Annotated in this window: 55 protein-coding genes and 2 rRNA genes (1 of these 57 running past the window's edge); 22 read left to right on the top strand and 35 right to left on the bottom strand. The window is 45.9% G+C overall.

The genetic code is table 11. The features are described 5' to 3' along the window. The 10 genes from G6R11_RS12010 to G6R11_RS21895 form a co-directional block, all read left to right on the top strand. A 23S ribosomal RNA gene (locus G6R11_RS12010) occupies nucleotides 1–589 on the top strand; the annotation flags it as partial. A 111-nt stretch (nucleotides 590–700) separates the two neighbouring features. Beyond that, nucleotides 701–816, top strand: a 5S ribosomal RNA gene (rrf, locus tag G6R11_RS12015). Nucleotides 817–1,615: 799 nt separating this feature from the next. Next, nucleotides 1,616–2,374, top strand: a complete 759-nt coding sequence (locus G6R11_RS12020) for a flagellar basal body L-ring protein FlgH (protein ID WP_163133327.1) — start codon at nucleotides 1,616–1,618, stop codon at nucleotides 2,372–2,374. Nucleotides 2,375–2,384: 10 nt separating this feature from the next. Beyond that, nucleotides 2,385–3,596, top strand: a complete 1,212-nt coding sequence (locus G6R11_RS12025) for a flagellar assembly protein T N-terminal domain-containing protein (protein WP_240352460.1) — start codon at nucleotides 2,385–2,387, stop codon at nucleotides 3,594–3,596. A 21-nt stretch (nucleotides 3,597–3,617) separates the two neighbouring features. Beyond that, nucleotides 3,618–4,277: a hypothetical protein gene (locus G6R11_RS12030; protein ID WP_163133328.1), complete on the top strand. Its 660-nt coding sequence runs from the start codon at nucleotides 3,618–3,620 to the stop codon at nucleotides 4,275–4,277. Between the two features lie 164 nt (nucleotides 4,278–4,441). Continuing rightward, nucleotides 4,442–6,994 (top strand): S8 family peptidase, encoded by a 2,553-nt coding sequence (locus tag G6R11_RS12035; protein ID WP_163133329.1) that lies wholly within the window; start codon nucleotides 4,442–4,444, stop codon nucleotides 6,992–6,994. A 295-nt stretch (nucleotides 6,995–7,289) separates the two neighbouring features. Further along, entirely contained in the window at nucleotides 7,290–8,969 is a 1,680-nt protein-coding gene (locus tag G6R11_RS12040) for a DUF342 domain-containing protein (protein ID WP_163133330.1), read from the top strand. 57 nt (nucleotides 8,970–9,026) lie between these two features. Beyond that, nucleotides 9,027–10,004, top strand: a complete 978-nt coding sequence (locus tag G6R11_RS12045) for a D-cysteine desulfhydrase family protein (RefSeq protein WP_163133331.1) — start codon at nucleotides 9,027–9,029, stop codon at nucleotides 10,002–10,004. A 38-nt stretch (nucleotides 10,005–10,042) separates the two neighbouring features. Further along, the gene (locus tag G6R11_RS21890; protein ID WP_163133687.1) at nucleotides 10,043–10,273 is read left to right on the top strand and encodes a DUF2789 domain-containing protein; all 231 of its coding nucleotides are present in this window, start codon (nucleotides 10,043–10,045) and stop codon (nucleotides 10,271–10,273) included. Nucleotides 10,274–10,335: 62 nt separating this feature from the next. After that, nucleotides 10,336–10,422: a DUF2789 family protein gene (locus tag G6R11_RS21895; RefSeq protein WP_255494616.1), complete on the top strand. Its 87-nt coding sequence runs from the start codon at nucleotides 10,336–10,338 to the stop codon at nucleotides 10,420–10,422. 150 nt (nucleotides 10,423–10,572) lie between these two features. Here G6R11_RS21895 and G6R11_RS12065 read toward each other — a convergent pair whose 3' ends face one another. From G6R11_RS12065 to G6R11_RS12075, 3 genes are read right to left on the bottom strand one after another with little or no spacing between them, the layout of a single operon-like run. After that, nucleotides 10,573–10,758, bottom strand: coding sequence for a hypothetical protein (locus tag G6R11_RS12065; protein ID WP_163133332.1), 186 nt, complete (start codon nucleotides 10,756–10,758; stop codon nucleotides 10,573–10,575). A 22-nt stretch (nucleotides 10,759–10,780) separates the two neighbouring features. Next, nucleotides 10,781–11,404, bottom strand: a complete 624-nt coding sequence (locus G6R11_RS12070) for a response regulator transcription factor (protein WP_163133333.1) — start codon at nucleotides 11,402–11,404, stop codon at nucleotides 10,781–10,783. After that, on the bottom strand, nucleotides 11,401–12,834 hold the full coding sequence (locus G6R11_RS12075) for a cache domain-containing protein (protein WP_163133334.1): 1,434 nt from the start codon (nucleotides 12,832–12,834) through the stop codon (nucleotides 11,401–11,403). The genes G6R11_RS12070 and G6R11_RS12075 overlap by 4 nt, the downstream gene beginning before the upstream one ends. 246 nt (nucleotides 12,835–13,080) lie before the next feature. Here G6R11_RS12075 and G6R11_RS12080 point away from each other — a divergent pair, with 246 nt between their 5' ends. The 3 genes from G6R11_RS12080 (at nucleotide 13,081) to G6R11_RS12090 (ending at nucleotide 16,051) form a co-directional block, all read left to right on the top strand. Continuing rightward, nucleotides 13,081–14,154, top strand: coding sequence for a TRAP transporter substrate-binding protein (locus G6R11_RS12080; RefSeq protein WP_163133335.1), 1,074 nt, complete (start codon nucleotides 13,081–13,083; stop codon nucleotides 14,152–14,154). Nucleotides 14,155–14,232: 78 nt separating this feature from the next. After that, nucleotides 14,233–14,733, top strand: a complete 501-nt coding sequence (locus G6R11_RS12085; protein WP_163133336.1) for a TRAP transporter small permease subunit — start codon at nucleotides 14,233–14,235, stop codon at nucleotides 14,731–14,733. A 25-nt stretch (nucleotides 14,734–14,758) separates the two neighbouring features. Further along, a complete protein-coding gene (locus G6R11_RS12090) occupies nucleotides 14,759–16,051 on the top strand; it encodes a TRAP transporter large permease subunit (protein ID WP_163133337.1) in 1,293 nt (430 codons plus the stop codon). Between the two features lie 69 nt (nucleotides 16,052–16,120). On the opposite strand, the gene G6R11_RS12095 is transcribed toward G6R11_RS12090, so the two are convergent. The 9 genes from G6R11_RS12095 to G6R11_RS12135 all read right to left on the bottom strand — a co-directional run bounded on the left by G6R11_RS12095 (nucleotide 16,121) and on the right by G6R11_RS12135 (nucleotide 25,651). Then, entirely contained in the window at nucleotides 16,121–17,809 is a 1,689-nt protein-coding gene (locus G6R11_RS12095) for an NAD-dependent malic enzyme (protein WP_163133338.1), read from the bottom strand. A gap of 384 nt (nucleotides 17,810–18,193) precedes the next feature. Next, nucleotides 18,194–18,811: a molecular chaperone TorD gene (torD, locus tag G6R11_RS12100; protein WP_163133339.1), complete on the bottom strand. Its 618-nt coding sequence runs from the start codon at nucleotides 18,809–18,811 to the stop codon at nucleotides 18,194–18,196. Next, nucleotides 18,812–21,280 carry a trimethylamine-N-oxide reductase TorA gene (torA, locus tag G6R11_RS12105; RefSeq protein WP_163133340.1) on the bottom strand — a complete coding sequence of 823 codons (2,469 nt, stop codon included), beginning with the start codon at nucleotides 21,278–21,280 and terminating at the stop codon, nucleotides 18,812–18,814. 13 nt (nucleotides 21,281–21,293) lie between these two features. Beyond that, nucleotides 21,294–22,475: a pentaheme c-type cytochrome TorC gene (gene torC, locus G6R11_RS12110; protein WP_163133341.1), complete on the bottom strand. Its 1,182-nt coding sequence runs from the start codon at nucleotides 22,473–22,475 to the stop codon at nucleotides 21,294–21,296. A 56-nt stretch (nucleotides 22,476–22,531) separates the two neighbouring features. Beyond that, nucleotides 22,532–22,702: a periplasmic nitrate reductase, NapE protein gene (locus G6R11_RS12115; RefSeq protein WP_163133342.1), complete on the bottom strand. Its 171-nt coding sequence runs from the start codon at nucleotides 22,700–22,702 to the stop codon at nucleotides 22,532–22,534. Between the two features lie 117 nt (nucleotides 22,703–22,819). Then, nucleotides 22,820–23,434: a tRNA-uridine aminocarboxypropyltransferase gene (locus G6R11_RS12120; protein WP_163133343.1), complete on the bottom strand. Its 615-nt coding sequence runs from the start codon at nucleotides 23,432–23,434 to the stop codon at nucleotides 22,820–22,822. Nucleotides 23,435–23,573: 139 nt separating this feature from the next. Next, on the bottom strand, nucleotides 23,574–24,368 hold the full coding sequence (locus G6R11_RS12125) for a LysR family transcriptional regulator (RefSeq protein WP_163133344.1): 795 nt from the start codon (nucleotides 24,366–24,368) through the stop codon (nucleotides 23,574–23,576). Beyond that, on the bottom strand, nucleotides 24,361–25,212 hold the full coding sequence (locus tag G6R11_RS12130; RefSeq protein WP_163133345.1) for a LysR family transcriptional regulator: 852 nt from the start codon (nucleotides 25,210–25,212) through the stop codon (nucleotides 24,361–24,363). Before G6R11_RS12130 ends, G6R11_RS12125 begins: the two co-directional genes overlap by 8 nt. 55 nt (nucleotides 25,213–25,267) lie before the next feature. Then, on the bottom strand, nucleotides 25,268–25,651 hold the full coding sequence (locus tag G6R11_RS12135) for a hypothetical protein (RefSeq protein ID WP_163133346.1): 384 nt from the start codon (nucleotides 25,649–25,651) through the stop codon (nucleotides 25,268–25,270). 287 nt (nucleotides 25,652–25,938) lie between these two features. Between G6R11_RS12135 and G6R11_RS12140 the strand changes: the two genes are divergently transcribed. Then, a complete protein-coding gene (locus tag G6R11_RS12140) occupies nucleotides 25,939–26,148 on the top strand; it encodes a hypothetical protein (RefSeq protein ID WP_163133347.1) in 210 nt (69 codons plus the stop codon). Here G6R11_RS12140 and menE read toward each other — a convergent pair. From menE to G6R11_RS12185, 9 genes are all read right to left on the bottom strand, one after another. Next, entirely contained in the window at nucleotides 26,118–27,524 is a 1,407-nt protein-coding gene (gene menE, locus G6R11_RS12145) for an o-succinylbenzoate--CoA ligase (protein WP_163133348.1), read from the bottom strand. The genes G6R11_RS12140 and menE overlap by 31 nt on opposite strands. A gap of 74 nt (nucleotides 27,525–27,598) precedes the next feature. Further along, nucleotides 27,599–28,162: a HupE/UreJ family protein gene (locus G6R11_RS12150; protein ID WP_163133349.1), complete on the bottom strand. Its 564-nt coding sequence runs from the start codon at nucleotides 28,160–28,162 to the stop codon at nucleotides 27,599–27,601. Nucleotides 28,163–28,185: 23 nt separating this feature from the next. Beyond that, on the bottom strand, nucleotides 28,186–28,821 hold the full coding sequence (ureG, locus tag G6R11_RS12155) for an urease accessory protein UreG (RefSeq protein WP_163133350.1): 636 nt from the start codon (nucleotides 28,819–28,821) through the stop codon (nucleotides 28,186–28,188). A gap of 26 nt (nucleotides 28,822–28,847) precedes the next feature. Further along, a complete protein-coding gene (locus tag G6R11_RS12160; RefSeq protein WP_163133351.1) occupies nucleotides 28,848–29,516 on the bottom strand; it encodes an urease accessory protein UreF in 669 nt (222 codons plus the stop codon). Beyond that, nucleotides 29,516–29,962 carry an urease accessory protein UreE gene (gene ureE, locus G6R11_RS12165; RefSeq protein WP_163133352.1) on the bottom strand — a complete coding sequence of 149 codons (447 nt, stop codon included), beginning with the start codon at nucleotides 29,960–29,962 and terminating at the stop codon, nucleotides 29,516–29,518. The genes G6R11_RS12160 and ureE overlap by 1 nt, the downstream gene beginning before the upstream one ends. 11 nt (nucleotides 29,963–29,973) lie before the next feature. Then, a complete protein-coding gene (gene ureC, locus G6R11_RS12170) occupies nucleotides 29,974–31,680 on the bottom strand; it encodes an urease subunit alpha (protein WP_163133353.1) in 1,707 nt (568 codons plus the stop codon). After that, entirely contained in the window at nucleotides 31,677–32,000 is a 324-nt protein-coding gene (locus G6R11_RS12175) for an urease subunit beta (RefSeq protein ID WP_163133354.1), read from the bottom strand. Before G6R11_RS12175 ends, ureC begins: the two co-directional genes overlap by 4 nt. 22 nt (nucleotides 32,001–32,022) lie before the next feature. Then, complete coding sequence (ureA, locus tag G6R11_RS12180; protein ID WP_163133355.1) at nucleotides 32,023–32,325, bottom strand: urease subunit gamma; 303 nt, start codon at nucleotides 32,323–32,325, stop codon at nucleotides 32,023–32,025. A gap of 20 nt (nucleotides 32,326–32,345) precedes the next feature. Beyond that, complete coding sequence (locus tag G6R11_RS12185; RefSeq protein ID WP_163133356.1) at nucleotides 32,346–33,230, bottom strand: urease accessory protein UreD; 885 nt, start codon at nucleotides 33,228–33,230, stop codon at nucleotides 32,346–32,348. 383 nt (nucleotides 33,231–33,613) lie between these two features. Between G6R11_RS12185 and urtA the strand changes: the two genes are divergently transcribed. From urtA to urtE, 5 genes are all read left to right on the top strand, one after another. Beyond that, nucleotides 33,614–34,909, top strand: a complete 1,296-nt coding sequence (urtA, locus tag G6R11_RS12190; protein ID WP_163133357.1) for an urea ABC transporter substrate-binding protein — start codon at nucleotides 33,614–33,616, stop codon at nucleotides 34,907–34,909. A 156-nt stretch (nucleotides 34,910–35,065) separates the two neighbouring features. Then, a complete protein-coding gene (gene urtB, locus G6R11_RS12195; RefSeq protein ID WP_163133358.1) occupies nucleotides 35,066–36,673 on the top strand; it encodes an urea ABC transporter permease subunit UrtB in 1,608 nt (535 codons plus the stop codon). 3 nt (nucleotides 36,674–36,676) lie between these two features. Next, a complete protein-coding gene (urtC, locus tag G6R11_RS12200) occupies nucleotides 36,677–37,879 on the top strand; it encodes an urea ABC transporter permease subunit UrtC (RefSeq protein WP_163133359.1) in 1,203 nt (400 codons plus the stop codon). Further along, entirely contained in the window at nucleotides 37,872–38,630 is a 759-nt protein-coding gene (gene urtD / locus G6R11_RS12205; RefSeq protein ID WP_163133360.1) for an urea ABC transporter ATP-binding protein UrtD, read from the top strand. The genes urtC and urtD overlap by 8 nt, the downstream gene beginning before the upstream one ends. Nucleotides 38,631–38,641: 11 nt before the next feature. Beyond that, on the top strand, nucleotides 38,642–39,337 hold the full coding sequence (gene urtE, locus G6R11_RS12210; RefSeq protein ID WP_163133361.1) for an urea ABC transporter ATP-binding subunit UrtE: 696 nt from the start codon (nucleotides 38,642–38,644) through the stop codon (nucleotides 39,335–39,337). 132 nt (nucleotides 39,338–39,469) lie between these two features. Here the strand turns inward: urtE and G6R11_RS12215 are convergent, their stop codons facing one another. The 3 genes from G6R11_RS12215 to G6R11_RS12225 form a co-directional block, all read right to left on the bottom strand. Beyond that, nucleotides 39,470–40,099 (bottom strand): hypothetical protein, encoded by a 630-nt coding sequence (locus G6R11_RS12215; protein WP_163133362.1) that lies wholly within the window; start codon nucleotides 40,097–40,099, stop codon nucleotides 39,470–39,472. A gap of 8 nt (nucleotides 40,100–40,107) precedes the next feature. Next, a complete protein-coding gene (locus tag G6R11_RS12220; RefSeq protein ID WP_163133363.1) occupies nucleotides 40,108–41,046 on the bottom strand; it encodes a hypothetical protein in 939 nt (312 codons plus the stop codon). 170 nt (nucleotides 41,047–41,216) lie between these two features. Next, nucleotides 41,217–42,530, bottom strand: coding sequence for a 6-phospho-beta-glucosidase (locus tag G6R11_RS12225; protein ID WP_163133364.1), 1,314 nt, complete (start codon nucleotides 42,528–42,530; stop codon nucleotides 41,217–41,219). Between the two features lie 114 nt (nucleotides 42,531–42,644). On the opposite strand from G6R11_RS12225, the gene G6R11_RS12230 reads away from it, so the two are divergent. After that, complete coding sequence (locus G6R11_RS12230; protein ID WP_163133365.1) at nucleotides 42,645–43,574, top strand: LysR substrate-binding domain-containing protein; 930 nt, start codon at nucleotides 42,645–42,647, stop codon at nucleotides 43,572–43,574. Between the two features lie 228 nt (nucleotides 43,575–43,802). Here the strand turns inward: G6R11_RS12230 and G6R11_RS12235 are convergent, their stop codons facing one another. The 7 genes from G6R11_RS12235 to G6R11_RS12265 all read right to left on the bottom strand — a co-directional run bounded on the left by G6R11_RS12235 (nucleotide 43,803) and on the right by G6R11_RS12265 (nucleotide 50,484). Continuing rightward, nucleotides 43,803–44,069 (bottom strand): hypothetical protein, encoded by a 267-nt coding sequence (locus G6R11_RS12235; protein ID WP_163133366.1) that lies wholly within the window; start codon nucleotides 44,067–44,069, stop codon nucleotides 43,803–43,805. Between the two features lie 222 nt (nucleotides 44,070–44,291). After that, entirely contained in the window at nucleotides 44,292–44,753 is a 462-nt protein-coding gene (locus G6R11_RS12240; protein WP_163133367.1) for a hypothetical protein, read from the bottom strand. Nucleotides 44,754–44,883: 130 nt separating this feature from the next. Then, nucleotides 44,884–45,117, bottom strand: coding sequence for a hypothetical protein (locus tag G6R11_RS12245; protein WP_163133368.1), 234 nt, complete (start codon nucleotides 45,115–45,117; stop codon nucleotides 44,884–44,886). Nucleotides 45,118–45,263: 146 nt separating this feature from the next. Next, nucleotides 45,264–46,076 (bottom strand): ion transporter, encoded by an 813-nt coding sequence (locus G6R11_RS12250; protein ID WP_163133369.1) that lies wholly within the window; start codon nucleotides 46,074–46,076, stop codon nucleotides 45,264–45,266. A 268-nt stretch (nucleotides 46,077–46,344) separates the two neighbouring features. Further along, complete coding sequence (locus G6R11_RS12255) at nucleotides 46,345–48,315, bottom strand: hypothetical protein (RefSeq protein ID WP_163133370.1); 1,971 nt, start codon at nucleotides 48,313–48,315, stop codon at nucleotides 46,345–46,347. A gap of 26 nt (nucleotides 48,316–48,341) precedes the next feature. Further along, nucleotides 48,342–49,112, bottom strand: a complete 771-nt coding sequence (locus G6R11_RS12260; RefSeq protein ID WP_163133371.1) for a hypothetical protein — start codon at nucleotides 49,110–49,112, stop codon at nucleotides 48,342–48,344. Nucleotides 49,113–49,338: 226 nt separating this feature from the next. Further along, nucleotides 49,339–50,484: a hypothetical protein gene (locus G6R11_RS12265; protein WP_163133372.1), complete on the bottom strand. Its 1,146-nt coding sequence runs from the start codon at nucleotides 50,482–50,484 to the stop codon at nucleotides 49,339–49,341. Between the two features lie 316 nt (nucleotides 50,485–50,800). Between G6R11_RS12265 and G6R11_RS12270 the strand changes: the two genes are divergently transcribed. Beyond that, on the top strand, nucleotides 50,801–51,430 hold the full coding sequence (locus tag G6R11_RS12270; protein WP_163133373.1) for a hemolysin III family protein: 630 nt from the start codon (nucleotides 50,801–50,803) through the stop codon (nucleotides 51,428–51,430). Between the two features lie 206 nt (nucleotides 51,431–51,636). On the opposite strand, the gene G6R11_RS12275 is transcribed toward G6R11_RS12270, so the two are convergent. From G6R11_RS12275 to G6R11_RS12290, 4 genes are all read right to left on the bottom strand, one after another. After that, nucleotides 51,637–51,879, bottom strand: a complete 243-nt coding sequence (locus G6R11_RS12275; RefSeq protein ID WP_163133374.1) for a hypothetical protein — start codon at nucleotides 51,877–51,879, stop codon at nucleotides 51,637–51,639. An 88-nt stretch (nucleotides 51,880–51,967) separates the two neighbouring features. Continuing rightward, complete coding sequence (locus G6R11_RS12280) at nucleotides 51,968–53,401, bottom strand: MBL fold metallo-hydrolase RNA specificity domain-containing protein (RefSeq protein WP_163133375.1); 1,434 nt, start codon at nucleotides 53,399–53,401, stop codon at nucleotides 51,968–51,970. 187 nt (nucleotides 53,402–53,588) lie between these two features. Further along, on the bottom strand, nucleotides 53,589–54,836 hold the full coding sequence (locus tag G6R11_RS12285) for a methyl-accepting chemotaxis protein (protein WP_163133376.1): 1,248 nt from the start codon (nucleotides 54,834–54,836) through the stop codon (nucleotides 53,589–53,591). Between the two features lie 192 nt (nucleotides 54,837–55,028). Then, on the bottom strand, nucleotides 55,029–56,993 hold the full coding sequence (locus G6R11_RS12290) for a bifunctional 2',3'-cyclic-nucleotide 2'-phosphodiesterase/3'-nucleotidase (RefSeq protein WP_163133377.1): 1,965 nt from the start codon (nucleotides 56,991–56,993) through the stop codon (nucleotides 55,029–55,031). 147 nt (nucleotides 56,994–57,140) lie between these two features. Here G6R11_RS12290 and G6R11_RS12295 point away from each other — a divergent pair, with 147 nt between their 5' ends. Beyond that, a protein-coding gene (locus tag G6R11_RS12295; RefSeq protein WP_163133378.1) for a potassium/proton antiporter crosses the window boundary here: on the top strand, nucleotides 57,141–57,671 show its start. Its footprint extends 663 nt past the window's final position; only the first 531 of its 1,194 coding nucleotides appear in the window; the start codon lies at nucleotides 57,141–57,143; its stop codon lies off the right edge, out of view.

Consider the following 57,671-nt stretch of genomic DNA (forward strand, 5'->3'; position numbering starts at 1 on the left):
ACGGTTAGTGCAATGGCAAAAGCCAGCTTAACAGCTAGACAGGCTCGTCGAGCAGGTACGAAAGTAGGTCATAGTGATCCGGTGTTTCTGTATGGAAGGTCCATCGCTCAACGGTTAAAAGGTACTCCGGGGATARCAGGCTGATACCGCCCAAGAGTTCATATCGACGGCGGTGTTTGGCACCTCGATGTCGGCTCATCACATCCTGGGGCTGAAGTCGGTCCCAAGGGTATGGCTGTTCGCCATTTAAAGTGGTACGCGAGCTGGGTTTAGAACGTCGTGAGACAGTTCGGTCCCTATCTGCCGTGGGCGTTTGAGAATTGAGGGGAGCTGCTCCTAGTACGAGAGGACCGGAGTGGACGAACCGCTGGTGTTTGGGTTGTTATGCCAATAGCATTGCCCAGTAGCTACGTTCGGAACTGATAACCGCTGAAAGCATCTAAGCGGGAAGCAGGCCTCGAGATTAATTCTCACTAGGACTTTAAGTCCTCTGAAGGGCCGTTGGAGACTACAACGTTGATAGGCAAGGTGTGTAAGTGCTGTGAGGCATTGAGCTAACTTGTACTAATTACCCGTGAGGCTTAACCATACAACACCTAAAGGGTGTTGCTTATAGATACCTTATTTAGAAACCATGAATACTTGTTAGTACTCATGAGATATTTTCAGCTTTTTCGAATGTTAAAGACAACAGTTTTTGCCTGGTGGCAATAGCGTTGTGGACCCACCTGACTCCATGCCGAACTCAGAAGTGAAACGCAACTGCGCCGATGATAGTGTGGGGCTTCCCCATGTGAAAGTAGGTCACTGCCAGGCTCTCATACTAAGCCCTCGTCATATGACGAGGGCTTTTTTATTGCCTGCGGATTATCACCTCACTAACAAACCACTTTCGTCACTTATCCTTTATTCAACATCTATTCTCAACCCTCAATTAAGGCCTGCAGGTCTAGGCTCGATGGCTCTAATTCTCGCTTTCAAGCTTCTTTTCATACGATTCTGTTTGTTGTTTATTTTTCGCTATATAGAAATCACTAAGTGATCTGATTTTAGATTAATCATTTTTAGTATTGCTACAGGTAATGGAAGTAGATCTTTGTAGAGTGATGTTTTACTTAGATTTTTGGTGACAGAACTGAACTGCGCCGACTGAAATAGTCTGCTGGAGAGAGGCAAGGCTTGCCATAAAGCTTTTTATTAAAGGCAGTTTTTATCCGGTTTTGGGTAAATTGTGCCGACAAATCGACTAAAAAACAACTTTAGCCCGGGTTAAGACTTTTGTCGGCAGGCTTAAACTAAAATTTAGATATTTTTATATAAACATTATAAACAACTGGTTTTGTTTAATTTATTGGCATTTAATTTGCTTTATTGGCATGGCTCAGCCAAATGCGGCAAAAACGACGGATTGTTGTCGGTTGGGTAGAAATTTTGTCAGGTAGATTATCGTAAGGATATGTTTCTACTGACGTTAGTGGCATTTGCTTTGCTATTTGTTACCTAGGGCTTTCTTAGGTGGCTAATTACAATAAACGAGATAAAAAAGCTCGGGCCTAGGTTAAAGCAAGTGGAGAGAGAACGGTAAACGGAAACTAACGTAAGTAGGAATAGACCAATGATTACCAGAGTATTGATGCTGTGCAGCGTGTTGTTGCTATCAGCATGTTCGTCGATTGTAGATGGTGTGGAAGAAGTTGCGGATAACGTACAAGAACGTGAAGATCGCAATCAACGCCAAGTAACTGTGAGTACCGATAGCCGCTCACCAATCCCCGACGATCCTTTTTATGCGCCTATTGAGCCGAGTCCTGCGGCTGACCAAGTGATTGTGACTGGCTCTATGTTTAATGCCAATACCTCGCGTAGTCTGTATAGCTATACCCCGCCTTTCTCTCTTGGGGATACCATCACCGTTCTATTAGAAGAAGAAGCTACCGCGACTAAATCGGCTAGCTCAAACCTGGGTAAAGAGAATAGTTATAAACTCGAACCGATTACTGTGCCAGGTGGAAACCTAACCATTAACGGACAAGTTGTTGAGCTTGAAATGAAGCAAAAGCAAGATTTTGATGGCTCATCTGATGCCGACCAACGCCATAGGTTATCGGGCAGAATCACGGTCTCGGTGGTTGATATCCTGAACAACGGCAATTTGGTGGTACGTGGTGAAAAGTGGTTGGTTATCAACAATGGTAAAGAATACATGCGCTTTACCGGTATTGTGCGGCCATTAGATGTTGGCGAAGACAACTCAATTGGTTCTTTTCAGGTCGCTGATGCTCGCATCGAATTTAGCGGTACCGGTGATCACGCTGATGTACAAACACAGGGGTGGCTGTCGTCGTTCCTAGGTGGAAGTATGTGGCCACTATAGGACGCTAACGATGTCTAAGTTTTTTAGAATATGTACTTGTGTGGTGATGTTAGCGGGAAGTGTCTTACCAAGTTATGCCATTTGGTTAGAGGGTGAAGGCCAAGCTAAAATCATCGACGGTCAAGTTGACCAAGCTCGCCAGCAAGCAATTCAAGATGCCTTATTAACCCTTATGTATCGCGGTGGTGCCAGTGTTAAATCACTGCAAGTGGTAAAATCAGGGGTGCTGGAAACCGATGAGCTAACGGTGCGAACTAATGGTGAAGTGTATGACATGAAGCTGTTGGTTGAAACCATCATAGATGACCAAATGACGGTTAAAGTGGCGGCTGACATATTTCCTTTAAATACCTGTGAAAAAGACAGTTATGCCAAAACCTTGTTCGTTGGCCCCTTTCAATTGCAAAAGCGAGAACACGCCCAACTTGGTGGGGTTTATCGAACGCCCGAAGAGGTTTCCCAGCGTTTATTCCACCGCTTTAAATCAAAGAGCAAACGGGTTGATGCTCGGCACTTAATGACACGCCAAATTGCCTTTGATGGGCGCTATGCCAATGACATTGAGCCGCAGATGCTTAAAGTTGCGCGTAGCTTATCCCAGCAATACGACGTGCAATACATTTTGTTTGGCAAAATTAACGATATGTCGAGTTACAACGAAACTAGCACCAACCTGCTCGGTATCAGAAGCTCCGTTAAGTTGCGCAACTATCAAGTAAAGCTCTACGTTATTGACGGCATTAATGGCGAGACTATTCTGCGTAAAAGTTACGGCTCTAACCGCGAATGGCCTTTCGATGTGACGATGAAGCTGGACGTAACTGGCGAAACATTTTGGTCTTCAGAATATGGAAAATTGATTGATTCCTACATCGATCAATCGGTTAGTGACGTTGAAGACGCTTTGTACTGCCGCCAAAGTTTAGCAACGGTGGTGGGGCTTTATAACGGACAGGTGGTAATTAACATCGGTCAGACAAATGGGGTGCGTAAAGGCGACAAGTTTGAACTGGTTAGGCAGCAATATTTAATGCACTTAGATGGCGGGCTTCGTGGTCCGATATTTAACGCAGACCAAACCCAATTAAAGGTAGTGTCGGTTCAATCTGACCGCGCGGTATTAGCAACAGAGCGCTACTCCGATATGGCTAACATACAAATTCGCGACGTATTAGTGGCGGTGACTAATGATCCATTCGCTATCGATGAAAACACTCAATAATTAGCAGCAAAGGAGAAGAATATGACAACTTCTTATAGTAACACTCCACTTGCAACCAACAGCTTGGATTATAAACCCAACTTGATTGAAGTGAATAAGCAACAGCCCAGTGAAGTAAAATCGGAAAGTAGTTTTACTCAAAAACTACAAGATGCTTTAAGCCCAAATAGCGATAAGCAACCAAGTATTGAAACGCTGGCGACAAATGCTAGTACTGACGATAAATCCGAGGGTACGGTAGATGTAGGCATTATGGACGTTGCCCCCGCTGCAATGAACATAGGCATGGGCTTAGCCTCTGGCAACCCAGTGGCGGCAGGCCTAGCCGGTACCGATTTATTGCAAAGTGTATTGCGTGCCGATATTGAAAATCAATTTACTGAGTTAGGCCAAGGTATTGCTGCTGCGTTAGTCGCAGGCATGTCGGGAGATCCAAGTGCTACGCAGGTTCTGCCAACTGCAGCTGAACTTGCTGAACAAGCAGCTTTAGCCAGTGCAGATATTGTTGCTGAAGGAAGCCAACAAGTTGCCGCTGCAAGCCAAAATGGTAGTGCCGCAACCGGTGTTAGCCAAGAGGGCAAGAGTGTGCCAACTAAAGGGGCTATTCCTAAGGCAATCCTCGATGCCGAAAATGCCCCCAAAAATGATGAACTACTAAAGCAAAATAAGGCAACTACGTAAGATAGCTAAGTAACTTGAGCGCTTTGCTTAAGTTACTTGTTTCACCTCTACAATATCCAACAGACTTGGTAAAATTTTCACTTTCTTTACATAAGCCTAATATAATTGTGATTATATAATGCGTAGAATATATACAGCGCTAAAAAGTAGATGTAAGGGATTATATGAAGGCGATAGTCGCGGTATTACTTAGCACCATTTTGCTGGCTTGTGGCGGAGGCGGTTCGGGTGGGGAGGATGATAGCGCAAGATATACGGTAAGTGGCGTAGCTAATGTACTTACCAATACGGTGGTCGACAGCGACGTGAATGACCCCAATGCACTTTATGTCTCTAATAATTCTTATTCAAGGGCTCAAGTAATACCCCCTATCGCAGTGGTTAGCGGCTATTTAGCGAGCCATTTTACTGGTGTTAGCGGTGATAGATTCGCAAACCTAAATGACTCTGAAGATATATATCGTGTCAATTTGGAGTCTGGGCAGACTTTATTTTTAGAAATCGCAGATTGGGCCGGAATTCAATCCGACAACGATTTCGACTTAGCGTTGATTAAAGTTGATACGGAAGAAGAAGTGATAAGTTCCGTTGGTGACCGCAAAACAGAGCTTATAACGGTTGAAGAAACTGGTAGTTACTATATAAAAGTTTATGCATATTCGGGGGGGACTCAAGTTAGGTCCAATGGTGCTTATACTTTACGCCTCATAGACCAAAACCAGCAGAATTTACCTGAGAGCTCTAATCTAAGTACCCAGCACGAATTTGTGATTGATGAAATAGTTATTCAACATAGTCAGCCACAATTCAGAGCCACCAGTGAATCTGATTACGGGCTATCCCCTATCGTGAACGGTCCAGGTATGAGTCTGTACCGTGTTGAAGAAAGTACTGCTGTAGCATTGGCGGCGAATCTTAATACATCTAAAACGGTAAACTCAAATTCAACAGCAGAGTATAAGGCTAAAAAGCAAACGTTACTCAAAATTAAAGAAATGAAGTATCGCTTAGGTAACGATGTAGTTACGCCAAACTACTTGTATCAAGCCAGTGCGCTTTCTAACGACCCATTTGTAGAACGACAATGGCACTATGAACAAATTGGGTTAAGCGCTGCTTGGCAAGCCATGCAGGGGCAATCGATTAGTGATGTAGTGGTAGCTGTGCTTGATACTGGGATATTCCAAAGTCATCCAGATTTGAATGCCCAGCTGACCAATGACGGCATGGATTTTATTTCTAGCACTGAGATCTCTTTAGATGGCGATGGAATTGACAGCGACCCGGAAGACCCAGGTGATAAAAGTAACCCCAATGGTAGTTCTTCCTGGCATGGAACTCACGTTGCGGGCACTGTTGCTGCTCAAACCAATAACTCAGTGGGTGTCGCGGGTGTAGCACCGGATGCCAAGATTATGAATTTGCGAGTATTAGGTTTTGGTGGTGGTACTACTTTTGATATTAGCCAAGCGGTGCTATACGCTGCTAGTTTAAGTAATTCGTCTGGTAGTTTACCAAATAGAGCCGCAGATATTATTAATATGAGCCTAGGCTCTAGTTTTAATGACTCAGTGTTTAATAGCGCAGTCCAAAGCGCTATTAACCAAGGAATTATTGTTGTTGCTGCTGCCGGTAACGAGAGTACATCAAAACCTACTTACCCTGCCGCTTTTGACAACGTGATTGGTGTCAGTGCTGTAGATGCACGAAAACAACTCACCAGTTACTCTAACTACGGCGACTATATTGATATAGCGGCACCTGGTGGTAATAGCAGCGTCGACTTAAATGGCGATGGTTATGGTGATGGTGTTTACAGCACCTATGTTAACGAAAATGGCAGTAGTTTAAGCGCCAGCTATCAAAATCTAAATGGCACCAGTATGGCTGCGCCTCATGTTGCAGGTGGCGTAGCATTGATGAAGCAGATTAACCCGCAGCTGAATACCGCAAGCTTTTTAGCCTTACTGGCAAACGGCAAGTTAAGTGATGACATTGGTAGCAGTGGTAGAGATTCTTCTTTTGGCTATGGCTTGTTTAACGCTGAAAAAGCAGTGCAAAGCCAGTTAGATGAGATTGACCCAGATCGCAGCTATTTGAGTTTAAACATTAGCCAAATCAGCTTAAGTGCATTGGAAAGTGAAGCAAGTTTTACCATTCAATCAATTGGTCCGAATGCGCTTACCGTTACTCGAGTAGAAGAACAAGCGGCTTGGTTAACAGTAGATTCTAGCGCGACTGATGGTAGCGGTTTAGGGGCCTATACTGTTGAGGTTAATCGCGATGGTTTAAGTGACGGTAACTACAGCGCTGATATTACTATTACTGGTTCAGACAGCTCGCAACATATTGTGGCGGTGTCTATGGTGGTGTCTACTCAACAGGCCAGTGATAACGGACTTGTCTATATATTGCTGTTAGACAGTGAAACCGGTGAACAGAAGTATATCCAGTCATCTTCAATGAGCAATGGCGTATTTAACTTCAACTTCTCTCAAGTTTCGACAGGAAGTTACCATTTGTACGTTACTACCGACCTTGATAACGACGATATTATTTGTGATGAAGGCGAATTGTGTGGAGCCTATCCGGTGCGAAATAACATTACTCCGGTAGAGGTAAGTGCCAACGTAAATGGTTTAAGTTTAAGTGTTGAACCTATTGTCACAGAAGACTTTAGTAACTTGGCTTTACCGCTTAGTTTCTCTAAAAAATAACATTTCTACATTTATCACCGCTAATATCCTAAAATCATTAGGGTATTGGCGGTGTAAATATAACTGCGATTCTTGTCATACAATTTAGATAATTGATAAGCTAGTTGTGAAATTTTGTTTCATAATATGGCTTTAACAAGGCTAACTTGCATAAAGTCAGATCCAGCTCAATTACTTGAAAACTAAAGCTTAGGCTAGTATTGGTTAACAACCTGCAGCAAGGCATAATGAATTTGAAAGCGCTGTCTTGAGCAAGTGTAGAATAAGTAGTTAGGGACCGAATTAAGGGGTATGAATGCTGGAGTTAGGTTGTTTACGTTTATCCCAAGATAAATTAGCGGCATTAATTGAGATTACACCTCAAGAGTCGCACGTAAGTGTAAGCGATGTGAAAGCCTTAATTCTGCGTTCAGACTTTGGCGATTACTTAGTGGATGAAGAAGCCATTGATGACGCGGTTGCCAAGTTTGCTGAATTGCGAGAATCACCAGATCTGATTGAACAATGGGGACAAACTTTTGTTAAGTTAGCCAACATTCGTAATGCCGAAGTGACCATCGATGTTGCCGAAGACAAAATGGTGGCGCGCGCTACCATTACTGCAGCTTATGGTGGTAATCCCATTTCACAAGGGGATTTAGTGAGTGCCATGCAAGAGGCTGGTGTGTTATTTGGTTTGCAAAAGCAACGTGCTTTGGCCCTGTTAACCGCTGCAAAACAAGCCAATCCCGGAGTGAAAATTAAAAAAGTTGTTGCACTTGGTCGTCAATCTGTCGACGGAGAAGACAGCCGCTTCGAGCGTTTTGTTGCAACCCCTAAAGAGCGTTTGCTTAAACCTAAAGAAACCGAAGATGGTCGAGTGGACATGCGCGACTTAGGTAATTTAGAGACAGTTGAGCCAGACGTAGAGCTAATGCGTCGACACCCGCATACTCACGGTCAGGCAGGTAAAAATGTTTGTGGCGAAGAGTTGCCTTTTAAGCAAGGGCACGAAATTCCTTTCACTGTAGGCGAAGGCACAAAAATTGCCGTTGATGATGCAAACTTATTGTTGGCTGATAGAACCGGCTTACCGCTCGAAATAGAAAATGGCATGAAAGTCGACGATGTCTTATCGATTAAGAGTGTCGACGTTAGCTATGGGCACGTTGATTTTGCCGGTAGTGTGCTAATTACCGGCAATGTTGGCGACGGCATGAAAGTAAAAGCTTCTGGTGATGTGCACATTAATGGCTTTGTTGAGTCGGCCAATATTACCGCCGGTGGAGATGTGGTTGTTGGCAAAGGGGTTATTGGCCATCGCTTGATGGAAGGTGACGAAAACTACTCGTGCACCATTAATGCGAAAGGCGAACTACACGCTACTTTTGTTCAGTACTCACATATTGATGCAGGTAAAGATGTCACCATTACCAGCCAATTGCTGCACAGTAAAATAGAATCCGACGGCAAAGTGACTGTAAGTGATGCCAGTGGTCTTCGTGGCACCTTGGTGGGCGGAACCATTGATGCTGGCGGAGAAATTACCGCTGTGGTACTTGGTGCAACTGCAGGTACTGCTACACAAATTACTATTTCGGGTGACTTTGACGATATTCAAGAAGAGCGTCGCAGCTTAAACAACATCAAGCACACCTTGCACGATAAGCTAAGTAAAGTGTTAGATGCTCAGATGAAATTGGGCTCAACCAAGCAAGAAGATCGCGAAGAGGGCATGGCTGACAAGCTTTCAGCAACTTTGCATCATACTCGCCAAGAGTTGGTGCAAATAGACTTTGCCTTGGACTACAACCAGCAGATGGAAGATCAGTTCTTTTCTAATGCAAGGCTTACGGTTAAGAAAGAGCTTCATCCCAATGTTCGCTTAGATATTGTTGGCCACAAGCTGTTTACCAATCGCGAATATGGCCCCACAGAAACTAAATACGAAGGCGGGAAAATTACCTTCACGCCTTTAACACCAGGAAAAAAATAGTTGCTCTTTTTCCTTTTAACGGCTTAAGTAAGGTTAATCCAACAAAAGGGAAATAGCATGAATTGGCAACATCAGCCTAGGCAATCTTTAGGCTTCTTTCCCACTCCTGTTCACTCATTAAGCAACCTGTCTGCGCATCTTGCCGGTCCGAAAATCTATATAAAACGCGATGACTTGAGCGGTCTAGCCTTGGGCGGCAACAAGGTGCGTAAGCTGGAGTATTTGTTGGGGGACGCGCTGCAGCAAAAAGCCGACTGCATCATTACCGCAGGCGCAGCTCAATCTAATCATTGCCGCCAAACGGCGGCTGCCGCGGCTAAGCTTAATTTACCTTGCTATCTGTTGTTGGGTGGCAGCGCACCAGAATTAGCTCAAGGCAATGTGCTGTTAGACAAGTTGTTTGGGGCAAGCATTATTTGGGCGGGTCAGCAGCGTAAAGGCGAAGGCATTGACGAGCTAGCGCAGCAACTCAAGCAGAAAGGTATGCAACCATATGTTGTTCCCTACGGAGGCTCTGACGCCATTGGCTGCTTAGGTTTTACCGCCGCGCTACATGAGTTGCAGCAGCAAATTGAAGGCTTGGATGAAATCGTGTTTGCCTCCAGCTCAGGCGCAACCCACGCTGGCTTAATGTTGGCAAAGGCCGAGCTCGGTTTAGAACTAAGTTTGCGTGGCATAAATATCGACAAGGCAAACCATAAGCAGCAAACCTTTAATCAAAGCATTGTAGACCTAGCCAATAGCGCTGCTAAGCAATTTGCCTTGGATAAGAGTTTTACGGCTGATGAGGTTTGTTTGGATGACAACTACCTCGGTGAAGGATACGGCATCATTGGTGATGCAGAGCGCGAAGCAATTATGCTACTGGCTGAAACCGAAGGCATTTTGTTAGATCCGGTTTATACGGCTAAAGCTATGGCGGGCTTAATTGCTAGAGTGCGTCAAGGTGCTTATAGCTCGGATCAAAAACTGTTGTTTTGGCACACCGGTGGAACACCTGCATTATTTGCTTATGCTAACGATTTGTTATCGTAATTCTGATTAATCTAAATATAGAGATAGGAGAGTAAGTGATGGAATCGGCTATTCATACTTTAAGTGATTTATTCGCCCAACTAGGTTTAGATCCTTCTATTAATGCCATCGCAGAGTTTGTGGCAGAACATGCGCCAATACCGGGTGAAGTGCCATTGCATCAAGCTGACTTCTGGACGCCAACTCAGTCAGCTTTTTTACTGGAAGCCGTAGAGCAAGATGCAGATTGGGCAGAGCTTGTAGACCAACTGGATGTCATGCTGCGCTAGCAATTATTGGCATTGTGGAGAAATGGTTTTTAAAAAGGCGATTTTTGGACAGCTAAGCCAAGATCCAATCTGCCTTCTTACTGGAAGCCGTAGAGCAGGATGCTGATTGGGCAGAGCTTGTAGACCAACTGGATGTCATGCTGCGTTAGCAATTATTGGCATTGGAACAATAGTTTCTAAAAAGGCTATTTCTGGACAGCTAAGCCAAGATCCAGTCTGCTTTTTTACTGGAAGCTGTAGAACAGGATGCGGATCGGGCGGAGCGTGTCGATCAACTAGGCGTAATATTGCACTAGTGTTCAGCCGTGCTCTTTGTGTTTTTCTAGGCAGCGTAAAGCCAGCGCTAGGGTGGCGGTAAAATCACACGCAAGTGTATTACTGGCGGTGGCCTTACAAGAGCCACTCACAAAATGAACCTGTTGCTTGGGCCGTTTATTGGCAGGTGGCTCTACAAATTGCGGTTTTATTTTAACGGATTGATTCAAACTTGCCCCTTTAAGTGCTTAATTAATTATCGCTACCATAGTGCTCTATGGCGTATTTAATCATTGCTGCACTGCTATCTAATTCCAGCTTTCTACGAATCTTTAAAGTATGTGTTTCTACGGTTCGAATGCTTATCGACAGGCTATCGGCGATTTTCTTATTGCCACAACCGGTGGCTAATAAACGTAATACCTGTTGTTCGCGTTTGGTTAAACTGGCCTTGCTCGCGCTTGGTTCGTTATCAAACAATAGCTTAGACACGCCAGCGCTAATGTAGCGCCCGCCGTTGGCAATCGCCTCTAGGGCGCTAATGAGCTCACTCGAAGCAATGTCTTTGAGCAAGTAACCTTTAGCGCCATTGCGCATGGCATTTTGTACGTACTCTTTATTGTCGTGCATGCTTAGCATAACGACCTTGCTAGTGGGGCTTTGCTCAGCCAGTGCTTCTAATAGCTGAATGCCGTTTAACTTAGGCATATTGATGTCGGTTAATACAATGTCGGGGTTTAGTTGCTGCGCCATGGTAAGCGCTTGCTCTCCGTCGGCGGCGGTACCTACTACGGAAAAGCTCGGGTTAGCTTCTAAGCGCATCTTGAGGCCGTCTTGTACCAAGGGGTGATCGTCTACCAATAAAATTGAGGTCATACCGTTTGCTCTTGAATCGCATTGGGGATGGTTTTCTCTACTTCATGTAGTGGCACTTTTATGGTGATCAGCGTCCCTTCTCCTAATTTGCTATCTACATCTACTTGGCCGTCGATGTGGGCAATACGTTCAAAGATGTTTCGTAAACCTAAACCGCTGCTGGCCAGCTCAGGCCGTCGGGTAAGCTCTTTAATCGAGTGGCGTCGCACCTTTTTACCCATTACAAAACCAGTGCCATTATCCCTAATCTTCATCACCAACAATCTGGCTTGCTGGCTTAGCACTATGTCTACCGTATCTGCTTGCGCGTGTTTCTCTACATTTTGTAATGCTTCTTGAGTAATTCGATAGAAGGTTGTTTCTACAGTAGATGGTAGGTTTAGATTATCAATGTCGCACTCTAAAAACACATCTATTCCTGTACGGTGTTCAAATTCTTGGCAAAAACCTCCCAATGCGGCGGCTAAACCTAAGTCGTCCAATACGCTGGGGCGTAGGTCTTTTGAAATACGGCGTATCTCACCAATTGCCTCGTTAATGGTGTGTAACCCTTGGTTGAGACTGTCGCTCACCGAACTAGGGGTGCTGTTGCATTCTGTGGCGCTTTCTAAGCGATACTTAATGGATACTAACAGCTGATTAATACCGTCATGTAGCTCGCGAGATACCCGTTGGCGTTCTTGTTCTTGTGAATCAATAATCCGCTGGGTGAGTTCTTTGAGTTTCTTATCCGCCAGCTTATGCTCTGAAATGTTTAACGATGCCCCCAAAAAGGCAATTAAAATCCCTGAAATGGTGGTGATAATAAATAGCCAAATAAAGGTGCGATTAATGTTGTCTTGAGTTTGCGCTTCAAGCTTGGCCAGCTCTACATCTACATCATCTAAGTACACCCCAGTGCCAAACATCCATTGCCATTTATCTAGCATCACTACGTAACCCAGTTTTTTAGTGCGCTTTCCGGTGCTGGGTTTTTCCCACAAATAGTTACTAAAACCGCCGCCGGCTTTAGCTTGTGCGATTAAATCTTGAATAAGGTAAGTGCCTTCAGAGTCTTTGAAGTCCCATAAGTTCTCGCCCACTAATTCAGGCTGAATCGGGTGAACCAAGTTAACGCCTTTAAGAGTGTAGGCAAAAAAGTAGCCGTCTTCGGCAAACCGTAAACGATTGAGCAATTCTCTTACCTGTTGCTTGGCTTGCTCATCATCGGCAGATGCGGGTTCGTAAATATCTCGAATGCTGGCAAAAGCTTGGTCAATGTGGTTTTGCAGCTCTAGGGTTTTACTGCGCATGATGTTTTCTTTAATTAGCGCTAATTGCTGCTCGGTGAGAATGGACGATTGCTTAAAAACCAAGGTGGCAATTAATGCGGTAACACAAAGCAAAGGAACAATAGATAACAGGATAATTTTGAACTTGAGGGACCACATCTCGTGACGGCCTAACAAAGAGAATGTTAACTATATGTTAATCTATGCGATTTTTCAAAAATAGTGATCTAGCTCTCGCTTCTACCAAAGTCTAGCCTGTACGTGATCTTACGTAGAAAAAAACCGTGTATTGCCGGATAGGTTTTATTGTAACAACTCGCTAACATTAGAGGTGACCATTAAGCAGTTGGTTTACATTTAAAACATCTAACCAACAATGGAACTTACAACGAAAGGGAGAACAACATGCTTAAGTCCCTCTGCAGTAAAACCCTGCTGGCTTCTGCAATTATTGCGTTTAGTTCGGCTGCCGTATCTGCCGATAAAGTATACAAACTAAAACTCGCTGAAACCTGGGGCCCTAACTTCCCAGTATTTGGTGATGCAGTGAAAAACATGGTGAAAATGGCCGACGAAATGTCTAACGGTCGTTTAAAGATCCGCGTTGACTCTTCAAACAAACACAAAGCACCTTTTGGGGTATTCGACTTAGTGAAAAGTGGCCAGTATGACCTAGGCCATACCGCGTCTTATTACTACAAAGGTAAGGTGCCAAACACTCTTTACTTCACTACCATGCCTTTTGGTATGAATGCACCAGAGCAACACGCCTGGCTGCAGTATGGTGGCGGACAAGATTTAATGAATCAAGTTTACGCTGACCATAACCTAGTGCCTTTCCCTGGCGGTAACACTGGGGTGCAAATGGGCGGTTGGTTCCGTAAAGAAATTAACTCTGTTGAAGACTTACAGAATCTGAAAATGCGTATTCCGGGTTTTGCGGGAGAAGTATTGGCTAAGCTAGGTGCTACGCCAGTGAATATTCCACCGGGTGAGTTATATACCGCCTTAGAGCGTAATACCATTGACGCGTTAGAGTGGGTGGGGCCTTCTTTAGATTTACGTATGGGCTTTCACAAAATTGCACCCTACTACTACATGGGTTGGCATGAGCCAGCAACCGAGTTGATGTTTATTGCGAACAAGAAAAAACTCGAAAAAATGCCAGAAGACTTACAAGCAATCCTAGCGGTTGCAATGCGTAAAGCAGCTTACGACATGTTTATTCATTCTTACGCTGAAAGCGCTAAAAACTGGCAAACCATGTTGCAAGAATACCCGAATATTCAGGTTAAAACTTTCCCTGCCGAAGTTATCAAAGCACTTAAAAGCGCTAATGATGACTTGTTAAAAGAGAAAGCTGCAGCAGACCCAATGGCCGCTAAGATCATTGAGTCACAACAGCAATATATGAAACAAGTTCGTGCCTACACTGCAATTTCAGAACAAGGTTACTTAAACAGTACTGAAGGTTTGTAGTAGAGAATGGAGCTGCAGCTTGGCTGTGGCTCCATCAGCTAAACCAAAAAAGCAACGGTATTGCTTGGGAGGCTAGGGATGTTGCGTTTGCAACGAGCGGTAGATGGATTTTCCAAAGGTATAGCAGGCCTCACCGCGGTGTTAATGCTGCTAATGTTAGTGAACATTTTTTATGACGTAGTGATGCGTTACTTTTTTCGCTCCAGTTCTATTGGTATGCAAGAGTTAGAATGGCACTTGTTTGCTGCCATGTTTCTATTAGGAATTGCGTCTACGTTGCAGGCCGAAGGCCACGTGCGGGTAGACATTATCTACGACAAGTTGTCGGCGCGAAAACGAGCCTGGATAGACAGCTTGGGAGTGGTGTTCTTCTTATTTCCTTTTTGTGGCTTGATTGCTTGGTATGGTTATGACTTTGCCTTGGAATCTTACAACTTAGGAGAAACCAGCGGCGATCCAGGTGGGTTACCTTATCGCTGGATAATTAAATCAATGATTCCAATTTCGGCGATATGCCTTGCCATTAGTGGCCTTGGAATGCTTCTCAAAAACCTCATTCAGCTGCGAAATAACGCCTAGCTCATAACAAGAAAAGGAAGTTGTCATGATTGGGATCGTCATGTTTTTCGTGGCCTTGCTAATGCTGCTCACTGGATTTCCAGTAGCCTTTATATTTGGCGGTGTTGCACTAGTATTTGGTGTGTTTGCCGAAGGTATCGATCTGTTTGCTTTTATGCCTTACCGCATCATGAGCATTATGCAAAACTCGGTATTAATGGCCGTGCCATTGTTCATTTTCATGGGCATTGTATTGCAGAAAACCCGCCTTGCTGAACAGCTGCTCGAAGCCATGGGCCAACTATTTGGTCGAGTACGCGGTGGCTTAGCGGTATCCACTATTTTGGTGGGAGCCCTGCTTGCAGCGTCTACCGGTGTGGTGGGTGCATCGGTTGTGGCAATGGGCGTGATCTCCTTGCCGGTAATGCTTAAGTACAAATACGATAAGCGCTTAGCTACTGGGGTAATTTGTGCCTCTGGTACGCTTGGGCAAATCATTCCACCGTCTATCATCTTGATCATTCTTGGTGATGTAATGGGAGTGCCAGTAGGAGACTTATTTAAAGCGGCCTTATTACCAGGCGCTGTGCTGGTGGGGGCTTTTATTCTCTATGTACTCGGTTATTCTTTTTTTAAACCTGAGTCTGCGCCTGCTTTACCTAAAGATGAAGCTGCAGGCCATGGCGTGCAACCGTGCTGGAATGCCTTTAAAGCCATTGCTCCGCCCTTAGCGCTAATGATTGCAGTACTTGGTTCGATTTTCTACGGTATTGCAACACCGACAGAATCCTCTGCTATTGGTGGCATTGGTGCCATTCTTTTATCGATTATTTATCGTCAGTTTTCGTGGAAAATTATCTACGAAGCGGCCATAGAAACGGTGAAAGTTACCTCCATGGTATTTGCCATCTTCATTGGTGCAACTGCCTTCTCTATGGTGTTCTCTTACACCGGTGGGGAAGAGGTGATTGAAGAGGTGATGACTAGCCTACCCGGCGAGAAATGGGGCTTCTTAATCTTAACCATGATTGTGATTTTGATTTTGGGCTTCTTTATCGACTTCGTAGAAATCTCCTTTATTGTGGTGCCAATGTTGTACCCGGTAGCTGAGATCTTGGGCATCGATTTAACCTGGTTTGCGATTCTTATTGCGATGAATCTACAAACTTCGTTCCTCACACCGCCCTTTGGCTTTAGTCTGTTCTATTTGAAAGGTGTCGCCCCGCCCGAGGTGCAAACTACCGATATCTACAAAGGTGTAATGCCCTTTATTATGCTGCAGATATTGGTATTAGCGTCGATATTGGTGTTCCCAGAGTTTTATGGCTTTGGTATGTAAATGCCATAGTTATAGATAGTAAAAAGCCGCCCTCTTGGGCGGCTTTTTTTATATTTATTAGTCAGGTAGTTAAAACGATGTTCGCTTGTAGTGGCGATACTCAGGTTTCCAGAAGCTGGCTTCAATGGTTTGCATTAGTACTTCGTCGGTGGTGTTTACCGCTAAGCCTTGCTGCATGGCTGTTTTGGCTACTGCATAAGCGATGTGCTTGCTAACTAGCTGAATTTCTTCAAGCGGTGGCAGTAAAGCGCCTTCGCCATCGTTGGCCAGTGGCGAGCACTCGGCTAAGGCGCGACTGCTAGCAATGAGCATTTCATCACTCACTCTGGTGGCTTGACAGGCCAATACGCCTAAACCAATGCCGGGGAAAATATAGCTGTTGTTACACTGGGCGATAGGGAAGGTATCTTCGCCTAACTTCACTGGCGAGAATGGACTGCCAGTGGCTACCAAGGCTTCGCCATTAGTCCAACGGAGGATGTCTTCAGGCAAGGCTTCAACCCGGCTGGTGGGATTGGAAAGCGGCAATACGATAGGCTTCTTGCAGTGCTGATGCATGCCTTCGATTACTTGCTGGGTAAACACGCCTGGCGCGCCTGATACACCAATAAGTACCGTAGGCTTGGCATGCTCCACTACATCTAACAGCGACAAAGCATCGCTATTAAGCCCCCATTTTTGTTGAATATCGGCCGATTGCGCTAAGGCTTGTTGGAAGTCTAGCAGGTTGGGCATGTTATCTTGCAGTAAGCCCCAGCGGTCAACCATAAAAATTTGGCTGCGCGCTTGTGCTTCGCTTATACCCTCTTCCACCATGGCTCGAACAATCGCTTCGGCAATGCCGCAACCTGCTGAGCCGGAGCCAACAAAGGTAACACGCTGCTCAGCTAAGCTTGAGCCAGCGGCCTTACAAGCGGCCAATAAAGAGCCTACGGTTACAGCTGCTGTACCTTGGATGTCATCATTAAAACAACAGAATTGATCTTTGTAACGTTGTAATAAGGGCATGGCATTTTTCTGGGCAAAATCTTCAAATTGAATAAGCGCATCTGGCCAGCGCACTTTTACCGCTTGCATGAATAACTCAACAAACTCGCTGTATTCTTCGCCGCTAATCCGTTGATGACGCCAGCCCATATACATCGGATCGTTGAGCAGCTGTTGGTTGTCGGTGCCTACATCCAACACAATAGGCAAAGTATAAGCTGGGCTAATGCCGCCACACGCGGTGTAGAGTGACAACTTACCAATGGGAATGCCCATGCCGCCAATACCTTGGTCGCCCAAGCCGAGGATCCGCTCACCGTCAGTCACTACAATAATTTTTACATTGTGGCGAGTGGCGTTGTTTAGCAGCTCATCGATACGATGGCGATTAGGGTAAGAGATGAATAAACCTCGTGAGCGGCGGTAGATATTAGAAAACTGTTCACAGGCCGCACCTACGGTCGGTGTGTAGATAATCGGCATCATTTCACTGATGTGATCTTCTACCAAGCGGTAAAACAAGGTCTCGTTAGTATCTTGAATATTGCGCAGGTAAATGTGGCGGTCTAAATCATTAGTAAAGCTTTGATACTGTAGGTAGGCACGTTCGGTTTGTTCGTCGATGCTTTCTATAGTTTCTGGCAGCAAGCCTTCTAAGTTGAAGAAAATACGCTCCTCTTGATCAAAGGCGCTGCCTTTGTTTAATAAAGGGGTCTCAAGTAAAGCGGGGCCTGCGTAAGGAATATAGAGCGGGCGTTTTTTATCATCCATGGTAAAGCTCATCTGCTGCGGCTAAGAAGCTGTATTTTTTCACAGATTTGGGCTTAGGTCATGAACTATACCAAAGGAATGTAGATAGATTGTTGAATTATGGAGGTTTAGAAATAGGCCAGCCGGCACCGCTAAAAGATAGGAGGGGCGTAACGCCTAACAGTTGAGGTATTACCGCCCGGGCATCTAGAAGCGACAACCGACTTACCTTAACTATAATTGAGTTTGCCGCTTTTGCGAGATATATGTTGTGAAAATGTTAACTGGGTGTTGCTTGTTCGGCTAAGTGCATGAATTTTCGACACCGAGCAACAGGATTTGCTATAGCCATACTCGCCTTGTTGGTTTTAAGTGAGCAACTAGCGCGCTAGTTGCTCACTTAACTTATAACTCGGTTAGCTCTAAGTGTAAGTAGCCAACAAGTAATTCGGCAAAGCCTTGGTAAAAGCCGCCCTTGCTAACCTTGCGTAATGCATCAAGCCACTGCGGCAACCAAGCCAGCAGGTGCTGATTAATAAAATCAGCTTGCTGCTGCGCAGGAGCTTCGCGCAAGATTAAATTGCCAAGGTAATCAAGCTGAATAGCAAGATGATCCGCCGGCTCATTAAACTTAGGGTCAACTTGCAGGCCTTGGCTTACCAGTAATGCACGCATTTTTTCATGCGACTCTTGGAACATAAGCTTGTTGGCCGACAGGTAAACCGAGGCATAAGGCGGCGCGCCTACTTTGCTGTCACTTAAAAACTGTTGGCAAAAATCAGCAGCCAGTTCTAGCTCTGGATGCTGATAAACGCTGAGCTTAGCTAGGCTGTTGTTAATCATCGATACTGCAGAACTGAGTTCTGGCGTATCGGCTAAGTGTTCTAATAGCTCGGCACCTTCGCCTTCGCGATAAGCCGCCAATTGTTGTTTATCCAGCTCTTTAGTAAATACCGTAGCAAACCACCAATAGATGCTGGCGCGGATTTCATTTTCTTCGCTAATGCTAGCGCTTGCTGTCATTTACGACATCTCCTTAGGGCCGCCAAAGGAGCTAACCGCCGGGACTTTGCCAGTAAATTTCTCATACTCTACCAAACAGGTATTGGCGCTGGTGGCCTGCGCTAGCTGGGAACTGCCAATATCCATGGTAAGGGTATTAGGATCGCCATAGGTATCGAGTGCGCCAATGGTTTCATCCACCGGACCATACCAGGCACCTTCTTGCAAGCGAGCAACGCCTTTGGCGTAATCTTTAGATACCACTGCACCAGCCAGTAGTTGGCCGCGCTTATTAAATACGCGAACTAAGTCACCGTCTTTAATGCCACGCTTCTTGGCGTCTTCTGGATTAATGTATAAGGGCTCTCTGCCTTGCACAGCATAGGTAGCGCGAAATTCTTCCGAGTCACACATTTGTGAGTGCAGGCGCTTGTCGGGGTGACAAGACTGCAGCCAAATTGGAAACTCTTCAGAGCCTGGACCGCCGTGTGAGCGTTCGGCTTTTTCAAACCACATTGGATGGCCTTGGCAGTCATCGTAGCCGTAACGATCGATTTTGCGGCTAAAGATTTCAATAAACCCTGAAGGAGTGCCCAAGGCGTTGATTTCGGGATCTTCTCTAAAGTCAGCTTGGCGGGTCCAGTTTTCACCTTTACCAAAGTCTACCCAGCCCTCTTTCCAGAAGGTCATAAAGTCGGGCATTTCAAACTTGGCTTTGTTGGCTGCGGCGCACTCATCGTAAAGTTGCTTCACCCATTCCATTTCAGATTTGCCTTGGGTGTACTCTTTACTTTTGCCAAAGCGCTGAGTAAGCAGGGTGAAAATCTCAAAATCGGTTTTTGATTGATACAGTGGGTCTACTAGCTTGTGCATGGCAATAATGCCGCGGTTGCTGTAAGAACCATATAAATCAATATCGTTACGCTCCCACTGGGTACAGGCTGGTAGCACGATGTCAGAGAAGCGGCAACTGGCTGTCCAGGTAAAGTCGATCGACACTACCGTTTCTAGCTTCTGGAAGGCCTTCTTCATGCGGTTGCGATCTTGGTGGTGATGCCAAGGGTTACAGCCAGAGAACACCATCATCTTAATGTCAGGTAGGGTGATTTTGGCGCCGTTGGAATTAATCACTTTACCCGGCTCCATAATCGCATCAATCCAACGCGCTACCGGAATCGTGCTGCTGTAACCTTTAAAGTCTTGGTTCATATGAACCCGCTCGTTAGGTTTGTCAGGGTTACGCGGGAATGCACCCGGCGCGGCGGCACCGGTAGAAGGAACACCAATAGAACTGTAATGGTGGGCATAAGACACCCCACCGCCAGGTAAGCCTATTTGACCTAACATGGCAGCAACGACTGCGCCCATCCAATAGGGTTGTTCGCCGTGTTGCTGGCGCTGAATACACCAACCAAAAATAATCTGAGTACGGTCGCTGGCCAGCAAGCGAGCAAACTCGCGGATCTCTTCTGCCGGTACGCCACAAATGGCTTCGGCCCATTCTGGAGTTTTTTCTACTTTGTCTTTAGATTCGCCAGTGACATAGGGAATGAATTCCTCAAAGCCTAAGGCGTAAGTATTGAGAAACTCTTTATCGTAAAGTTCTTCTTTATAAAGGGTGTGGGCAATCGCTAGCATGAATGGCACGTCGGCCTGCGGATTTACATAGCGCTGCTCACAGTCTAAGTATTTTTGGGTTTTAGTGCGCACAGGGTCAACACTAATCACCCTAATTTGCTTGTTAGCAACTTTGTCTTTGAGCTGCTCTAAGTACTCGAAAGATTCGTGAGTTTCACAAGCCCAGCCTACTTGTAGATTCTTCATTAAATCGGTGGCCCAAAGCACCACGGTTTTACTGTTATCAAGAATCAGTGGCCAAGAGGTGCCTTGCGCGTATACCTCAGTGGTACCAAGCACATAAGGCATAATGGTTTGCCCAGCACCGGTAGAGTAATCGCCGACTTTGTTTACCGAGAAGCCATGCATGGCAACCGCACGTTGCATGTGGTTACCACAAGAGTGTACTTGGCCAGTTTGGCGCCAGCCAGTTTGGCCAGCATGCAGCGCCCAAGGCCCGTAGTCTTTTTGTACACGCTCTAGCTCTTGATAGAACAAGTCGAGGGCTTCATCCCAAGTCACTCGAATAAAGCGGTTATCACCGCGCTGCGAGGTATCGCTTTTATTGCGTTTTAGGTACCAATCGTAGCGCACCATTGGGTAACGAATGCGTGAAGGGCTGTAAATAATTCCCTTAATGCCTTTGAGCATTTCGGTAGGGTATTTATCTGCTTCAAATGGTTTTATCTCTTGCACTTTGCCAGCGTATACGCGGGCGCGAAATGCACCCCAATGCGAGCCCGAAACTTTCCAGCTTCCGGCTGTTTCTGCAGCGGCAGCATCATTTGAGACTGCCAATAAACTTGGGCCGATCAAAGTACTAGCGCTGGTGGCTAAAATGCCTTTGAGAAAACCGCGACGAGTAATTGCCATGTTAATCTCCTTGTTAGTGGCCAGCGTCAGAAAAATCTGAAGAATGTAATTGTAGGTATTTTAATACCAGCGCTTGGGTATCACCGTCTAAATTCACAAACGACAACATCCCGTTAAACATACCTGGCCAGGTATTGGTGTCGAAGTGATTTTCGGCTGGCTGGGTATGACAAACACTACAGGCCGTATCGTAAGTGGTTTTAGCAAATTGCCAGAGGGTTTCGCGTGAATCGGTGAGTGAGCCATTGCGCATCCACAGTTCTACTGAAACTTTTTGCCAAGGCAAACCGGTTAGGTCGTCCTCTTTGGTTTCGCCTTTCTGGAAGATGCTATCGTTTTGCGCCACTTCTTTGGTTAAGAAGCCGTCGTTGATGTTCATGGCAAAGTCTTCAAACAGTACTCGGCCAAAACCTTTAGTTTTACGCCAGCCGTCTATTTCTACTTTTATCGCATCGCCGTTCACTTCGATAATTTTCACCGCTGTGGCTGCATTAAGCTGGCCTGCTTCTTCATTAAGCTCTTGGCTGGTGAACATCGGCAGTTGGCGAACGCTGTAGTAGGTTTCTCCCTGTTTGTAACCTGAGGTGGACATTTCTTCGAGCTTAGCTAAGGTGCCTTCGCCAGAATTCATGTTTTCAGGCAGCTCGTGAGCAATGCCTTTGTGGCAATCAATGCAGCTTTGGTCGCGCTCGGCGGCCATTTTCATTTGCACTTGGGCGCGCTCAGACATGGAGTCAAAGTCCATGCTGTTGTAGTTATGGCAGTTTTTACATTCTAAGGAGTTGTTGGCAGTGAAGCGGTCCCATTCGTGCTGGGCTAGTTCACCACGTTTTGCTAAGAATTTTTCACGAGTATTAATGGTGCCAAATATTGCGCCGTATACTTCTTTAGAGGCCTGCATTTTACGGGCGATTTTGTCTGTCCAATTATGGGGGACGTGACAATCTGGGCAGGTGGCCCGCACTCCAGAGTTGTTTTTCCAGTGAACTGTTTCTTGTAGTTCTACATAGACATTGTCGGCCATTTCGTGACAGCCAATACAGAATTCTTCGGTATTGGTGACTTCTAGAGCGGTATTAAAGCCGCCCCAGAAAATGATACCGGCAACAAATCCGCCAATAGTCAAAAAACCAAAGCTTAAATGTACGCTTGGTTTGCTCACTATTGACCAAAATTTCTTCAGCATATTTTTCATGGTGGTGTCTCACATTGCTGCGAATTGTTTAGTAATAAAAAGAAAGGGCAGAGCGATTAACCGTGTCCCGGTGGGCCCATCATTATCTGGAGCATCCAAACAATAAAGCCATAACCGCCTACGGTGACCACTGCCAAAATGGGAAACAGCACAACAGCGATAAATAGAAATACTTTCCACTCATCCATTTTACTGGGGCTCGGTTCCACCACATTATTCTTAGACATGCAAAAGCACTCCTACATTAATGTTATGTATATAAATTTAACTTAGTCTTGATATGTAGTTTTGACCAGTTTCACCGATGTTTTTTGTGATTATAGGTGTCACTTAGTCGCAGCAAATTAGTAGCGTTTTTTGATCGCCGCTGGCATTGCTGATAGTTGCTGGTTTGCAAGGGCGCGTAGTATACCCACTAAAGGAGTAGGGTCAAACATTTCTAACTGGTTTAGTGCGTATCCAATTGCTTCTATGGTGGATAGGCCTTTATCTATCGATGTTTTACGTATTTTATATTGGCCGTGTGGGGCGCGGTCGAAATGAAATTGTTCTAAATCTTGTAACCAAGGATTGAGGTGCCACAGCTTTTTGGCTTTTCGCCAAGTGCCATCAAGTAGCAAAATGGTGGGGAAAGAATCTGCAACTACAGAAGCCGCATTTTTACTGGTTGCTCTGTGCTCTATAGCTTGGCTGGTTTCGCTGGGGTAAATCAGTAAAAATTGATCTGGATTTAGCTCAACTTGCTGCTTTAGCTCGGCAAAATCCTCCTCCGTTTCACCCACCATAATTTGGGCATTGCCGAGGGCTAAACAAGCAAGGTGGGCAGTGCCTTTGGCATGTTGTTGTTCGCTGGGGTGCTGCAAAACAATCACTGGGTGAGAATGTGTGCAATGGGGAATGTCTGCGCACAAACAGTGGCTTTGAGGGCGCAAGCAGCGCGGGCAACGAACTCGACTCATTGTTCTCTTAGATAAATAAAGGCGCAGCAATTATAAGCTAATGTTTGGGGCTGTTGAACTTTCGAGCTTATTTTTGCAGTAGTTTGTGGCTTATTTATATTAGGCAAAGGTTTTAATCTGCAGTTAGCCTGCATCAGAACTAGGGTAATTCACAATACTCTGCTTGTTGTTGCAATAGCCAAGTGCGAATGTCTTCTGGGCAATGATTAGACAAGTGTAAGTAGGTAGGCAGCTCTGCCACCAAATCTGGCCAAGCTTTAAGTTGTCCTTCTGCGAGGCGAGACTCAACACTTATTTGCGGCAAAATTGCCCAGCCTAAGGCGGCTTCTAGCGCGTCGAGCAATAAAGTTTCTCCAATAAACAAGTTGCTTTGCTGGGGCTCGCGAATATCAAACAGCTTTAAGTGGCCATCAAAGCGTTGCTGATGATTAACCAACTTGGGGTGAGCGACCTTGATTAACTTAGCCGGGCGCCAATTAAGCACTTGGGTGTCTTTTTGTTGGCTTTGAGCTGAGAAGCTAAAGTGAACCTGTTGTTGGCTATTGCCGCTAAAGTGCAGATCCAGTAAAGGATCAAAACGCTGCAATTGATTGGCTAGCAAGGTAAGCCAAGGGCTAGGAAACCACGACTGATAGCTAATACTCAGCTTAAGGCTTTTTCCCAATTGTAGATGGCGACAATGGCGTTGTAACTCCTGGTAGCGACTAACGATGAGTTCTGCTTGTTCAATTAGCGCAAGCCCAGCCGAACTGAGTGGAAAGGGCGCGGCATGTTGATTGAACAAGCAGCAAGCAAGTTGCTTTTCTAGTTGGTCAATTCGCTGTATTACCTGCCTTTCTGTGCACTTAAGCTGCTCGGCACATTTTATTACGTTGCCATGTTTAGCGAGGCATACAAAGGCTTCTAAGGCGGCTTGTTTAGCTGGTTCATCCATCGTAGGCACTCAAACTCAACAGGTTTAAACATTGCGCTACTTGACTGTCGTGCTGGCTGTTTAACCAGAGTATTTCAATTTCTAGTTTGGTGGGCGAGAAATAGTTACTTAGGTGCAACTCAATTAAGCTGCCATTGCGAAAGCTCGACTCCAGCCAGTGGCGTGGTGCAATTGCCCAGCCCATTCCTAGTACTAAGAGGTCGTGTAGCATTTCTCGGTGGCTCAATTGCCAGCAGTTTACCCGGTTTAGTTGCAGCTCTAGCGGCAGATGGTTTAAACACAGTTGGCGGTGGCGCTGTAATTGTTCGGCGCTTAGTTGCTGGTGTTTACTTAAGCTATGGCGCGCCGCGCAGGCCAGCGCTAAGCTCAAATTACAATAGCGGCGAGAATGGGTTTTTGGTGGTTTATTTTGTTGGGCAACCCGTAGGGCAATGTCAATATTGCCGTTAACTAATTGCTGTTGCAGTTGGTTACTGCTTAGTTGCACCAGTTTCAGCTGTTGCAGCGACAGCTCGCTAATAAAACGTGGGTAGCATTGCAGAAGGCTTTGACTAGGGACAAACTCATCCAAACCAATAACAATTTGTTGCGGCTGGGGTTTAACTACTGGGCTTTGTAGAAAGTTATCCAGTTGTAGTTGTAGCTGTTTAGCGCGTTGGTAAAGCTGCTGACCTTGCTCATTGAGGCGGCTATAGTCTGGGTCGAATAGCCTGCAGTTTAGTGATTGCTCTAAGTCCGCAAAGATTTTCCTTCTGCTACTAGGGCTGGTCACCTCGGGGTAATGGTGGCGTTGCTCATAGGCTTTAACAAACCTACTGAGCAAGCCAATATCCGCTTGCTGCATTCTCTTTGGCCATGCTGATTATGTCTTTTAAGGCTAGCAGAGAATAGCTGAGCTGTTAGAACATGTATCGAACACCTGCGCTAGCTTCGAGTTTCACCTCTAAATCGTCAATCACATAAACAATGGGTTGTAGTTCGGCGAAGAAACGAAATTTGTCTACCACGGTATGCGCGCCGAACACGGCACGAGCGCCTAGTTTATGGTGATGGTGGTCGCTCCATTTACCGCCAAAGCCGTAATAAAAGTACTGTTGATCGGGAAAGCCAATGATTTTGTCGCCACTAAGTGAAAAATCGTTAAGCCCAACGTTGACTCGAATGTCATTAAACTGAGCGCTAATTCCGTTATCGCTGCCAACCATTACTCCAAGCTCGGGATTGGCTTTAGCCGAAAGTGTCACCAAGCTAAGTGCACTTACAGCAAATATTGCAATTTTCATAGTTACCTCATTTATAGTTTGTTGGGCATTCTAGAGATAGCCCACCGCAAGGTAAACTAAACAGCTGTTGCTTTTATCGACAAGCCTGCGCAGATATCGTGACAGGCTAAGCTAATTTGGCTAATTGCAGCGAAATAGTGCTTGTTGAGGGGGGAAATGCGTGCTAAATGTAAGGTAAGTGGTTGATACTCATATAAGGGTTCACCATTTTATGAAGTTGCCGAGAGTGGTTTATCTCCCTTCTCCAGCTTCTAAGCGCTAGCTATTTTTAGTCGTAAGGAGTGCTTATGAGAACAGAACAAGCGTTCGCCAATACCGGATTGTTAAGCCGTTACTTAGCAGAAAGAGAGCAATTTTTTAAAGGAGCATGCTGCTTTGTTCCTGATTCCCACCATAGCCTTAAAGAGCAGCAACACAGTGCCTTACAACACGCCTATCAACAATCTTGGATTAGCATTTCCGAACTTCAACACTGGTCACAACAACTGGATTTGTGATTAGCTAATTTGCTCAGCTCGCTACGCGATGGCTTTAGCGAGTTGTGAGCAGGTAAGTCAAAATAGGCGATCGGCAGTTTGATCGCCGCCAGCTGCTGACGTAAAAACAGATCCAGCTGCTGCTTATCTAGCTTTTGTTCGGCCTTAATAAAAGCCACCGGACATTGGCCGTACTCACTATTTTGTTGCGCAACCACCACTGCTTGATTAATTTGTGGATGCTGCAACAGCGCTAGCTCAATTTCTTCGGGTTGAATATTCTCGCCAGCACAAATAAACATATTGTTACTACGACCTAAAGTATAAAGGTGAGCGCCCTCAATTAAGCCTCTATCACCGCTATTAAACCAACCATCGGGTTCGCACGCTTTCAAAATCTCGCCGTTTTTCCAATAACCTAGGAACAAGGTTTTACCACGTAGGTGAATTTCGCCTTGGTGTATTTTGGCGCGGCGATGCGGCAAAATCTGATAACTGTTTTGCCCCAAGCTGTGATGACGGGTGGCAATTTGCGAGCTCATTTCACTGCTGCCATAAGAGTTGTATACATGAAAGCCACGGCTAATCGCTTGTTCCAATAAACTCTCGTTACAGGCTGCGCCACCAATCAAGATATGTTTTAGTTTTAAGCTATTGGCCCAAAACTTTGCTTGGGTGAGCAAGCGATAAAGTTGGGTGGGCACCAGCGAGACATGGGTGGTCGCACTAGCTAACAAGTCGGGAAAGACTCGGCCTTTATTTTGCGCAATCACAATCCGCGCACCGGCCAATATACAGCGCCATACTATGGCTTGGCCGCCAATATGGTAAAGCGGCAAAGACAATAACCATTGGTCTTGGTGGTTGAGAGGGATCATCGCTTGTGAGCCCTGAGCGCTGTAGTAGTGGTTTCGCCAGCAGTGCACCACGGCTTTAGGTGGGCCGCTACTGCCAGAAGTAAACACCATGCTCATAGGAGCTTCGCTGTCGAGCTCGCCAGCATCACAGCCGCTAAGTGCTTGATGAGGGTTAAATTCGACCCGCTTGCCTTGGTTTAAGCTCAGATCCAAGTTGCTCCAATAAAACTGGCACTCTACGGTTGCGCTTAAGGCCTGCAATTGGCTGAGAGGGTGGTGGTGATTGAGCGGGCAGAAAATATAGCCTAGCTCTAAGCTTGCTAGCTGCAATAGCAGCATGCGTAGCGGATCTTCACCAAAGCAACATAGTCTTGAGCCTTTCGTAAGGCCTTGCAAGCGCAATTGCTCAGCCGCGGCCTTAACCATGGCATAAAGCTGCTGATAGCTGACATGCTGTTGGCCAATGCTTAGTGCGATGTGCTCGGGTCTAAGTTGGCTTTGCTGTTGCAGTGCGTGGGTCGACAAAGAAAGGGTGCTCATAGCGGCATTATGCCGCAAAAGGTGATGCTTGTCGCCGCTGGCAAATCTCACCAGCGGCGCAGTGCTATGCAGGGCTAAGCTACTAGTGCAGTTACCCCAAAGGCGCCAGCTAGGCCAGCGATAGCGCGAGTGATTTTTTGACCATAAGCAGATTGTTGTGCCGCTTTACCTAGCAAGTAGCCACCACCAATAAGGGTGATAGAACTGGCAATAAATCCAGCGAAGAATAGCTTCATATCTGCGCCTGCTGGTACTTCATTACCGTGAGCCGCGCCGTGTAAAGCAGCCACTAAACATACTGCTAACCCCGCTACGCTAGCCGCTTTTGGTAATACCTTAGCGACTAATACCGCCATAACCAGTAGAGAAATGGCCAAACCTGTTTCTAACATTGGTGGTACAAAACCCATGCTGGCTACTACGGCGGCAACGATTAAGGCAAAAACACTTTGCGCCATGCTTAGTTTTAGTTTGCCTGTTTGGCTGGCTAATAAACCAATTAGGCTTAAGGCTATTAAGTGGTCTAGACCGGTAATCGGGTGCAATAGGCCTTCGCTAAAACCGTGGTGGTGCCCTTCGTGAGCGAAGCTCGGTAAGCTAATTAGTAGGCCTGCAGCCAAAGTCAGTAGTCTTTTCATGGTAGATTCCTTGTAAATTAAAACTAGTTAGCAGTGGCTGGACTGGACTCTTCCAACATGCCTTGCTCAATAATAAAGTTGATAATGGTTTGCAAACCGTCGCTGGTTTTAAGGTTACTAAATACGAATGGGCGCTCGCCGCGCATTTTCTTAGCGTCGCGATCCATTACTTCTAGCGAGGCACCAACGTGTGGTGCTAGGTCGGTTTTGTTGATGATCAATAAGTCAGACTTAGTAATGCCTGGCCCACCTTTACGCGGGATTTTGTCGCCAGCACTTACATCAATAACATACAAAGTTAAGTCACTTAGCTCTGGGCTAAAGGTGGCGCTTAGATTGTCGCCGCCGCTTTCTACTAATACTAAATCTAAGCCTTGGTGGCGACGATTAAGCTCAGCAATGGCCGCTAGGTTCATCGACGCATCTTCGCGAATCGCAGTGTGTGGGCAACCGCCGGTTTCTACACCTAAAATACGGTCTTCGGCTAGGGCATCATTACGCAGCAAAAATTGGGCGTCTTCTTTGGTATAAATGTCGTTGGTCACTACTGCTAGGTTGAAGCGGTCTTTTAGTTCGCGACATAGGGCAGTAAGTAAGGCGGTTTTGCCTGAGCCTACTGGGCCGCCAACACCTACACGTAAAGTTTGTTTTATGCTCATTGTGGTTCCTCTTTTTTGTGGCTGCGCTAAGAGCGAAACAGCCGACAATATTGGGTTTCGTGAAGGGCGCTAGCCAAGCTTAAGGCTGGTAACGACCCGCTAATTTGTTCAAAGGGTAGAGTGAGTCCCGATTCGCGTGCGGGTGGCAGTAGTGGCAGTAACTCACTTAATAATTTTTGGCAGGCAGTTTGTCCAAGTGGCAGGGTTTTACCCGCTACTGCCAGTTGGTTTTCTAGCCAAGTCCATAGGTAGCCGTCGGCTAGCTCGTTTAGCGCAACCTGCCAATGCACGCCCGCTAAGGCAAACATGCTGGTCCAACTCATAGGCTCATCGCTCAGCTTTGCAGTGATGCTCTCATCAAGCTGAGTGAGCAAGGTGCGCAGGGCGTTGCCCATTTGCACATCTTCTAGCTCTAACTCGTGAGTTTCGCGGCTGGCAATAAGCTCTAGGTTTAGGCTTTCAAACTTAGCGAAATCTTGGGCTTCACAAGCTTGATACAGCGCCGCGAGCATGGGGATGTCGAGGCAGGCTAAACCCGCTTCTAAACAGCCACTAATCCAAGATTTTAGCTGCTGCGGATTGTTTACCCAGCCGTTTTCGATGGCGTATTCCAAACCCTGCGAATAGGCAAAGCCGCCCACCGGTAGGCTTGGGCTAACCAAGCGCATTAGCTGAAGTTGCGCCATGCTAGACATTAGTGGCTGTGTCCGGGTAAATGGCTGTGGTAAGCGCCCGTTTCTGGGTCAAAAGGCCCTTGGTGCTGTTCTACTCGTAGCCCGTAAAGCTCCACTAAGTCTTGTAATACGTGGTCGGGTTGAAAGCGCACCCAGCCTTCGCCTATTTGTAGCGGCGTATGGCGATTGCCCAAGTGGTAACAAACCTTGGCGAACATTAGTGGGTCATCGCTATAGGCAGTGGTGACTAACTCGTCGGCACTTTTAATCTCAACCACTTCGCCATTGTCGGCTTCGAGCATTTGACCATTTTGCAGCACTTGGCCACGCTCAAGGAAAAAGCCGATATCTTGTTTGGCTTCGGTTTGCGCCTTAATGCGGGCTTTTTTACGCAATTCGTAACTCAATACCACTTGGTGATGCACCGGTCCGTGATAGTGATGGAGGGTTTGATACACCTTTAACATTCATTCTCTCCTTAAAATAAAAAGTATCGCTGCGCGAGCGGCAGCTCGGTAGCGGGTTCACATTCGAGCAATTGGCCATCGGCGCGCACTTCATAGGTTTGCGAGTCCACTTCCATATGCGGTTGGTAGTGGTTGTGCACCATGTCTTGTTTCTTAATGTTGCGAGTATTTTTACAGGCCACTAGGCGACTAGTGAGGCCAAGGGTCTCATCAATTTTTGCATCTAAAGCGGCTTGGCTTACAAAAGTCACCCGGGTTTCGGTCATCGCTTTGCCGTAGGCGCCAAACATTGGGCGATAGTGCACGGGTTGTGGCGTTGGAATAGACGCGTTAGGGTCGCCCATTGGTGCAGCAGCAATCGCGCCGCCTTTAATAATTAATGATGGTTTGGCACCAAAAAAGGCGGGTTTCCACAATATTAAATCGGCCAATTTACCCACTTCAACCGAGCCAACTTCATGGGCAATACCGTGAGTAATAGCTGGGTTAATGGTGTACTTGGCAACGTAACGTTTAGCACGGAAGTTGTCGCAACCTATTTCTTTATCTTCGGGTAATAAGCCGCGCTGCACTTTCATTTTGTGGGCGGTTTGCCAGGTACGGGTAATCACTTCACCCACTCGACCCATGGCTTGGGAATCGGAGGCGATCATCGAGAATGCGCCTAAATCGTGCAAGATGTCTTCGGCCGCGATGGTTTCTTTACGGATCCGCGAATCAGCAAAGGCCACGTCTTCTGGAATAGCTGGATCGAGGTGGTGACATACCATCAGCATGTCTAAGTGCTCGTCTACGGTATTAATGGTGTACGGGCGAGTAGGGTTGGTAGACGATGGCAAAACATTGTCTAAGCCACAGGCGGTAATAATATCGGGAGCGTGGCCGCCGCCTGCGCCTTCGGTGTGGTAAGTGTGAATTACCCGTCCTTTAAAGGCGGCAATGGTATCTTCTACAAAACCAGACTCGTTTAAGGTATCGGTATGAATGGCTACTTGTACGTCGTAGTTCTCGGCAACCGTTAAACAGTTATCGATAGACATTGGCGTGGTGCCCCAGTCTTCATGCAGTTTCAAGCCCATGGCACCAGCCATTAGCTGCTCTTCTAAGGGGCGCGGTAAGCTAGCATTACCTTTGCCTAAAAAGCCCAAGTTCATTGGAAAGCTGTCGGCCGACTGCAGCATTTTTCCTAAGTGGAATGGCCCCGGAGTACACGTGGTGGCATTAGTGCCCGTTGCTGGACCGGTGCCGCCACCTAACATGGTGGTGGTGCCCGACATTAGCGCCTCTTCAATTTGTTGAGGGCAAATGTAGTGAATATGTGAGTCTACGCCACCGGCGGTAATAATTTGGCCTTCACCGGCAATCACCTCGGTACCTGCACCAATCTCGATATCAATATTGTCTTGAATATCGGGGTTACCGGCCTTACCAATGGCTTGAATACGGCCTTCTTTAAGCGCGATATCGGCTTTAACGATGCCCCAATGATCTAAAATTAAGGCATTGGTAATGACCGTGTCTGGCACCATGGCACAGCTGGCTTGGCTTTGTCCCATGCCATCACGAATAACTTTACCGCCACCAAATTTCACTTCGCTGCCGTATTGGGCGTAGTCTTTTTCTACTTGAATGATTAGTTCGGTATCGCCAAGGCGTACTTTGTCGCCCACGGTTGGGCCAAACATTTCGGCATAGGCGCGTTTATCCATCTTGCTCATGCTTGCTCCTCATCACTTAGTTGACCCATTACTTCACCTCTAAAGCCATACACTTCGCGCTTGCCACTTAGGGCAACCAGTTCTACGCGACGGCTTTGGCCTGGCTCAAAACGTACTGCAGTGCCTGCGGCAATATTTAGTCGAAAACCCAAGGCCGCTTTGCGGTCAAAATGCAGGGCTGGGTTGGTTTCGGCGAAGTGGTAGTGCGAGCCTACTTGCACTGGGCGATCGCCACTGTTGGCAACATCTACGGTCACGGTGGCTAAACCTTGGTTTAGCTCAATGTCACCATCATCAATGATTAGTTCTCCAGGTATCATTTGCTGTTCCTCTACAAGTGGCCTAAGGGATTGGGTTATGCACGGTAACCAGCTTGGTTCCGTCGGGGAAGGTGGCTTCCACCTGCACTTCGTGCACCATTTCGGCAATGCCATCCATAACATCGTCACGGCTTAGCAAGGTGCGCCCCCAGCTCATCAACTCGGCAACACTGCGCCCTTCGCGAGCGCCCTCTACGATACTGGCCGAGAGATAAGCCACGGTTTCGGGGTAGTTAAGTTTTAGCCCTTTGTCTTTACGTCGCTCGGCGACCAAAAAGGCGGTGAACAGCAATAACTTATCTTTCTCTCTTGGGGTTAATTCCATGTCTGCCTCGTAGTATTAAATTAGGTATTCCAAATTCGTGGGGGAACAGCCGGGTGGCCTAAAGTCACAGGGCGAATGATGGCCCAAGCGGCTTCAAATTCTTGCCTCACTTGCTCGGCGTTATCCCCTAAGTAGCGCAATATGATTAAACCTCGCACCAAGGTAATGCCCACCTCGGCGCAAGCTAATTGTTCGCGCAGATCTTCTAGCAATTGTTTTTGCGCCAGCTCATCCAGTAAATCTACCGTGGCCAACATGCAGGCATAAACGTGTTTGCCTGCAAGCGCAGCTGGGTTGGCGGCGGTATTGGCATTGTCGATTCGGGTATTTTCAATCAGCAGTGGGCGCTGCTCGCGATATACCTTGATAGATTGCAATAGCTCGCCATGGTCAAAGTCTTCGTCGCTGGCTTTACGGCCTAAACAGGTAATTTCCCAAGCAATCAACTGAGCATTGCCTTGCAGCATAAAGTGGCTATCTAAGCGGCCTTGGGCACCATTGAATACAATAGTTTCTGGCGGTAGCCACTCTAAACTGCTGTTGTCTTGTAAATGAAAACGCTGCTCTTGGCGTTGCTGCTGGCGCGCCAAATTAGAGCGGTATAATTTGCCTGAAGCCGGAGTAGTCAGTACCACTTTGCTGCCAGCTAGGCATTCCACGTTCATCAGTAGGTGATCGCCAGCCACTAAGCCACCTGGTGGGTGCAATAAATACACATGGCAACAATCTGGTGCAGCCAGTTCTGGGTGAAAAGGACGTTGCACCCGCAATGGTCCTTGGCTTTGATTAAGGGTTAAGCGAGTTTTATTAGCGATAGGGGCAAAGCCCAAATCAAGGGTGGCCACCCATCCTTGCTTGATTGGGGCGTGCGAATTGCTGCATGCGGCTTGCTCTTGCTGACTCACTGTTATCCTTCTTTCATGGCTGAGAGTGATTTTTCCTCTGCTTGATAGAGCAAGAACTAAACCAGTTTTATCGCACTAACCTAAGTGCGGCTCCTATTCAAAATAGCGCAAAATCAGCAGTTTGGGGTGGATCATTTTGGTGCGCAGTGGCCAAGTTGGTGCGTTTGTTTGGTGTTTATTTATTGCGCGATCATTTTGGTGCGTTTATTTGAGGCAAACGCTCATGTTTTGTGCGTCGAATAACTAGTGATATATACATTATTAGCGTAAGATGTTGTTTTTAATCGGTATTTTCTACTTGGCATAGTCGATGCTGTATCTCGTTTAGCACTGCATGAGGTACCGCATGCTCTAAAGGACTATAAAAAATAGGAAATATAGCAATGACACAACATAGCAAATGGAAGAAGATCGCAACGGTTGCAAGTGGTGTAGCACTTGCCTTCTCACTTAATGCAGCCCAAGCCGCTGAAACCATTAAAGTAGGCGTATTGCACTCTTTATCAGGCACCATGGCCATCAGTGAAACAACACTGAAAGACACTGTGCTTATGATGATTGAAGAGCAAAACAAAAAGGGTGGTCTATTAGGCAAGAAACTTGAGCCTGTAGTAGTTGACCCAGCGTCAAACTGGCCTTTATTTGCCGAGAAAGCACGTGAGTTACTTGATAAAGAACAAGTTGACGTTATCTTCGGTTGTTGGACTTCGGTATCTCGTAAATCAGTTCTTCCTGTAATTGAAGAACTAAATGGTATGCTTTTCTACCCAGTACAATACGAGGGCGAAGAAAGCTCTAAAAACGTATTCTACACTGGTGCTGCGCCAAACCAGCAAGCTATTCCAGCGGTTGATTACCTAATGGAAGAAGAAGGTGTAGAGCGTTGGGTTCTAGCCGGAACCGACTACGTATACCCACGTACTACGAACAAAATCTTAGAAGCTTACCTTAAGTCTAAAGGCGTAGCTGAAGCCGACATCATGATTAACTACACGCCATTTGGTCACTCTGATTGGCAAACTATCGTTTCTGACGTGAAGAAATTTGGTGGTGCAGGCAAGAAAACAGCGGTTGTTTCTACCATTAACGGTGACGCAAACGTTCCTTTCTACAAAGAGCTAGCTAACCAGGGTATCTCGGCTGAAGACATTCCAGTAGTAGCCTTCTCAGTAGGTGAAGAAGAACTATCTGGTTTTGATACAGCGCCTCTAGTGGGTCACCTAGCGGCTTGGAACTACTTCCAAAGCGCAGACAGCGAAGCTAACGAAGAGTTTATTGCTGCCTGGAAAGCTTACACTGGCGATGACAAGCGTGTAACTAACGACCCAATGGAAGCAACTTACATCGGTTTCCAAATGTGGGCTGAAGCGGTAGAAAAAGCCGGTACTACAGAAACAGATCCAGTACGTGACGCTATGTACGGTATCACTGTTCCTAACCTAACTGGCGGTTACGCGGTAATGAACACTAACCACCACTTAACTAAACCAGTACTGATTGGCGAAATTCAAGCTGACGGTCAATTCGACACTGTATGGCAAACTGCTGGTGGCGTAATTGGTGATGCTTGGACTGACCACCTAACTGAATCTGCAACTATTGTTGCTGATTGGACTGCCCCAATTAAGTGTGGCAACTTCAACATCAAAACTGGCCAATGTTCTGGTCAAAACTACTAAGGAACTGTTGCGCTTTTGAGCTCAACAGCCCAAAAGACAAATAGAACCTAGGTACGCGTAAACAGCTAAGTGCCTACGGGCACTTTTTAAAAGGCGCGGCTGAGTAATATCGGTGGCGCCTTTTTTGTATTGAATCAATCAAGAGTAGGGATTGTTTTGAGCATATACATATCACGCTTCGCACGCTTATTAGCCGGTGTTTTACTCATGCTTTGGGTATTACCAGCTGCAGCAAGTGATTGGGAGCAGGCAGTGCAGGCCTTAACTGCAAAAAAAAATAGTCAAAAACAACAAGCCATTGAACAGCTAATTGCTAGCGGAGATGAGCGTAATAGCCTGATCTTCGAAAGTTTATTAAGTGCCAATCTGTACTACCAAAAATCCGATAAAAAAGTGGTAGTCGCGGTAAAAGAAGGCAGCCTTTATAACTTAAGTTCGGTGGTTGACGGCGCTGAATTAGGCAGCGTTAAAAAATCTCTGATTAAGAAAATCTCGGTTAATAACAAAATTCGTCGACAGCTTCGTAATGGCTTGGCGCTTATTGGTTTAAATGCCGAAGAAGCCAGCGCTCGAATAGCTGCGATTCGTTCTTTAATGAATACTGCTGACCAATCACATACGCCGCTTATTGAGCAGCGCATGGTGGCCGAGCAAGACGAAAAGGTGATTGCCAAACTTAAAGAAATGCAGGCCATCATCAACCTTCAATATGGCGAAACGGCTGAGCGTTTAGCTGCGGCTAATTTATTGTCGGGTCAGTTGGATCCTGCCTCACGTAACGTGCTGGTGAAGCAGCAAGCTAGTGAGCAAGACAGCGCAGTGCTCGCGGCCATTGATAGCGCCATTGCTACTAATGAGCAGCTGCTGCAAATAAACAGCGTAGCCGAGAACATCTACTTTGGTTTAAGCCTAGGCGCAGTGTTGCTGCTAGCCGCAGTAGGCTTAGCGATTACCTTTGGTGTGATGGGCGTAATTAACATGGCCCACGGCGAAATGATTATGCTGGGCGCTTACACCACCTATGTGGTGCAGCAACTAATGCCAAACAATATTGAGTGGTCTTTGCTGGTGGCAATTCCTACCGCCTTCCTTGTATCTGGCTTAGTAGGGGTATTAATTGAGCGCGGCGTTATCCGCTTCCTATACGGTCGCCCACTAGAAACGCTACTCGCCACCTTTGGTTTAAGCCTTATTTTGCAACAAGCAGTACGTAGTATTTTTGGCCCACTTAACCAAGCGGTGATTACCCCGCAATGGATGAGCGGCTCGCTAGAAATTAACGGCGTATTGTCACTTACCTATAACCGCCTCTACATCATTATTTTCAGCTTTATGGTTGTTGCAACTTTGTGGACCATTTTGCGTAAAACCTTCTTTGGTTTGCAAATGCGTGCGGTAACCCAAAACCGTCCAATGGCTAACTCAATGGGCATTCGCTCTAGTTGGGTAGACGCCATGACCTTTGGTCTTGGCTCGGGCATTGCTGGTATTGCCGGTGTGGCTTTAAGTCAGCTAACTAACGTAGGCCCTAACCTTGGCCAAAACTACATTATCGATTCCTTCATGGTGGTGGTATTTGGCGGCGTGGGTAACTTATTTGGCACAGTGATTGGTGCGCTTACCCTAGGCGTGGCTAACAAGCTAATGGAACCATTCGCCGGTGCAGTATTGGCGAAGATTTTGGTTCTCGTGTTCATCATTCTATTTATTCAAAAACGTCCACGAGGCTTGTTTGCCTTGAAAGGCCGTACGGTGGAGGACTAAAGCATGCCTAAGTCTGTATTAGTTCGATTTTTAGTGAAAGACAAAGTGGGCAACGCCATGTTGCTGGCTTTGTTATTGTCAGCGATTTTAGTGCCGATAATGAGCTTGGCACTAAGCCCAGAAAACCCAATGCATTTAAGCTCGTACTGGGTAACTTTGTTAGGTAAATATCTGTGTTACGCGCTATTAGCGATTGCCGTTGATTTGGTGTGGGGTTATTGCGGTATTTTAAGTTTGGGACACGGCGCGTTTTTTGCGCTGGGCGGCTATGCCATGGGCATGTACTTGATGCGCCAAATTGGCGACCGTGGTGTATATGCCAACCCAGAATTACCCGACTTCATGGTATTCCTCGATTGGTCGGAATTGCCATGGTATTGGATGGGCTTTGATATGTTCCCCTTTGCCATGTTAATGGTGTTTTTAGCACCGGGCATTTTAGCCTTCATCTTTGGCTACTTGGCCTTCCGTTCGCGAGTTACTGGGGTTTACCTATCGATTATTACCCAAGCACTTACCTATGCGCTGATGTTGGCGTTTTTCCGCAATGACATGGGCTTTGGTGGTAATAACGGTTTAACCGATTTCAAAGACATTCTTGGTTTTAGTTTGCAAGCCGATTCAACCCGGGCGGTACTATTTGCCTTAAGTGCTTTGGCTTTGGCCGGTGCTTATGTGCTGTGTCGTTGGATAGTGAACTCTAAGCTTGGTCGAGTATTGATTGCGGTGCGTGACAGTGAAAGCCGTACCCGTTTTATTGGTTACCGCGTAGAGCGCTTTAAGCTGTTTGTATTTGTGGTTTCAGCCATGTTGGCTGGCGTAGCAGGTGCTTTGTATGTGCCACAAGTGGGCATTATTAACCCTGGTGAATTTGCTCCGCTTAACTCTATCGAAAGTATAGTTTGGGTAGCTGTTGGTGGCCGTGGCACCTTGTTTGGTGCAGTGTTTGGCGCGCTATTGGTTAACTTTGGTAAATCTTGGTTTACCGGTGCATTCCCAGAACTATGGTTGTTCTTCTTAGGTGCGTTGTTTGTGGTTACTACCTTGTGGCTACCAAAAGGCGTAGTGGGTTTGTACGGCAGCATTAAAGCTAAGTTGCAAGAGCGAGCCGCGACTAAACCTAGCGCTGTTAGCGTTGAGAAACCTGTAGTAGCAGAAAGCAAAACCAGCAAAGAACAACCATCGGAGGGAGCAGCAAATGCGTAGTGTACATATTCCTCAAGACACCATTTTGTATGTAGACGGTGTAACCAAAAGCTTTGATGGTTTTAAAGCCTTAAACAGCTTGTCATTGATTTTAGAACCCGGCCAAATGCGCGCCATTATTGGCCCTAATGGCGCCGGTAAAACCACTATGATGGATGTGATTACCGGCAAGCTTCGCCCCGATGAAGGCACAGTGTTTTTCAACAATGACATCGACCTAACCCAACACGACGAAGCCGAAATTGCCAACATTGGCATTGGCCGAAAGTTTCAAAAACCCTCGGTAATCGAAAACCTCACGGTGTTCGAAAACCTGGAGTTGGCCTTGGCGGGGCGTCGTGGCGTGTTCGAGTCATTAATACATAAATTGTCCTCTAGCGATAACAAGCAAATTGGCGATACCTTAGCCTTAATTCGCTTAGCCGATAAGCAAGATTGGCAGGCTGGCTCTTTATCACATGGCCAAAAACAGTGGCTAGAGATTGGCATGTTAATCATGCAAGAGCCGCAGTTGTTGTTAATTGACGAACCCGCCGCCGGTATGACCGACGAAGAAACCGCCCTTACCGCCGAACTATTTAAAGAGCTCGCCAAAAAGCACTCTTTGGTAGTGGTAGAGCACGATATGGATTTTGTAAAAGCCCTCGATTGCCCAGTAACGGTGCTACACGAAGGTTCGGTACTCGCCCAAGGTAGCCTTGAGCAAGTGCAACAAAATCAGCAAGTCATCGAAGTTTACTTAGGGCGTTAGGAGGATCATTTATGCTAGAACTTTCTCAAGTTGATAGCCATTACGGGGCCAGTCAAGCGCTTTACAATGTAGGCTTAAGTGCCGAGCCTGGCAAAATAAGTTGTGTGCTCGGGCGCAACGGAGTGGGTAAAACTACCTTGCTTAAAGCCTTAGCGGGACAACAAAGCATTAGCGCCGGCAGTATTATGTTTAACGGTAAAGACATTAGCAAAATGTCGCCAGCTCAACGGGCTAAACAAGGCATTGCTATTGTGCCGCAAGGGCGTGAGATATTTGGCCAACTAACGGTGCTGGAGAATCTTAAAACGGGATTCTCGGTACTGCCAAAATCAGAGCGTTTTATTCCCGACGAAATCTTTCGTTTATTCCCGGTGTTAAAGCAAATGCTGGCGCGCCGAGGCGGCGATTTATCGGGGGGGCAGCAGCAACAATTAGCGATAGCTCGGGCACTAATTATGCGCCCAAAATTGCTAATGTTGGACGAACCCACCGAGGGGATTCAACCTTCAATTATTAAAGACATCCAAAAGGTATTGGCACTACTGCGCGATCGCGGCGAAATGGCGATTGTATTAGTAGAGCAATATTTTGATTTTGCGGTAGCCCTTGCCGACAACTACACCGTATTAGATCGCGGTAACGTAGTGTTGCAAGGCAGCAAAGACGAAGTAGATGAAGCCGATGTTAAGCGCTGGATGAGTGTTTAAAGTTAACTCGCGTTAATGATATAGCCGCTCACAAGAGCGGCTTTTTTTGTGCTGATAAGCTGTAGCCAAGCTTTAACTCGTTTTTGGACAACAGCTTGCTAGTTAAGTTACGGGTGTCCAGTATTTCTCGTTTTAAAAGTCGAAACTTAATCCGAGTTCGACATAATTGTCGAAGTCTTCGGAAATGTGGTATCTAATCGTTGGTTTCACCCCCTTAATGTTGAACATGGCAGAGACTTCATGAGTGTTCATTGAACCTTTGTTGCCCCAATGCTTTGCAACATGGAACGAATGGTAATGACTAAACTCATATCCGAAGCTTAACCAGTCAGTCACCTCTTGCACGAGACCAAGGGAAGTATCCACATTAGTTTTGTGCACTGTATTGATCGGCTCGGCTTGATCGTAACCAAGGTCAAGTGAACCATATAGCACGGTTGAGTCAGTCACGTATCCTGCGACAAAGTAACCTAACCACGGTTTGACTGAGAACTCTGAGAGTTGTCCAGGTGAAGATACATATCCAGCAATCTCATGGTAGACACTTCCGGTCAAGAATGAGTAGCCGAAGCCAAACTCTCCGTAGCCTTCTGTATCCACTTCGCCGAACACTCGCCATGAATCGTTAAGATCGTAGCTTGCATTCAGTGTAGCGGTTGTATCTGAACCAAATGATATCGAAAACGTGTCCGTAATAGTGTCCAAGATCTCCGCCTGAATGTTAAAACTTAGTAGTGTGATAGCTAACAGGCGGAGTTTCATGGTTTAACTTATGACTTAAAGCGAGCTTGTGCTTTCGCTTTGATGTTGTTTAGCTTAGTGCGGTCGATTGAGTCTGGCTTAGGCAGGTTCTCAGTGATGTGTTTGTTCAGTTCTTTACGAGCCTCTTCAGTAGTCATCTGCTCACCAGTTAGCAGGTAAGCTCCTAAAGAGTAGCCATCGCGAACTAGGCCATCAGCGCCAGCTTCAACACCCATTAACTTAACAGCACGTAGTTTGTTATCTTCAGCCCAGTCTTGGTAACCAGCCATGAACGTACCCCAAGCATGTTCTCGTACACCATCAGCGAAGATGTCGCCACCGTTTACAGCTAGGAAACCACCAACTACAGCTCGGCGCTCTTCGTCAGTCTGAGTCATGCTCATCATTTCTTTCCAAGCATCAACAGTATTAGCGTCAACGAAAGTAGTGCCATTCTCGGTTGAAATAGAGATGCCACCTAGAGGCATTTGCTCAATAGTAATGTTATCAGCAACATCGCTTACGTTGCCGTCACCGAAGCCAGGGTCCGTACCGATAGGGTTGTCAATACCAGAACCATCGTCAATTACTGGCGGTTGTGAAGGAATACCTGCAATTGGGTTGTCAATGCCAGAACCATCGTCAATTACTGGCGGTTGTGAAGGAATACCTGCAATTGGGTTGTCAATGCCAGAACCGCCGTCAATTACTGGCGGTTGTACTGGAGCACCTGCGATTGGTTGGTCAGGTGAATCATAGTCAGGAGTGTTATCACCATCATTGCTAGATGAAGAAGAACTAAGTAATGCGATGCCTACAGCTGCAGCAGAGAAGAGCCCAGCTGCGACCTTATCAGAGGTAGACATAGAAGAGCTGTTATCAACTGGCTCGTATGCCTCTAGGTCAGAAGCAGTTGCGTTGAATGATAGCGCTGCGATTACAGATGCAGCGATAAGTGAATTTTTCATTATATTGTTCTCGATAAAGTTAAAAGGGCGGTCTCCTATAAAGGAAAGAGACCGTGACCAAAGTGTTTAATTAGTTGGGGGTGAACCTCGACTGATTAAGATTCACAAAGGACACTGCACCGAATGCCCTTTAGGAACTTGCTAGTCAAAGCACAATAAAGACAGGTGCTTTAGCGAAACTGAGGCATGTAATCTAAGTTTGCTTCAATCGTTTCATTCAAGGCCGTTTCTAGAACGGTTCCTGTCGTAACGAGTGGGTTCAAAATTAGCGCTCGGTGAGCTGTATTTCTGTCCCCAGTAACCGCAGCTTCAACGGTCAATGTTTCAAACTCTTTCAAGACTTGAATTAGACGCAGTGTGTCCTTGGGGAAGGGTGCAACGTTCAATGGAAGTGGACCTGATTTGGTGATCATGCTGCTTACTTCGACAGTACAGTCATACGGTAGACCTTCAATCGCACCATTGTTTCTCGTGTTCACATGCATGATGGTGCGTTTGTCATTGAAGATAGAGCTCATTAGTTCACAGGCAGCCTCTGAATAGTATTGGCCACCACGTTTTTCTAGCTCTTTCGGCTTTTCGTTTAATTCTGGATTGCGGTAAATATCAAACAATCGATTTTCCATGGCTTTAACGACTTCACCGCGAGTACCTKCGCCACTCGCCTCTTCCAGTTCTTGACCCATAATGTCTTCGCTGGTGTAGTAGTAACGTAAATACGCGCAGGGAATCATACCCATATTACGCAATAGTTCTGCTGGCCATTTAAACGGAGRAATATTCTGTGGTACGAGTGGATCGTTACCTGAAAKCATCTCTTCCACCACATCTTGTAGCTTGTCACGGCCTTCGTGTAATACTTTACGTGCCCAAATAAAGTGATTTAGTCCCGCGACTTGTAATACAAAGTCCTGTTCATTGGCATCCAGTATTTTTGCGATGCCTTTTTGCATAATGACAGGCACATTGCACAAACCAACAGCCTTCACTTTGGTGTGTTTCAAGATGGCTTCAGTTACCATGCCCGATGGATTGGTGAAGTTCAGTAGCCAAGCATCAGGGCATAGAACTTCCATTTCTCGTGCAATTTCTAAGGCAATAGGAATCGTGCGACACGCGTTTGCAAACCCACCTAATCCATTGGTTTCTTGACCAATCATTCCATACTTTAGGGAAATCCGTTCATCACGAATTCGACCTTCCAAACACCCTGCGCGGAACTGCGAACAAACAAAATCGGCACCTTCTAGGGCAGGCTTTCGCTCCAAGGTCACATGAACATCAATATGTGACATATTATTCTTAGCCAGCATACGGCGAGTCAATTCACCAATAATGCTAACTTTTTCGAGACCCTCTTCAATATCAACCAGCCATAACTCGCCAATTGGCAATTCATCATTACGCTTAATTAGACCTTCAATGAGTTCTGGAGTGTAACTTGAGCCTGCGCCAATAATGGTGATTTTTAAGTGTTTGTTCATCGTGATGCCTTGTATGGATAAGATGAGTTAATTTAAAGGCATATAAAGCTTGTTTACAAACCAGTAATAACTTGCTACAAATTAGCTATTCTAATCCATGGCGGTGTGTGCACTATGAATCGAAAACTGCAAATGCTATCCAACATGTACGTCTTTGCCGTCGCAGGAAAGTCTCTGAGCTTTACCAAAGCAGGAGAAGAACTGTTTATTTCACAGGGCGCAGTTAGCCAACGCATTAAATCTTTGGAAGAGCAACTTGGTTTTAGTCTGTTTGTAAGATTGACAAGAAAACTTAAGCTGACAAATGAGGGAGAACGCTTGCTGCAGGCATTGAATCAATCTTTCGATGTCATATTTTCAGAACTCGACGACATTAAATTCAACGAATTGCATGGCGAGCTATACATAGGCGTAGCACCAACGTTTGCCCAAAGGTGGATACTAGAAAGRCTTCCAGAATTTCAACAACGCTATCCTAACCTTAATATCAAACTGAGAGTAAAAGCGAGTCGCATAAACTTTCAACATGAACCTGTCGATATAGCCATTTACTACAGCAATAACGAACACCCTGAGTTCTATCATCAACGTTTGTTTGATGAAGTGTTGGTACCAGTTTGCAGCCCTGATTATTTCGCTAAACATTTTGAAAGCGATGAACCCATAGCGATGCAACTCTCCAACGCTACTTTTATCCACTGCACAGAATCATTAGAAGGTAGTCAATCAAGCAAAGAATGGTCTGTATGGTYAGCAGGGCAACAAAACGAAGAAATTCTATCTCTAGATGTAATGAAAAATACGTTTCTTATTAATCACGCTGATATGGCTATGATTGCAGCACGAAGTGGCTTAGGTATTGGCATTGCACGAAAATCACTAGTGCAAGAATATTTAGATAATGGAGAGCTACGAATGCTACTTTCCGAAGTGCCGTCAGGCCTTGGATACGATTTAATATGTATGAAAGGGCAACAAACTAGGCCTAAGATAGCAGCATTTATAAACTGGATTTCTTCACAATTGGAAGAGCTAGAAGTCTAAAGTATTCGCCCCCACCCTTTAATATGCTTTACTTGGCCTGAGCGATAGTTACTTGCGAGCACTATTGATGTATGAATAAGCCATTGTTCTAACGTACAATGGGGCAGAAACAAGTTAATGGGGTCATAGTGAAATTAACGGAGAGTAGCAGCATAGGCTATTCAAAATGACCTAGCCCCTCTATCTGGTCTACAGCATTCATAATTTAAGTGCCTACACGGTAACTCTTCAATCTCGGTTTGAGCGAGCTTTAAAGGCTTCAATCTCGGCCTTTGCCGTGTTTTTCCCAAAATCATCGAGCACTGATTGGGGTGTTTCGTCCGCATCATAAACAAAGTAGCGAATCGCAATCATCATCACGGCAAAGAATTCAACAACCATTACTATCCCCGCAAGTAAGCCTCCAATATCCAGTTGTAACAAAACATACGCAATGATTAGTACGACAAGGTTAATTGCTAATAGGAATAGGCCTTTCTTCTTATGTTTGGTCATAAGATCCCTCTTAAGGTGAATGGTAAATATGCTTAGCTTAGTGACCTAGATGCAAGAGTTTGTTTGATCTTACTGCAGCAAATAGTCTTTGCCGCACCTCTATTGATAAAAATCATACTAGTAACGATCCATAGTGTCACTTGTTTTTGTGAGGGCTGCTTTGGGGTTGGTTTAATTAGCACGGGCTTTAATAAAAAACTCTCGGTATGAACTTTGGTTCGTCTAGTTTCTGTGCTTATAAGAATGCGATTGCGTTGAGCTTATTAGTGTTGAATTTTCTCGAGCTAAGCAAGTTCCCGATAGCTCCGCAAAGTCACCATGGCTGCGGGGTTGAACAATAAAATCTATAACATGTTCGTTTGAGGCGAATATCAATACGTTGTGTCCGTCAAAGCGTAAAGCCTTGGTGTAATCTTTAATGTTCCAATCAAAGCCAAGTAAGCCAGCTGAATCTTCATTGTAGGGACCAAGGAAGCAGACTTTTGTCCACGCTTGGCTGCCGAGTTTTGCTAAATTTAGTTCGCCACTCTCATTAGTACTGATTAGCTTCCACAGGGCATAGTCATGTTTTGGTAACACTGGTTTAGGCATGACTCTCAGGTAAACCTCATGAGAATAAATGCCTAACATAAACATGCCAATTAAGCAGACCATGCTTAGTAGTGAAATAACTAGCTTTTTCACACTACCTTCTTGTTTTTATACTGCAGGTCTTTGGGAGAAGTATTAAAGGATACTACTAGTTCAAATGCTCACAAGTTAAATATTAATCGTTAACTTGGTCATACCGCCTCAATCTTTGGGCTACTAGCATTTAGTCGAGGTTCTTAACTTTTAGCGTTGTCCCATCATTCACTGCTTTAGGCCGTCGCTCGCAAGCGCCTGACTTGCAGTTTTGCAGGCAAAGCTTCCACAGGATGGGTTTTGCTTCTGGCTGTATATCTGCCAAGTCGTTAATGCAAATTGCTCCTTGAGCAAGCAGCTCTTGTAGCTTATCAACCGACAGACTTAATTGGATCCTTGGTGATTTTGAGGAGTGATGTTTCATAGTCATGTCCAAACACTTGTTGCGAATACTTATCATTAACTATCGTTTAGTTTGGAGCAAGTGTTTGTTTGGTATTTGTTCGGTGTGACTGTTTAAAGCCAAAAGGCTAGAGGGCGAATATGCCCTTAAGCCTAGTGGCAGAGCGCTTATTTTTGCTGTTGGAGCAGGGCCTTAATCTCGCTAAGTTCTTGTTGTAACTCACGCAGGCTTGGCTCGTTGGTGCCATCGGCTAGGCTTTTTTCTTCACGCACTTTGGCGTGTTCTTGCTCCATCACATTCACCACAATGCCAATCACCATGTTGAGAAAAGCAAAGGCCGACAGGAAGATAAAGCTAAGGAAGTAGATCCAGCTTAGGCTGTAAACCTGCATGGTTTCGTACATTACGTCGGTCCAATCTTCAAAGGTCATTACCCGGAACAAGGTAAGCATTGAAATGGCAATGTCGCCCCACAGTGTTGGGTTAATGGTTTCGAACAAGGTGCTGCCAATGGCGGCGTAAATGTAGAAGATGATGAACATCAGCAGCATTACGTAGCCTAGCTGTGGCAAGGCTTTGACCAGCGAAGTTAGTAAAATGCGCAGCTCTGGAATTATCGATACCATCCGCAGCACCCTAAATACTCGAATTAAGCGGCCAACAATGGCGAGCTCAGAGTTCTCGATAGGCACTAGGCTTACCAGCACAATTAAGCTGTCGAATAGATTCCAAAAGTTGTTGAAGAAGCGCTTTTTATTGGGCTCTGCAATAAAGCGAATGCTAATTTCTACCACAAAAAATAGCGTGATTAGGTAGTCGAGAATGATGGTGGCGGTAATCACTTTAGGTGGCAGCGCGTAGGTTTTAGCGCCAATTAGCAGTGCGGAGACTAAGATCACCGAAATAACAAACAACTCGAACAGCTTGTTGCGTTTTAGGCGTTCAAATTGGCTTTGTAGGTTTTGGCTTTTGTTGGTCAAATTTTGTTACTGCAGTGTTAAGAAATGCTGTAAGTGATTTTGCCGTAAGCGAGGCTACTAACTCAAGCTTTCCAGGTGAAGATTAGCCGATTAAGCGTTATTAATGGCTTTGTTGATAAACCGCTTGGCATTGATTATATGCCTCTAGCAAGTTATCAAACCGTAACATCTGTTCACAACAGCGCGGTTAGTTACTGACGTTTAATCAATTGAGCCGATAAAAAAGCCGCTTTAAATAAAGCGGCTTTTGGGGTTTAGCAGGTTAGGCTTAGTTTTCTAGGCTAGTTTCTGCTTCATGATCTTCTTTTTGCGCTAGAGCGGCTTGGGCCTTGGGCGCGTCTAAACTTAGCTCGCTGCTGCGATTAGCTAAGCGCTCGGGCGCTGACTCTGCTTTCATTTGCAGGTTAGAGCTATTGTACTCGTCTACTACTTTACGCTGTTCGTCGTTCATAGCTGCGGTACCTGCGCGGTTGCCGATGCTGTGCATCAGTTCGTGGTGCAGTTCGTCGGCGAGGTTCTCGTCTCCATGCATGGTCATAATATGGCGCGGGAACATTAGGTTAGTGCTACCAATGCCAGCAAAGGTTGAGCTAATTACTCGCGTTACAAACAAACGAGGCTGAATGGTAGAGGTGAACACGCTAGTTTCTAGGCTAGTGCTGTCGTTATAACCTTTACCAAAGGTGCGCGTATCTTCTTTAACCGTGCCTTTACACTTGAAGTAAACCAAGCTCGATTCAAACTGAATTTCACTCCAGAATGGGTGGCTTAGGTTGCTAAGCAAACGGCCAAAAATGGCACAAATTGTCGCAGCAACTAACAAGGTGAAAATGGTGAAGAAGCTCTCAATGGTAGTTTGTACAAACGCCGGTCCAGTTTCATCATTCAGTTGGTCAAACACAACACCGTCGAAGAAGCTGGTGTAAGTGGTAAGCGGCGTTAGTGAGTAAAACACTAGTAAGGTGGCTATTAGCAATAGCGCTTGAGCCAAACTGGTTGAGGCAATGCGCATTTTTTTGCTAACTGGCTCGTCGCTTTTCTCAACGGTTTTTGGTTGAGTTTCTTGAATCAGTTCACCATCAAATTCGCCATTGTTTGGGTTTTGGCGAGCACTCAAAGGTTTATAAATACGGTTTGGCACCTTTTTGTAACGGCGACGCTCCATCACTTGGTGGTTAAACTCGTTGAATATATCCATTGGGCGAGCACCTACTTCGCTGGTGCGAGGCAGTTTGTCGGTGATCTCGGTAGTTGGATTAGCTTGTTTTGCGCGCAAGGCGGTTAAGCCTAATACCAAACCACAGCTAATTACGGAGAACACAAAAATTAGCCCCAGCCAGGTAGAGTTGCTATAGCTGTTGTAGGCTAAATCTAGCATTTGGGTTGCCCACGTCATGCCTTCGTTTAACTCTACTTCTATCTCTAAACCACGTAATTGAGCGGCAATAACGGCTTGATAATGCTCTAACTCATAGGCAAAGATTTTACCCAAAATGACATTGATAATAACCGGTACACTCACACACACAGCGACCATTTTCACGAAGCCGAATGCACTAACAGTTTCGATGCCACGGCCTAAGCTGCGGTTAAGCGGTCGGCCAGCTCTAAACCATACTAATGCTACGTAGCAAAGTAAGGTAAAGGCAAAAAATGGCATAAGAATAGTGGCTTTATCGCCCGCTAAACCTACCGAAGTAACAAAGCTTAAAATGGCAAAAGCAAAAAGCGCCACCAAGGTTTGCACTAATGCCCCAACAATGCGCTGCGCCAAGTTTTGAATTGGGTAAGGCACAAAGGTGATTTTAGGGAAGAGGGTGTGCAGCATTCTCGCTACTAAACCCACTGGCTCTTTAAAGGTGTAGTTTTTGCTGCCTACCAGCATAGATTCAATTTGTTGCTGGTCGTAGGCTACATCGCGCTGCTCACGCTTAGCGCTGTCTTGCTCAGACGTTGCGTGGTTGTAAGACAGTGAAGTAGGCGCCGAGCGGCCTACGTAAAAGCGCATAACCTGCATTAAGCCACGCCCTAGTGTCCATAGGCCATTAGCCATTAACACAAAGCCGATGATGGCAAAGGTCCATCCGGTAATCGGGTGAGTTTGTACTGCACTCGCTACGTTTAATAGTGAGAGTAAACCTAGGAGGGCTGTAATGCCGCCACGAATGGCACGTAAGGTACCTTCAAAGCGGAAGGGATTGCGGATCCCTAAGTCGAGTGAGCCATGTTCAAAAGACATGTTAGTTCCTTAAACGATATCTTGGATTAAATAAGAGTTTGGTAGCCGTCGGCGTCGGTTTTTACATCGGCGTTTGAACTACCAGAAACAGGGGCAGGAGCTGCTGCTTGGATCGTATTAGCAAAGGCACTTGTTAACTCTTGTCTTAAGGTTTGGCCAAAGGCTAAGCGCATCTTGTTGCGTAAGCGACCAAGTGGAATACCAACAAACACCTTGCTGAGAATAAAGCCGACAATGGCTCCCATAAACGCCCAGCCATAACTTACATCGCTGTAACGCGTTGCATCAGTAAAGTTGGCAATTAAGTAAGGGGTGTCGAGCAATAAATAAGGCATTGATTGAAAGAATGACATTATCCCGTAGCGACTGATACCTGAACCCGCCCAGAACGCACACCAAGCAAATAGTAGTACCAAAAAGCCAGTAATTAGCGGGCTCCACTTTTCTAATTTTGCAGCAAAGCCTTGTAGCGGAATGATGCGCTTGGCCGCCGTAAGAAGGTTTGCTTGCGTGGTATAACCTAAGAAATCGTTGGAGTGAAGGAAGTAGCCAAAACGAAAGGTCTTCTTGGTTTTTTTATCTTCGCCCCACAGGGTTGAGATATGCTGAGTGGTTGGTGGAATATCAGGCTTAAAATCGACGCCCATTGTTTCCACTTTGCCGTTGTTATCCTCAAGATATATGTTGATTCCATCACTAAAGTGTTTAGAGCCACCATAGGTTTTTGTTATTGAAATAATATTGAAGTCATAGTCATTTTTACCCACTCGAATGGTGGTTGGATGAGATGTTTCCATTCTGTTCTCGCTACTGCAATTGGTCTAGTTAACTCAAGATGTGGACGGGAAACGCCCATCTATGCAGATTTTGCGCGAAGAACATTACACTAACAATGCGCTTGTACTAAAGATTATTATAATATTTAAAAATTTGTCATTCGATTGATTGTTATGACTTTTGTTTGATTATAGGGCTGTGTTATTGAGCAGTGCCTTAGTAGGTAAGTAGTGCAAAATCTTGCTACTAATCCGAGCTTAGACAAATCTGCTGACGCAACTGCTCGGCTGAGTGGGCAGCATTGGATTGACAAACAAACAAGCCTATTTGCTCATAGCCGCCCATCATCTGAGTTTTAGGTAAAAACTCAAGATACAAACCACAACCTGGCCCATTGTTAATGATCATGTTGTAAGCAGGCGGAATACCCATTTGTTCCATGAGGTGGAGAATAGCTTGTATGGCATGCTGCATCCCTTCCACCAATTGTTGCTGCTCGGGGCTATTAAGCTGATGCAAGTAGCGCTTGTCACTGTCTTTCACAATTAGCAGCATGTCTAAAGGCCGCTTCATAAAATACGGCACGATTAACTGTACTTCGCCATAGTCTTTTACCAGCAATTCGCTGGGGTTTTCTTCTAACATGTAGCGGCTAAAGGATTTGTTGTGGCGTTTTCTAAAGCGCAAGTTATTGAAAAAGTGCTGAGGCAGTATGTTGCTGTAGGCAATTTGCTGGTGGCCATGGACTAAAGAAGCACCGGCAGTTGCGCCAAAGTTTTTAATAATAGAGACGTAGCCACTTACCACTTCCTGGTTCACTTGAGTCTCTGAGCGCGACATAAAATCGGTGGGTTGGCACAACAGGTTTTTCTCTAAAGCTGCTAGGCGTTTAAAGCTAATTAATGCATCGCCAAACGGCAGGTTGTGCCAGTCTTTATCGTGTAGCGATGAGGTCCATTGCAATAGGTGAAAACCATAGGATGCGCGACCATTGTGATAGGGATCTTGATGTAAAAAGTAGTCGGCATTTTCTATGGGAATGTCTTCAATAGGGTGGAAAATCGGGTAGAGGTTTTTGTTGATAAAAGTAAAACCCTCGCTATGTTCGGCTATGTCGAGAATATCGGCGCTTTCTCCTTCACAAATTGGGCAGTGCTGGTCCTCTTTCACTGCTGTAGGTTGGGCTGTGGTATGCACCCGTTTAGCGCGCGCAGAATTGTAAATCACTAAGTTACCGTTGCGTGGGTCAATTTGGCAAACGCCGTCTGGAGCAAACTGTTTTAATTGCGGATCTTGGCTAATATTTTCTAGTAAGTGATGAAACTGTAGCTGGTCAAGATCTTCACTTAAGGCAAGTGATTTAGCGAGGGCAAGGGGTAGCTGTTTGCTCATTGGCGATCCTTGTTTGCTCAATTCAACATGTGTAAAGCTTGCACTGAATGTTGATTATAGGTGATGAACTTGTCATGCGCGTTTAATCGACCAGCATTTATAGAAAAGCGCTGCACTTTTGCTAGTGTCGTAAATTGGCTTTGGCAGTGCTAAAAACTAAAGACTTTCCTAGGCTTAGTTTGCTTGGTTTAAGTTATATAAGCACTGGCTTGCTTAAAGCCAAATGACTTGAAAGAAAACCATCACAAAATTTCAGTGTACAAGTGTACGCTGAAATAATAAGCTAGTCTGCGACTTGTTAAATTTAGGTAACAACATGCAGCCGGCAAAGTACTACAGCGCAAAAGAAGAATTACTCAATGTAATTTCTCACCTGATTGGTTTGGTCATCGCGGTGGTGGGTTTGGTGATGTTATTAACTAAAGCCGATGGCTTAACCGAAGTTGTTGCCGTGAGCATTTATGGCGGGTCTTTAGTGTTATTGTTCTTAGCTTCTTCGCTCTACCACGCAGTGAGCCATAGCGCTTGGAAGACCGGCTTAAAACTGTTTGACCATTCTGCCATTTACTTGTTGATAGCTGGGACTTACACACCAATATTGCTGGTGTCTTTTGACGGTTGGTTATCGCTGATTTCGATGATTGTTATTTGGACGCTAGCGGCCTTTGGTGTGGGCTTTAAATTGCTTACGGGCACCCGTTTCCCTAAGGTGTCGCTGAGTACTTATTTGGCGATGGGCTGGTTGTCGCTGGCCTTGGCTTACCCGATGTACCAGCATATTGCCGGTGAAGGTTTATGGTTTTTGGTCGCTGGTGGGGTGCTATTTAGCGTGGGTGCGCTGTTCTATGTGGCTAAGCACAAACCATACACCCATGCTATTTGGCATGTTTTTGTAGTGGCGGGCTGTGCCTGTCATTTTGCTACCGTTTATGGCTATGTTGTTTAAAGCCGCTCGCTTGGCTGCACTGGCCTAGCATTACTTGTTTAGTAGTAAGCTTCCCCGACCTTTTGTCTATATAACAGGTGTTGTTCCCCTTCGGGATCTTGGTAGACAAATTCATCTTCGTTAATAGAAATGATTTGGTCGCACCATTGGCTGCCAACTGGCAAAATCTCTGGGTGTGAGGTGCGGCTAATGGTGATGCAGATGGTTTACCCTAAATCACCAGAAATCTGATAGCGGCCATCAACCCTAAAATCAGCAATACTATCAGGGAACGTTCCCCAGCTTTTAACGGTGCCATCGGCATGGTAATGATCGTAGCCCCAAACAGATTCACCTTGATCTTGTGAGGTTCCCCATACGCCAAGCAGTGAATCTGGATCGATGGCCTCTTGGGCCTGTAACAAGCCACTGGCAAAAGCCAAAGGCAGCAGAAAAATAGAAAGTTTCATGATGGTGCCAAACAACGATAAGTTACTTACTCTTCTATCAGCTAACTATGCAGTGGTCAAACGCTTAGGCTATTTTACTGTTAGCCGCTTATAGCCACACCAGCTCTGGCAAAGCGCTTAAATCCAATTTATCGCCTTGTTTGGCGGCAAGCATTGCTGCTGGTTGGCTTAACGAGGCTTTAATTGCCGCCAGCAGATCTTGTTGTACTTGTTGCTCGCCATGCACCAGTACCAATGGAGGAGAGTGCTTGAATTGTTGATACCAATGAATTAATTCCGCTTGGTCGGCGTGGGCAGATAGCCCGCCAACGGTGTGTAATTTGGCAGCGACTTTTACCGGTTTGCCGCGAATGGTGAGGTAGTCTGCGCCATCTACTAGCATTCGCCCTGGGGTGCTAATGGCTTGGTAGCCACAAATGATGACATCACATTCAGGACGCCATAGGTTGTGTTCTAGGTGGCAGCGGATCCGCCCGCCATTACACATGCCACTACCAGCGATAATTATTAAGCCTTGGTTTATTTCGTTTAGCTCCATAGATTGTTCAGTGCTTTGAATAAACTCAACACCTGAGAGCAGTGGGTGTTCACCGGGGTGCTGTTGAGTAAAGCGCTTAAAATCGTCATCCATCACCGGGTAATTGTTGATATATACCTTGGTGGCTTCGATAGCCATGGGGCTGTCTAAACAAATTCTCCAGCGCGAAAGATCCCATTGCTTGGCGTAGAGGTGAAATAAGTAGAGCAGTTCTTGGGCGCGGCCTACCGAAAATGCCGGTAACAAAATGTTCCCTTGGCTGCCACTAATGGCAGCGGCAAATATTTGTTCTAGTTCGTCGATAGTTTGCTGCCAACTGCGGTGCAAGCGGTTGCCGTAGGTGCTTTCCATTAACACCAAGTCGGCTTCGTGGATTATTTCAGGGTCATCTAAAATGGGCATGCCTTCACGGCCTAAATCTCCACTAAAGACGATTTTCTTGCGGGTGCCTATTTCATTTATCCATAACTCAACGATGGCCGAACCCAGAATATGCCCGGCGTCGGAGAGCCGCAGGTTTAATTGCGGAAGTACTTGAACGCTTTCGCCATAATTTAAAGGTATAAACTGCTGCACGGTTTGTTCTACGTCTTGCTCATCAAACAAGGCTTGCAGCGGTTCAAGGCCTCTTTTTAGGCGCTTTTTGTTGAGTCGCTCAGTGTCGCGCTGCTGCAGCATGGCGGCATCTTTTAGCATAATGGCGCACAGTTCTGCCGAGGCCTTATGAGTATAAATAGGACCGGTAAAACCAGATTTCACCAGCTGCGGTATTCTGCCAGAGTGGTCGATATGGGCGTGACTAAGAATAACTGCGTCAATTTGTGAGGGATCAAAATTAAATGCGTGGTAGTTGCGCATTGCATCGGCTTTGCTGCCTTGAATCAGTCCGCAATCAAGTAGCACCTGTTTATCGTTTACCGTAAGCAAGTGACAAGAGCCGGTGACTTCTTCCGCTGCACCAAGAAACTGTAGGGTCATGGTCATGCTATCAGCCCCTTTTAAAACAATGCCTAAACAAAGTGTAGTTCAGCAGCTGATGTGAATTTGTGGCGTAGTTAACGGAGTGCTTAAAGCCTTTAAATAAATAGGATAAGTTTGAGTTGGAGTCGTTAAGTAGTGAAGGCAATAAAAAAGGCTGCCATGGCAGCCTTTGACGAGTTCAAGCTTAGAGTTAGGCTTTGAGTGTTGATAGCTGAGTATCAAGTGACTGGGCCACTTGCGATAGCTCGGCGCTAATGCTCTCGATATCGTGAGCCAAACTATTTTGCACGCCAGCTGCTTCGCCAATGCCGTTAATATTGCGATTGATGTCTTCGCTCACGTGGCTTTGTTGATGGGCAGCGGTGGCTACTTGGGCGGCGTTATCGTTAATTACTGAAATGCTTTCTACCACTTTATGCAATTGCTCATAGCTGGCTTCGGTATCTACCGCTGTGCTATTCACTTGCTCACGGCTGGTGGTAATTAAATCTACTGTGGCATTTACGTCACTTTGCAGCGCTTGAATCAATTGATTGATTTCTTCGGTAGAGCTTTGGGTTCTACCGGCTAGGTTTCGCACTTCGTCTGCTACTACTGCAAAGCCTCGACCTTGTTCACCGGCACGCGCTGCTTCAATCGCGGCGTTAAGTGCTAGTAAGTTGGTTTGCTCGGCAATACCACGAATGGTTTCTAGGATGCTGTTAATGTCTTGGCTACGGCCGGCCACTTTAGTGATTCGCTCACTAATGCCTTCCATATTGCCAGAAATATCACGAATCTGTTCTACAGAGCTTTGGAATTCTTGCTGGGTTTGGTTGAGCTGTTGCTCGGCTTGTTGAGCGCTATTAGCGGTGCCATTAGCAAGTTCTGCAACATCACTGGCAGTGGATGACATCTCGTTCACCGCGGCGGCTACGTTGTCGGTATCGCTGCGTTGTAAGCGGCTAGCTTCACCGGCCGATTCAGCATTTTTAGCTAAGGTTTTTGAACCATCGGTTAGCTGATTAGATTGCTGTTGCAGCTGATTGACCATTACCCGTAGTTTTTCGGTAAAGGCATTAAATTGGGTGGCCATTGCCACTAGCTCTTGATGCTTTTGCACATCCAGTTTCATGGTGAGGTCGCCGTCATTACCAGCTAGATAACCAATGCGGCGGGTAATTTGGCTTAAAGGCTCTAAGAAGCCTTGCACCAGTTGCGACACAATAAATAGTGCAACCACGGCAACCACTGCTGAGCTAAGGATCATTTTGCCTCTAGCATCGGCTGCGGTTTGAGCAAACAATGCTTGTAGCTCGCTTGCACTTAGTTGGCTGGCAGCGGCAGCTTGTTCGGCACTTAGCGATACACCGCCAAACAGCAGCATACTAACCAGTACGCATATAAATAATAGGGTGATGCTAATAAGTAGTTTTAATTTAAACGACAGCGTTGCCATTATTGTCCTCCATGAACCCGTCTGCCGCTACAATCTCATACTTTTGAATTTGGCGCTCAACTTTCCTCACATATTATTGAACAACAAGTAAATTTTTTACTTTCATCGCATTTTGCTAGGGACTAGTGGCCTTAAAAATTGGTACTCCGCTGCTGTCTAGGCTGCAGCGGAGTAAAACAGCAGTGCTTATCTTTAGGGTTGGCTTTGAAGATCTATTTGATAAAGGGCAAAGCCAACATCATCTAAAGAAAGCTTTTGCATTGGATAAATCGCCTTTTCGGCAATAAATGCAGCAGCTTTATCGCTGGGCGAAGTTTCAAAGAAAATGTTTAGCTTCGCTTTGGTTTTCGACTCTAGCGGGCTAAAGCGCCAGTTATTGTCGGCACTAGGGCTAATTTGTCCTTTCTCTTTACTCACTCGCTTAATGTAGTTGGCTAATACACTGCGATTTTCGTCGGGCGCTTGAATCACCACGTTGTCTTCGCCGGTGCCAGCAAAGCCACCACTGTAGGCGCGATAGTTATTGGTAGCGATTAAAAACTGCTGCTTGGGGTCGATAGCTTTGCCAGCGTATTGCAGCTGTTTAATCCGTTCAGAACTTAAATCTGCTGCTTTGCAGTCAGCGTCAAAACGGGCGGCCTGGCTTACGTCAATTTGGTAAGTAACGCCGTCAATCACATCAAAGTTATAGGTTCTAAATTGCTCCCAGTTGATTAGGGCTTGCGGCTTGGCTTGGTTTGGGTCGATGCGGTTGAACTGACCTGCCGAGCACTCGAGCCAGTCTTTCACTTCTGCACCGGTGACTTTTAGCACCACTAGCGTATTGGGGTATAAATACAAATCGGCGGCGTTTCTAAAGGTGAGTTCGCCTGCTTCCACTTCGGTATAGTTGCTCGGATCGTTTTTACGCCCACCGGCTTTAAAAGGTGCGGCAGCCGATAACACTGGCAATTCGGCTAAGTCGGGGTCACCTTGAATCAAGGTTTTTACGTAGTCGGCCTGCGCTAGGTTAACAATTTGAATGGTGGGGTCGTCTTGTACCAAGGCTAAAAAGCTGTACATCACATCACTGGATTTACCTAAGGGTTGATTGACAAAATCACGGGTGGCTTGGTGATCTTCCACTACAGCGGCTACCATGGCTGAATCAGCCTCGGCGAGAGATTTTTTATTGGCGTTGTCAAAGATAGGGCGGTTGGTGGACTGGCTGTTATTCACCGTCCAGCCGTTTTCGGTATGTGAAAGTTCTAAGTCGATAATGCCTACATGGCTGCCCCAACGCCCTGGCATTACCGCAGCTACCCCATTAATGGTGCCGCTTTGGTTATTTATGCCAGGCAAGTTATCAAAGCCTTTACCAGGGAATACTGTATGCGCATGACCAAAGGCGATGGCATCAATACCAGCGACTTCTGATAGATAGTAAACTGAGTTCTCGGCCATTACCTTGTAAGGGTCGGTCGAGAGGCCTGAGTGGGGAATGGCAACAATAATATCGGCACCTTCTGCCTTCATTTTTGGCACCCAAAGCTCAGCACTTTGTTTGATGTCTTGTGCGCTTACCTTGCCTTCTAAGTTGGCTTTATCCCAAATCATAATTTGTGGGGGAACAAAGCCAATGTAGCCAATCTTAAGGTTTTGGCTTTGGCCTGCGGTATCTTTAAAGCTGTAGTTTTTGATTAGATAGGGGCTAAAGTAGTTTTGTTGGTTGTCGCTACGAATTACGTTGGCATTGATGTAAGGGAAAGTGGCGCCAGCTATGGCTTTGTCTAAAAAGTCTAAGCCATAATTAAACTCGTGATTGCCAATGTTGCCAACATCGTAATCGAGGCTATTCATCGCCTGATAAACCGGGTGAACCTGTTGCCCCGACAAACCTCGGTCAGCAATATAGTCGCCCATTGGGCTGCCTTGAATAAGGTCACCGTTATCGACTAAGACACTATTCTCTACTTCAGCTTGGGCTTGTTTTACCAGAGTGGCGGTACGCACTAAACCTATTTTGGCTGAGGGTTTATCCTTGTAATAGTCAAAGTCCATGATGTTGGCGTGAATATCGGTGGTTTCGATGATTCTGAGCTTTATTGTAGAGTCGTGAGCGTGGCTATAGGCCGCTAAACATAAGCTGGTGCAAAGTAGTATTTTTAAACTTTTCATGGTGGCTCCGCACGGAAACAGTAAGCAATAAAGTAAACCATAGCAGAGCGGTGCAAGGCGGCACTCTCAATAGCAAAATAAACACGTTTTTCAATAATAAACGATGGTCTTAGCTATGATAAAATAGCTAAAAAATTCGGAGACGCTATGCCCTATCAGTGGATTTTACTTGGCCTTGCTAGTCTTATAGCTATTGGCATCTTATTACATCACCCTTCGCGCACCTTAGGTATTCCTTCGTTGCTTATTTTTATGGGGGTGGGTTTATCCATTGGTAATGGCGAGTTTAATTTTGTTTACGATAATCTGGCGGTTACCTCGCTGGTGGGCTCTTTTGCCTTAAACATCATTGTATTTGTGGGCGGTATTAATACGCCTTTGCAAAGTATTAAGGTGGCCTACAAAGAAGGTGGGATTTTGTCTTCGCTGGGGGTGGTGTTCACCTCGTTTATTTTTGCCGCTATTTTTTACCTGATATTTGATTACGACTTTGTTTATTGCTTGCTGTTTGCTGCTGTAGTGTCGTCTACCGATGCCGCTGCGGTATTCTCCATTTTAGAATCAAAAAAGCTCAAACTAAAAGAAAGTACCGATACGGTGTTGGAGTTTGAATCGGCTACAAATGACCCTGTAGCGCTAATTATGGTGGTGATTCTTACGGCTTTATCTTTGTCACCA

Source organism: Agarivorans sp. Alg241-V36 (genome assembly GCF_900537085.1).
Lineage (GTDB): Bacteria > Pseudomonadota > Gammaproteobacteria > Enterobacterales > Celerinatantimonadaceae > Agarivorans.

Coding starts and splice junctions, on each gene's coding strand:
- G6R11_RS12020 (WP_163133327.1), top strand. CDS start 1,616: ATGATTACCAGAGTATTGATGCTGTGCAGCGTGTTGTTGCTATCAGCA.
- G6R11_RS12025 (WP_240352460.1), top strand. CDS start 2,385: ATGTCTAAGTTTTTTAGAATATGTACTTGTGTGGTGATGTTAGCGGGA.
- G6R11_RS12030 (WP_163133328.1), top strand. CDS start 3,618: ATGACAACTTCTTATAGTAACACTCCACTTGCAACCAACAGCTTGGAT.
- G6R11_RS12035 (WP_163133329.1), top strand. CDS start 4,442: ATGAAGGCGATAGTCGCGGTATTACTTAGCACCATTTTGCTGGCTTGT.
- G6R11_RS12040 (WP_163133330.1), top strand. CDS start 7,290: ATGCTGGAGTTAGGTTGTTTACGTTTATCCCAAGATAAATTAGCGGCA.
- G6R11_RS12045 (WP_163133331.1), top strand. CDS start 9,027: ATGAATTGGCAACATCAGCCTAGGCAATCTTTAGGCTTCTTTCCCACT.
- G6R11_RS21890 (WP_163133687.1), top strand. CDS start 10,043: ATGGAATCGGCTATTCATACTTTAAGTGATTTATTCGCCCAACTAGGT.
- G6R11_RS12070 (WP_163133333.1), bottom strand. CDS start 11,404: ATGACCTCAATTTTATTGGTAGACGATCACCCCTTGGTACAAGACGGC.
- G6R11_RS12075 (WP_163133334.1), bottom strand. CDS start 12,834: ATGTGGTCCCTCAAGTTCAAAATTATCCTGTTATCTATTGTTCCTTTG.
- G6R11_RS12080 (WP_163133335.1), top strand. CDS start 13,081: ATGCTTAAGTCCCTCTGCAGTAAAACCCTGCTGGCTTCTGCAATTATT.
- G6R11_RS12085 (WP_163133336.1), top strand. CDS start 14,233: ATGTTGCGTTTGCAACGAGCGGTAGATGGATTTTCCAAAGGTATAGCA.
- G6R11_RS12090 (WP_163133337.1), top strand. CDS start 14,759: ATGATTGGGATCGTCATGTTTTTCGTGGCCTTGCTAATGCTGCTCACT.
- G6R11_RS12095 (WP_163133338.1), bottom strand. CDS start 17,809: ATGGATGATAAAAAACGCCCGCTCTATATTCCTTACGCAGGCCCCGCT.
- torD (WP_163133339.1), bottom strand. CDS start 18,811: ATGACAGCAAGCGCTAGCATTAGCGAAGAAAATGAAATCCGCGCCAGC.
- torA (WP_163133340.1), bottom strand. CDS start 21,280: ATGGCAATTACTCGTCGCGGTTTTCTCAAAGGCATTTTAGCCACCAGC.
- torC (WP_163133341.1), bottom strand. CDS start 22,475: ATGAAAAATATGCTGAAGAAATTTTGGTCAATAGTGAGCAAACCAAGC.
- G6R11_RS12115 (WP_163133342.1), bottom strand. CDS start 22,702: ATGTCTAAGAATAATGTGGTGGAACCGAGCCCCAGTAAAATGGATGAG.
- G6R11_RS12120 (WP_163133343.1), bottom strand. CDS start 23,434: ATGAGTCGAGTTCGTTGCCCGCGCTGCTTGCGCCCTCAAAGCCACTGT.
- G6R11_RS12125 (WP_163133344.1), bottom strand. CDS start 24,368: ATGGATGAACCAGCTAAACAAGCCGCCTTAGAAGCCTTTGTATGCCTC.
- G6R11_RS12130 (WP_163133345.1), bottom strand. CDS start 25,212: ATGCAGCAAGCGGATATTGGCTTGCTCAGTAGGTTTGTTAAAGCCTAT.
- G6R11_RS12135 (WP_163133346.1), bottom strand. CDS start 25,651: ATGAAAATTGCAATATTTGCTGTAAGTGCACTTAGCTTGGTGACACTT.
- G6R11_RS12140 (WP_163133347.1), top strand. CDS start 25,939: ATGAGAACAGAACAAGCGTTCGCCAATACCGGATTGTTAAGCCGTTAC.
- menE (WP_163133348.1), bottom strand. CDS start 27,524: ATGAGCACCCTTTCTTTGTCGACCCACGCACTGCAACAGCAAAGCCAA.
- G6R11_RS12150 (WP_163133349.1), bottom strand. CDS start 28,162: ATGAAAAGACTACTGACTTTGGCTGCAGGCCTACTAATTAGCTTACCG.
- ureG (WP_163133350.1), bottom strand. CDS start 28,821: ATGAGCATAAAACAAACTTTACGTGTAGGTGTTGGCGGCCCAGTAGGC.
- G6R11_RS12160 (WP_163133351.1), bottom strand. CDS start 29,516: ATGTCTAGCATGGCGCAACTTCAGCTAATGCGCTTGGTTAGCCCAAGC.
- ureE (WP_163133352.1), bottom strand. CDS start 29,962: ATGTTAAAGGTGTATCAAACCCTCCATCACTATCACGGACCGGTGCAT.
- ureC (WP_163133353.1), bottom strand. CDS start 31,680: ATGAGCAAGATGGATAAACGCGCCTATGCCGAAATGTTTGGCCCAACC.
- G6R11_RS12175 (WP_163133354.1), bottom strand. CDS start 32,000: ATGATACCTGGAGAACTAATCATTGATGATGGTGACATTGAGCTAAAC.
- ureA (WP_163133355.1), bottom strand. CDS start 32,325: ATGGAATTAACCCCAAGAGAGAAAGATAAGTTATTGCTGTTCACCGCC.
- urtA (WP_163133357.1), top strand. CDS start 33,614: ATGACACAACATAGCAAATGGAAGAAGATCGCAACGGTTGCAAGTGGT.
- urtC (WP_163133359.1), top strand. CDS start 36,677: ATGCCTAAGTCTGTATTAGTTCGATTTTTAGTGAAAGACAAAGTGGGC.
- urtD (WP_163133360.1), top strand. CDS start 37,872: ATGCGTAGTGTACATATTCCTCAAGACACCATTTTGTATGTAGACGGT.
- urtE (WP_163133361.1), top strand. CDS start 38,642: ATGCTAGAACTTTCTCAAGTTGATAGCCATTACGGGGCCAGTCAAGCG.
- G6R11_RS12215 (WP_163133362.1), bottom strand. CDS start 40,099: ATGAAACTCCGCCTGTTAGCTATCACACTACTAAGTTTTAACATTCAG.
- G6R11_RS12220 (WP_163133363.1), bottom strand. CDS start 41,046: ATGAAAAATTCACTTATCGCTGCATCTGTAATCGCAGCGCTATCATTC.
- G6R11_RS12235 (WP_163133366.1), bottom strand. CDS start 44,069: ATGACCAAACATAAGAAGAAAGGCCTATTCCTATTAGCAATTAACCTT.
- G6R11_RS12245 (WP_163133368.1), bottom strand. CDS start 45,117: ATGAAACATCACTCCTCAAAATCACCAAGGATCCAATTAAGTCTGTCG.
- G6R11_RS12255 (WP_163133370.1), bottom strand. CDS start 48,315: ATGTCTTTTGAACATGGCTCACTCGACTTAGGGATCCGCAATCCCTTC.
- G6R11_RS12260 (WP_163133371.1), bottom strand. CDS start 49,112: ATGGAAACATCTCATCCAACCACCATTCGAGTGGGTAAAAATGACTAT.
- G6R11_RS12265 (WP_163133372.1), bottom strand. CDS start 50,484: ATGAGCAAACAGCTACCCCTTGCCCTCGCTAAATCACTTGCCTTAAGT.
- G6R11_RS12270 (WP_163133373.1), top strand. CDS start 50,801: ATGCAGCCGGCAAAGTACTACAGCGCAAAAGAAGAATTACTCAATGTA.
- G6R11_RS12275 (WP_163133374.1), bottom strand. CDS start 51,879: ATGAAACTTTCTATTTTTCTGCTGCCTTTGGCTTTTGCCAGTGGCTTG.
- G6R11_RS12280 (WP_163133375.1), bottom strand. CDS start 53,401: ATGACCATGACCCTACAGTTTCTTGGTGCAGCGGAAGAAGTCACCGGC.
- G6R11_RS12285 (WP_163133376.1), bottom strand. CDS start 54,836: ATGGCAACGCTGTCGTTTAAATTAAAACTACTTATTAGCATCACCCTA.
- G6R11_RS12290 (WP_163133377.1), bottom strand. CDS start 56,993: ATGAAAAGTTTAAAAATACTACTTTGCACCAGCTTATGTTTAGCGGCC.